The sequence below is a fragment of the Nocardia sp. NPDC005825 genome (assembly GCF_040630175.1).
Taxonomy (GTDB): Bacteria; Actinomycetota; Actinomycetes; order Mycobacteriales; family Mycobacteriaceae; genus Nocardia.
Genome location: NZ_JBEXXC010000010.1, coordinates 229504 through 285070, shown reverse-complemented (window position 1 = coordinate 285070; position 55567 = coordinate 229504). Strand labels below are relative to the sequence as shown.

At 64.9% G+C, this 55567-nt stretch carries 57 protein-coding genes, 3 tRNA genes and 1 riboswitch (2 of these 61 running past the window's edge); of the genes, 40 read left to right on the top strand and 20 right to left on the bottom strand.

What is annotated here, in order from left to right:
- Nucleotides 1-534 carry the 3' portion of a CPBP family intramembrane glutamic endopeptidase gene (locus tag ABZ382_RS26525; protein WP_357093995.1) on the top strand. Its footprint begins 150 nt before the window's first position, so 534 of the gene's 684 nt are visible here — the last part of the coding sequence; the start codon falls outside the window, past its left edge; the stop codon is at nucleotides 532-534.
- Here ABZ382_RS26525 and ABZ382_RS26520 read toward each other — a convergent pair.
- On the bottom strand, nucleotides 507-1007 hold the full coding sequence (locus tag ABZ382_RS26520; RefSeq protein WP_357093993.1) for a DUF1772 domain-containing protein: 501 nt from the start codon (nucleotides 1005-1007) through the stop codon (nucleotides 507-509). The two genes, ABZ382_RS26525 and ABZ382_RS26520, sit on opposite strands and share 28 nt — an antisense overlap.
- Nucleotides 1008-1127: 120 nt before the next feature.
- Here ABZ382_RS26520 and ABZ382_RS26515 point away from each other — a divergent pair, with 120 nt between their 5' ends.
- The 4 genes from ABZ382_RS26515 (at nucleotide 1128) to ABZ382_RS26500 (ending at nucleotide 2884) form a co-directional block, all read left to right on the top strand.
- Nucleotides 1128-1616: a MarR family transcriptional regulator gene (locus ABZ382_RS26515; RefSeq protein ID WP_357093990.1), complete on the top strand. Its 489-nt coding sequence runs from the start codon at nucleotides 1128-1130 to the stop codon at nucleotides 1614-1616.
- Nucleotides 1617-1730: 114 nt separating this feature from the next.
- Nucleotides 1731-2603 (top strand): DMT family transporter, encoded by an 873-nt coding sequence (locus tag ABZ382_RS26510; RefSeq protein ID WP_357093988.1) that lies wholly within the window; start codon nucleotides 1731-1733, stop codon nucleotides 2601-2603.
- Between the two features lie 116 nt (nucleotides 2604-2719).
- Nucleotides 2720-2795: transfer RNA gene (locus ABZ382_RS26505), tRNA-Gly, on the top strand.
- Nucleotides 2796-2809: 14 nt separating this feature from the next.
- Nucleotides 2810-2884 (top strand) — tRNA-Val (locus tag ABZ382_RS26500).
- A gap of 50 nt (nucleotides 2885-2934) precedes the next feature.
- On the opposite strand, the gene ABZ382_RS26495 is transcribed toward ABZ382_RS26500, so the two are convergent.
- Nucleotides 2935-3621, bottom strand: coding sequence for a TetR/AcrR family transcriptional regulator C-terminal domain-containing protein (locus ABZ382_RS26495; protein ID WP_357093986.1), 687 nt, complete (start codon nucleotides 3619-3621; stop codon nucleotides 2935-2937).
- Nucleotides 3622-3718: 97 nt separating this feature from the next.
- On the opposite strand from ABZ382_RS26495, the gene ABZ382_RS26490 reads away from it, so the two are divergent.
- From ABZ382_RS26490 to ABZ382_RS26475, 4 genes are all read left to right on the top strand, one after another.
- On the top strand, nucleotides 3719-4894 hold the full coding sequence (locus ABZ382_RS26490; protein WP_357093983.1) for a serine hydrolase: 1176 nt from the start codon (nucleotides 3719-3721) through the stop codon (nucleotides 4892-4894).
- Between the two features lie 112 nt (nucleotides 4895-5006).
- Nucleotides 5007-5079 (top strand) — tRNA-Gly (locus tag ABZ382_RS26485).
- Nucleotides 5080-5172: 93 nt separating this feature from the next.
- Nucleotides 5173-5616, top strand: coding sequence for a nuclear transport factor 2 family protein (locus tag ABZ382_RS26480; protein ID WP_357093981.1), 444 nt, complete (start codon nucleotides 5173-5175; stop codon nucleotides 5614-5616).
- A gap of 105 nt (nucleotides 5617-5721) precedes the next feature.
- Nucleotides 5722-6336 (top strand): class I SAM-dependent methyltransferase, encoded by a 615-nt coding sequence (locus ABZ382_RS26475; protein WP_357093978.1) that lies wholly within the window; start codon nucleotides 5722-5724, stop codon nucleotides 6334-6336.
- Between the two features lie 30 nt (nucleotides 6337-6366).
- Here ABZ382_RS26475 and ABZ382_RS26470 read toward each other — a convergent pair whose 3' ends face one another.
- Nucleotides 6367-6726 (bottom strand): Rv2640c family ArsR-like transcriptional regulator, encoded by a 360-nt coding sequence (locus ABZ382_RS26470; protein ID WP_357093976.1) that lies wholly within the window; start codon nucleotides 6724-6726, stop codon nucleotides 6367-6369.
- 103 nt (nucleotides 6727-6829) lie between these two features.
- Here ABZ382_RS26470 and ABZ382_RS26465 point away from each other — a divergent pair, with 103 nt between their 5' ends.
- The 7 genes from ABZ382_RS26465 to ABZ382_RS26435 all read left to right on the top strand — a co-directional run bounded on the left by ABZ382_RS26465 (nucleotide 6830) and on the right by ABZ382_RS26435 (nucleotide 10890).
- Nucleotides 6830-7360, top strand: a complete 531-nt coding sequence (locus ABZ382_RS26465) for an ArsI/CadI family heavy metal resistance metalloenzyme (RefSeq protein WP_357093973.1) — start codon at nucleotides 6830-6832, stop codon at nucleotides 7358-7360.
- Between the two features lie 63 nt (nucleotides 7361-7423).
- Entirely contained in the window at nucleotides 7424-7801 is a 378-nt protein-coding gene (locus tag ABZ382_RS26460) for a metalloregulator ArsR/SmtB family transcription factor (protein ID WP_357093970.1), read from the top strand.
- Nucleotides 7798-8517, top strand: coding sequence for an aquaporin (locus ABZ382_RS26455; RefSeq protein WP_357093968.1), 720 nt, complete (start codon nucleotides 7798-7800; stop codon nucleotides 8515-8517). The genes ABZ382_RS26460 and ABZ382_RS26455 overlap by 4 nt, the downstream gene beginning before the upstream one ends.
- A 16-nt stretch (nucleotides 8518-8533) precedes the next feature.
- On the top strand, nucleotides 8534-8956 hold the full coding sequence (locus ABZ382_RS26450) for an arsenate reductase ArsC (RefSeq protein ID WP_357093965.1): 423 nt from the start codon (nucleotides 8534-8536) through the stop codon (nucleotides 8954-8956).
- Nucleotides 8957-9162: 206 nt separating this feature from the next.
- Nucleotides 9163-9954 carry an SAM-dependent methyltransferase gene (locus ABZ382_RS26445; RefSeq protein ID WP_357093962.1) on the top strand — a complete coding sequence of 264 codons (792 nt, stop codon included), beginning with the start codon at nucleotides 9163-9165 and terminating at the stop codon, nucleotides 9952-9954.
- A 103-nt stretch (nucleotides 9955-10057) separates the two neighbouring features.
- Nucleotides 10058-10462, top strand: coding sequence for a hypothetical protein (locus tag ABZ382_RS26440; RefSeq protein WP_357093959.1), 405 nt, complete (start codon nucleotides 10058-10060; stop codon nucleotides 10460-10462).
- Nucleotides 10463-10509: 47 nt separating this feature from the next.
- On the top strand, nucleotides 10510-10890 hold the full coding sequence (locus ABZ382_RS26435) for a hypothetical protein (protein ID WP_357093956.1): 381 nt from the start codon (nucleotides 10510-10512) through the stop codon (nucleotides 10888-10890).
- A 16-nt stretch (nucleotides 10891-10906) separates the two neighbouring features.
- On the opposite strand, the gene ABZ382_RS26430 is transcribed toward ABZ382_RS26435, so the two are convergent.
- Nucleotides 10907-11698 (bottom strand): protein phosphatase 2C domain-containing protein, encoded by a 792-nt coding sequence (locus tag ABZ382_RS26430; protein WP_357093953.1) that lies wholly within the window; start codon nucleotides 11696-11698, stop codon nucleotides 10907-10909.
- 850 nt (nucleotides 11699-12548) lie between these two features.
- Entirely contained in the window at nucleotides 12549-13061 is a 513-nt protein-coding gene (locus ABZ382_RS26425; protein WP_357093950.1) for a DinB family protein, read from the bottom strand.
- Between ABZ382_RS26425 and ABZ382_RS26420 the strand changes: the two genes are divergently transcribed.
- Nucleotides 12984-13829 (top strand): hypothetical protein, encoded by an 846-nt coding sequence (locus ABZ382_RS26420; protein ID WP_357094114.1) that lies wholly within the window; start codon nucleotides 12984-12986, stop codon nucleotides 13827-13829. The two genes, ABZ382_RS26425 and ABZ382_RS26420, sit on opposite strands and share 78 nt — an antisense overlap.
- Before the next feature lie 48 nt (nucleotides 13830-13877).
- Here ABZ382_RS26420 and ABZ382_RS26415 read toward each other — a convergent pair whose 3' ends face one another.
- Together ABZ382_RS26415 and ABZ382_RS26410 are read right to left on the bottom strand one after the other, a co-directional pair.
- Nucleotides 13878-14720, bottom strand: coding sequence for an SDR family NAD(P)-dependent oxidoreductase (locus tag ABZ382_RS26415; RefSeq protein ID WP_357093948.1), 843 nt, complete (start codon nucleotides 14718-14720; stop codon nucleotides 13878-13880).
- A gap of 153 nt (nucleotides 14721-14873) precedes the next feature.
- Nucleotides 14874-15569, bottom strand: a complete 696-nt coding sequence (locus tag ABZ382_RS26410; protein ID WP_357093945.1) for a hypothetical protein — start codon at nucleotides 15567-15569, stop codon at nucleotides 14874-14876.
- On the opposite strand from ABZ382_RS26410, the gene ABZ382_RS26405 reads away from it, so the two are divergent.
- Nucleotides 15568-16179 (top strand): transcriptional regulator, encoded by a 612-nt coding sequence (locus ABZ382_RS26405; RefSeq protein WP_357093942.1) that lies wholly within the window; start codon nucleotides 15568-15570, stop codon nucleotides 16177-16179. The two genes, ABZ382_RS26410 and ABZ382_RS26405, sit on opposite strands and share 2 nt — an antisense overlap.
- Nucleotides 16180-16938: 759 nt before the next feature.
- Nucleotides 16939-17427: a hypothetical protein gene (locus ABZ382_RS26400; RefSeq protein WP_357093939.1), complete on the top strand. Its 489-nt coding sequence runs from the start codon at nucleotides 16939-16941 to the stop codon at nucleotides 17425-17427.
- Between the two features lie 473 nt (nucleotides 17428-17900).
- On the opposite strand, the gene ABZ382_RS26395 is transcribed toward ABZ382_RS26400, so the two are convergent.
- Complete coding sequence (locus ABZ382_RS26395) at nucleotides 17901-18617, bottom strand: LppP/LprE family lipoprotein (protein WP_357093936.1); 717 nt, start codon at nucleotides 18615-18617, stop codon at nucleotides 17901-17903.
- A gap of 322 nt (nucleotides 18618-18939) precedes the next feature.
- On the opposite strand from ABZ382_RS26395, the gene ABZ382_RS26390 reads away from it, so the two are divergent.
- Nucleotides 18940-20112: a serine hydrolase domain-containing protein gene (locus ABZ382_RS26390; RefSeq protein ID WP_357093934.1), complete on the top strand. Its 1173-nt coding sequence runs from the start codon at nucleotides 18940-18942 to the stop codon at nucleotides 20110-20112.
- Nucleotides 20113-20262: 150 nt separating this feature from the next.
- On the opposite strand, the gene ABZ382_RS26385 is transcribed toward ABZ382_RS26390, so the two are convergent.
- A complete protein-coding gene (locus ABZ382_RS26385; protein ID WP_357093931.1) occupies nucleotides 20263-20865 on the bottom strand; it encodes a TetR/AcrR family transcriptional regulator in 603 nt (200 codons plus the stop codon).
- Between the two features lie 145 nt (nucleotides 20866-21010).
- Here ABZ382_RS26385 and ABZ382_RS26380 point away from each other — a divergent pair, with 145 nt between their 5' ends.
- The 7 genes from ABZ382_RS26380 (at nucleotide 21011) to ABZ382_RS26350 (ending at nucleotide 28133) form a co-directional block, all read left to right on the top strand.
- A complete protein-coding gene (locus ABZ382_RS26380) occupies nucleotides 21011-22426 on the top strand; it encodes an NAD(P)-binding domain-containing protein (protein WP_357093928.1) in 1416 nt (471 codons plus the stop codon).
- 37 nt (nucleotides 22427-22463) lie between these two features.
- On the top strand, nucleotides 22464-23708 hold the full coding sequence (locus ABZ382_RS26375; RefSeq protein ID WP_357093925.1) for an NADH:flavin oxidoreductase/NADH oxidase family protein: 1245 nt from the start codon (nucleotides 22464-22466) through the stop codon (nucleotides 23706-23708).
- 16 nt (nucleotides 23709-23724) lie between these two features.
- Nucleotides 23725-24525 (top strand): SDR family oxidoreductase, encoded by an 801-nt coding sequence (locus tag ABZ382_RS26370; protein WP_357093923.1) that lies wholly within the window; start codon nucleotides 23725-23727, stop codon nucleotides 24523-24525.
- Between the two features lie 2 nt (nucleotides 24526-24527).
- On the top strand, nucleotides 24528-25313 hold the full coding sequence (locus ABZ382_RS26365) for an acetoacetate decarboxylase family protein (RefSeq protein WP_357093921.1): 786 nt from the start codon (nucleotides 24528-24530) through the stop codon (nucleotides 25311-25313).
- 31 nt (nucleotides 25314-25344) lie between these two features.
- Complete coding sequence (locus ABZ382_RS26360) at nucleotides 25345-26469, top strand: hypothetical protein (protein WP_357093918.1); 1125 nt, start codon at nucleotides 25345-25347, stop codon at nucleotides 26467-26469.
- Nucleotides 26462-27763 carry a cytochrome P450 gene (locus ABZ382_RS26355; RefSeq protein ID WP_357093915.1) on the top strand — a complete coding sequence of 434 codons (1302 nt, stop codon included), beginning with the start codon at nucleotides 26462-26464 and terminating at the stop codon, nucleotides 27761-27763. Before ABZ382_RS26360 ends, ABZ382_RS26355 begins: the two co-directional genes overlap by 8 nt.
- 124 nt (nucleotides 27764-27887) lie before the next feature.
- The gene (locus tag ABZ382_RS26350) at nucleotides 27888-28133 is read left to right on the top strand and encodes a hypothetical protein (protein WP_357093912.1); all 246 of its coding nucleotides are present in this window, start codon (nucleotides 27888-27890) and stop codon (nucleotides 28131-28133) included.
- Nucleotides 28134-28335: 202 nt separating this feature from the next.
- On the opposite strand, the gene ABZ382_RS26345 is transcribed toward ABZ382_RS26350, so the two are convergent.
- Nucleotides 28336-28656, bottom strand: coding sequence for a hypothetical protein (locus ABZ382_RS26345; protein ID WP_357093909.1), 321 nt, complete (start codon nucleotides 28654-28656; stop codon nucleotides 28336-28338).
- A 201-nt stretch (nucleotides 28657-28857) separates the two neighbouring features.
- Between ABZ382_RS26345 and ABZ382_RS26340 the strand changes: the two genes are divergently transcribed.
- Together ABZ382_RS26340 and ABZ382_RS26335 are read left to right on the top strand one after the other, a co-directional pair.
- Entirely contained in the window at nucleotides 28858-29397 is a 540-nt protein-coding gene (locus tag ABZ382_RS26340) for an SLATT domain-containing protein (RefSeq protein ID WP_357093906.1), read from the top strand.
- Between the two features lie 200 nt (nucleotides 29398-29597).
- On the top strand, nucleotides 29598-32126 hold the full coding sequence (locus ABZ382_RS26335) for an ATP-binding protein (RefSeq protein WP_357093903.1): 2529 nt from the start codon (nucleotides 29598-29600) through the stop codon (nucleotides 32124-32126).
- Nucleotides 32127-32398: 272 nt separating this feature from the next.
- On the opposite strand, the gene ABZ382_RS26330 is transcribed toward ABZ382_RS26335, so the two are convergent.
- Together ABZ382_RS26330 and ABZ382_RS26325 are read right to left on the bottom strand one after the other, a co-directional pair.
- Nucleotides 32399-32776 (bottom strand): hypothetical protein, encoded by a 378-nt coding sequence (locus ABZ382_RS26330; protein ID WP_357093900.1) that lies wholly within the window; start codon nucleotides 32774-32776, stop codon nucleotides 32399-32401.
- Entirely contained in the window at nucleotides 32773-37683 is a 4911-nt protein-coding gene (locus ABZ382_RS26325; protein ID WP_357093897.1) for a tetratricopeptide repeat protein, read from the bottom strand. Before ABZ382_RS26325 ends, ABZ382_RS26330 begins: the two co-directional genes overlap by 4 nt.
- A gap of 966 nt (nucleotides 37684-38649) precedes the next feature.
- Between ABZ382_RS26325 and ABZ382_RS26320 the strand changes: the two genes are divergently transcribed.
- The 3 genes from ABZ382_RS26320 to ABZ382_RS26310 all read left to right on the top strand — a co-directional run bounded on the left by ABZ382_RS26320 (nucleotide 38650) and on the right by ABZ382_RS26310 (nucleotide 40951).
- Nucleotides 38650-39027, top strand: coding sequence for a hypothetical protein (locus ABZ382_RS26320; protein ID WP_357093894.1), 378 nt, complete (start codon nucleotides 38650-38652; stop codon nucleotides 39025-39027).
- A 120-nt stretch (nucleotides 39028-39147) separates the two neighbouring features.
- A complete protein-coding gene (locus ABZ382_RS26315) occupies nucleotides 39148-39612 on the top strand; it encodes a hypothetical protein (RefSeq protein ID WP_357093891.1) in 465 nt (154 codons plus the stop codon).
- A gap of 391 nt (nucleotides 39613-40003) precedes the next feature.
- Entirely contained in the window at nucleotides 40004-40951 is a 948-nt protein-coding gene (locus ABZ382_RS26310; protein ID WP_357093888.1) for a decaprenyl-phosphate phosphoribosyltransferase, read from the top strand.
- Between the two features lie 203 nt (nucleotides 40952-41154).
- Here the strand turns inward: ABZ382_RS26310 and ABZ382_RS26305 are convergent, their stop codons facing one another.
- From ABZ382_RS26305 to ABZ382_RS26295, 3 genes are all read right to left on the bottom strand, one after another.
- Nucleotides 41155-41751 (bottom strand): hypothetical protein, encoded by a 597-nt coding sequence (locus ABZ382_RS26305; protein ID WP_357093885.1) that lies wholly within the window; start codon nucleotides 41749-41751, stop codon nucleotides 41155-41157.
- A gap of 746 nt (nucleotides 41752-42497) precedes the next feature.
- Nucleotides 42498-42746: a DUF6400 family protein gene (locus ABZ382_RS26300; RefSeq protein WP_357094107.1), complete on the bottom strand. Its 249-nt coding sequence runs from the start codon at nucleotides 42744-42746 to the stop codon at nucleotides 42498-42500.
- A 208-nt stretch (nucleotides 42747-42954) separates the two neighbouring features.
- On the bottom strand, nucleotides 42955-43656 hold the full coding sequence (locus ABZ382_RS26295) for a hypothetical protein (protein ID WP_357093883.1): 702 nt from the start codon (nucleotides 43654-43656) through the stop codon (nucleotides 42955-42957).
- A 514-nt stretch (nucleotides 43657-44170) separates the two neighbouring features.
- Here ABZ382_RS26295 and ABZ382_RS26290 point away from each other — a divergent pair.
- Nucleotides 44171-45067, top strand: a complete 897-nt coding sequence (locus ABZ382_RS26290; RefSeq protein ID WP_357093880.1) for a sterol desaturase family protein — start codon at nucleotides 44171-44173, stop codon at nucleotides 45065-45067.
- Nucleotides 45068-45126: 59 nt separating this feature from the next.
- Here ABZ382_RS26290 and ABZ382_RS26285 read toward each other — a convergent pair whose 3' ends face one another.
- Together ABZ382_RS26285 and ABZ382_RS26280 are read right to left on the bottom strand one after the other, a co-directional pair.
- Nucleotides 45127-45954: a TIGR02452 family protein gene (locus tag ABZ382_RS26285; RefSeq protein ID WP_357093877.1), complete on the bottom strand. Its 828-nt coding sequence runs from the start codon at nucleotides 45952-45954 to the stop codon at nucleotides 45127-45129.
- Nucleotides 45955-46061: 107 nt separating this feature from the next.
- A complete protein-coding gene (locus ABZ382_RS26280; protein ID WP_357093874.1) occupies nucleotides 46062-46298 on the bottom strand; it encodes a hypothetical protein in 237 nt (78 codons plus the stop codon).
- Nucleotides 46299-46402: 104 nt separating this feature from the next.
- Nucleotides 46403-46572, top strand: a riboswitch (M-box (ykoK) riboswitch).
- Between the two features lie 196 nt (nucleotides 46573-46768).
- Here ABZ382_RS26280 and ABZ382_RS26275 point away from each other — a divergent pair.
- From ABZ382_RS26275 to ABZ382_RS26260, 4 genes are all read left to right on the top strand, one after another.
- Nucleotides 46769-47716 carry a hypothetical protein gene (locus tag ABZ382_RS26275; protein ID WP_357093871.1) on the top strand — a complete coding sequence of 316 codons (948 nt, stop codon included), beginning with the start codon at nucleotides 46769-46771 and terminating at the stop codon, nucleotides 47714-47716.
- Nucleotides 47717-47752: 36 nt separating this feature from the next.
- Complete coding sequence (locus ABZ382_RS26270; protein ID WP_357093868.1) at nucleotides 47753-49510, top strand: ABC transporter permease subunit; 1758 nt, start codon at nucleotides 47753-47755, stop codon at nucleotides 49508-49510.
- Nucleotides 49511-49536: 26 nt separating this feature from the next.
- A complete protein-coding gene (locus ABZ382_RS26265) occupies nucleotides 49537-50823 on the top strand; it encodes a nitrate/sulfonate/bicarbonate ABC transporter ATP-binding protein (protein WP_357093865.1) in 1287 nt (428 codons plus the stop codon).
- Between the two features lie 257 nt (nucleotides 50824-51080).
- Complete coding sequence (locus tag ABZ382_RS26260; protein WP_357093862.1) at nucleotides 51081-52508, top strand: ferritin-like domain-containing protein; 1428 nt, start codon at nucleotides 51081-51083, stop codon at nucleotides 52506-52508.
- 117 nt (nucleotides 52509-52625) lie between these two features.
- On the opposite strand, the gene ABZ382_RS26255 is transcribed toward ABZ382_RS26260, so the two are convergent.
- Nucleotides 52626-52994: a hypothetical protein gene (locus ABZ382_RS26255; RefSeq protein WP_357093859.1), complete on the bottom strand. Its 369-nt coding sequence runs from the start codon at nucleotides 52992-52994 to the stop codon at nucleotides 52626-52628.
- A gap of 179 nt (nucleotides 52995-53173) precedes the next feature.
- On the opposite strand from ABZ382_RS26255, the gene ABZ382_RS26250 reads away from it, so the two are divergent.
- Both ABZ382_RS26250 and ABZ382_RS26245 read left to right on the top strand, forming a co-directional pair.
- A complete protein-coding gene (locus ABZ382_RS26250; RefSeq protein WP_357093857.1) occupies nucleotides 53174-53827 on the top strand; it encodes a hypothetical protein in 654 nt (217 codons plus the stop codon).
- A 3-nt stretch (nucleotides 53828-53830) separates the two neighbouring features.
- A complete protein-coding gene (locus ABZ382_RS26245; protein WP_357093854.1) occupies nucleotides 53831-54202 on the top strand; it encodes a hypothetical protein in 372 nt (123 codons plus the stop codon).
- 19 nt (nucleotides 54203-54221) lie between these two features.
- Here ABZ382_RS26245 and ABZ382_RS26240 read toward each other — a convergent pair whose 3' ends face one another.
- Both ABZ382_RS26240 and ABZ382_RS26235 read right to left on the bottom strand, forming a co-directional pair.
- Nucleotides 54222-54446, bottom strand: coding sequence for a hypothetical protein (locus ABZ382_RS26240; protein ID WP_357093851.1), 225 nt, complete (start codon nucleotides 54444-54446; stop codon nucleotides 54222-54224).
- A 5-nt stretch (nucleotides 54447-54451) separates the two neighbouring features.
- Nucleotides 54452-54655: a hypothetical protein gene (locus tag ABZ382_RS26235; protein ID WP_357093849.1), complete on the bottom strand. Its 204-nt coding sequence runs from the start codon at nucleotides 54653-54655 to the stop codon at nucleotides 54452-54454.
- Nucleotides 54656-54826: 171 nt separating this feature from the next.
- Between ABZ382_RS26235 and ABZ382_RS26230 the strand changes: the two genes are divergently transcribed.
- Nucleotides 54827-55567 carry the 5' portion of a helix-turn-helix transcriptional regulator gene (locus tag ABZ382_RS26230; RefSeq protein ID WP_357093847.1) on the top strand. Its footprint extends 165 nt past the window's final position, so 741 of the gene's 906 nt are visible here — the first part of the coding sequence; the start codon lies at nucleotides 54827-54829; its stop codon lies beyond the right edge, outside the window.

Below are 55567 nucleotides of genomic sequence, written 5' to 3'. Positions count from 1 at the left end.
CGGCGATCGAAGGGTTTCGACCGCCAATCCCTCTGGCGGGCCGAGGCATTCCCGGAGCAGGCGCGGTCGATGGCGGTGGGGGCGGGGGCGAACGCGGTCGCGTTGACCGCGGCGACGGCATTGCTGCGGCGGGAGGACCTGTTCGATCTGCCGCGGCGCAATCCGTTGATCTGGCTGGCGGTCATGGTGCTGTATCCGGCTTTGAGCGTGTATCCGCAGGAATTGATCTTCCGGTCGTTCCTGTTCCACCGGTACGCGCCGGTGTTCGGGGAGGGCCGGGCGATGGCGGCGGCGAGCGCGGCGGCGTTCGGGTACGTGCACATCGTGTTCGGGAGCTGGTTCTCGGTGGCGGCCAGCAGTGTGGGCGGATGGTTGTTCGCGGCACGGTACATGCGGACGCGGTCGTTGTTCACGGCGTCGGTGGAGCATGCCGCGTACGGGATTCTGGTGTTCACGGTCGGGCTGGGGCGGCATTTCTATCACGGCGCCGCCCCGGCCGCGCGAATTCAGTTGGGGGCGGTCAGAACTGTCTGATCCCGCTCCGCCCGAGCGGGCCGGATGAAGACGGCGATGGCGATGATGATCACGAAGGCCAGCAGCGCCGTGCCGGTGCGGGCGATGTGGAACAGCTCCCAGCGGTGCAGGATCTGGGCGTAGTCGTCGGGCCGGGGGCCGACGGCCCACTGCTTGATCTTGCCGTTGATCGGGACATTGCCGAAACGGGTGATGACGAACGATGTGAGGACGAGGCCGGAAGCCGTTGCGGCCGAACGGCGCACGACTCCCCCGCTGTAGATCGCGAGCAGCAGCGAGGTGAGGGCGGCCAAGCCCATCGCCGATTGCATGACGGGTCCGTTGACCTTCATCAGGGCCGTGTGGAAGGTGAACCGCACGTCCAGCGGCACCGTCTTGAACGCTTGCGCGACATTGATCAATCCGTATCCGAAGGCGCCGCACAGATATCCGGTGGTCAGCAGGGCGGCCGCGGTGAGCAGTCGAGTGCGCATGGGTGAGCCTTTCGCGGAGAGCATCGTCTCCGATTGGTTCAGTTTTCCAAATAGTTCAGATCTTCGAACCTGTATCCTGGATCTGTCAAGACCGCAGTACGACATCGATCGGAGGGGTTCGTGCCTCGGCCACAGCGAGCGGCGGACGCCGCGGGCGCACCGGTGAGTGCGGAACACCAGCGGCAACTGGAGGCGCTCGCACCCCTGATCGCCACGCATTTCCGGCGCGCCCACGGCGATATGCCCGCCGCGTTGCGCGAATCCTTCGACGCGGGCGGGCTCGGCAATCGGCACGGCGCGGTGCTCGCACAGGTGCTCGCGGCGGGGAGTCTGAGCGTCAGCGATCTGGCCCGCCGGCTCGGCATCAGCCTGACCAATGCCAGTCAGCTTGCCGGGGAGCTGAACCGGGCCGGGTGGCTGCGCCGGCACAACGATCCCGCCGACAATCGACGCACCCTGCTGTCGCTGCCCGACGATCGCCGCGACGATGTGGCAACCTTCATCAACCGGCGGTCGGACGCGCTGCTGCGGGCGATGGGGCGCCTGACTCCGACGCAGCGGCGGGGGTTTCTGGCCGGGCTGCAAGCCTGGGCCGACGAGATCGACTGACTCGCATCCTCGGGGGCCGGGCCGACGAGCGCGACGGTTCGACCGCCGATTTCGGGCCTCGCTCGACGGCCCCGCCAACCGACGGGGATGACCTTGTCGGGCAGACTTGATCAGGTGGGAAACCTACCTGTGGCGGCGGTGGTGTGCGCGTTCATCGGCGCGGTGTTGTTCGCGGTGTCGGCGGTGGCGCAGCAGCGCGCGGCGGCGGACGTCCCCGAGGGGGATGCGTTGCTGGCCAATCTGATTCGCAATCCACGATGGGTGGCCGGGGTGATCGGCGACACGGGCGGATTCGCGTTCCAGGTGGCGGCGCTGGCCTTGGGGTCGGTGCTGGTGGTGCAGCCGATCCTGGTGACGGCGCTGGTGTTCGCGCTGCCACTGGCCGCGCACTACAGCGGGCGGCGGGTGACCGCGGTGATGTGGTTGCAGGCGGTGGCGCTGTCGATCGCGCTGGCGTGCTTCCTGGTGGTCGGGGAACCGACCGAAGGGGTCACCGAGGCGCCGTGGCATCGCTGGGTGCTGCCGCTGGGCTTGACGGCCGGTGTCATCGCGGTCAGCGTCGTGGTGGCTACCACCGTGCGGGCGCCGACCCTGCAAGCCCTGCTGCTGGGCACGGCGGCCGGTCTGCTCTTCGGCGTTTCGGCCGCCCTCACCGAGAACGTCACCCAGTTGTTCACGATCAGCATCGGGACCGCCCTCACGAGCTGGGAGATCTACGTCCTGGCCGCCTGCGGTCTACTGGGCCTGTATCTGCAACAGCGTGGCTATCAGGTGGGACCGCTGTCGGCCTCGCTGCCCGCGTTCACCGTCGCCGAGCCGCTGGGTGCGGCATTCCTCGGCATGACGGTTCTCGACGAGCGGCTGCGGTCCGGTCCGGTCGGCACCGCCTTCGTCGCCCTGTCGGTGGTCGTCATGTGTGTTGCGGCGGTGCGCCTTTCCCGCGCCCAGGCCGCGCCCCTGGCCGGCCCACTGCCCGAGACCGACTGACCGGCACCGCGACATGCCCGAAATCGCCCGTTTTCCTGGCGATTTGCATTACCCACCCACCCATAGGCTAATGTTCTGTCCCGCAAGCCGATCGGCCCACAAGGCCGGGTGAGCACGCGGATGTAGCGCAGCTGGTAGCGCATCACCTTGCCAAGGTGAGGGTCGCGAGTTCGAATCTCGTCATCCGCTCCAAGGGGGATATACCCGCGCGATTAGCTCAGCGGGAGAGCGCTTCCCTGACACGGAAGAGGTCACTGGTTCAATCCCAGTATCGCGCACCACGAACGAACAGATGAGGCCCGGCCACCGCCGGGCCTTTCTGCTTTCCCGGCTACCGACGCCGAGCGCGCAGTTCCACCGCGTCGAGGATCAGTTCCAGGGCGACCTCGAATTGGTCCTCCTCCTCCACCTCGGGCAGATGCGAGGCCACGGCCGCGATATTGGGGTAGCGATCGGCGGGCAACGCGACGTATTCGCGACTCCACGCGGCGTGATCGGCGGCCCGGTCGGCTTCGGGCACCGTCAGCAGCATGGCTTCGAGAGCCGAATAGGACAGCGCGACTTCGACCAGCGCCCGGTAGGACGATGCGGCGTCGCGGCCCTGCAATCCCGCCTGGAGCAGCGCTCCGATGACGATCTCCGCGCCCGCGAATTCCGCCTCGCGCCGGGAGGTCCGGCCCGCGACCACCACCGCGACGCGCGGGTGCGTGTGGCAGGCGCGGCGCACGCGCCCGGCGAGGTCGCGCAGGGTGTCGCGCCAGTCCGGCGAGGGGACCATGCCCTCCAGGGCCTCCGCGACGAGCTTGTTCGACAGTGCCAGCAGCAGCTCGTCCTTGTTGCGGAAGTGCCGCAGGACCGCGGTGTGGTCGACGCCGAGTTCAGCGCCGAGCTGACGCAGGGTGAGCGCGTCGGCCCCGTCCCGCTCCATGACCGTCATCGCGGTTTCCAAGATCAACTCAGGGGTCAGGAAACTCAGCGACCGGCGGCGACGCGGCGCGGCGGAACCAGAGGTTTTCACCCTGGTCAGAGTACCGGCAGCAAATAAGCACCAGCGTTGACACCACTGTTGTTAAGTGATTCCATGCTCCGGCACCCGCTGAAGAACGGAAGCACTGATGCTCAGAAGATCCCTGTCCACCGTCGCCTGCCTCGCCGTCGCCGCGACCCTCGCCGTGAGCGGCTCCGCGGCCGCCTCCGGCCCGTTGCCGCTACCGCTGCTCCCCCACGTGCCCTTCTATCCGACGACCACCATCGCGGCGTCGAACCATCCGACACCGCTGTCCGGAACCGGGAAGCCGATCCAGGCCACCTACACCTACGAGGGGCAGCAGCGCACGCTCGCCGACTACCTCTCGCGCAGTTCCGCGCGCGGTTTCGTTGTGGTGCAGAACGATTCGATCGTCGGTGAGCGCTATTTCGCCGGGTACTCGGCCGCCAGCCGCTTCAACTCGTGGTCGGTGGGCAAGTCGATCACCGCCACCGCGGTCGGGATCGCGATCGCCGAGGGCCGGATCGGGTCGGTGGACGATCCGGTCACCCGGTACGTCGGCGAGCTGAAAGGCACCGGCTACGACGGGGTCCGGATCCGGGATGTCCTGCACATGGCGTCGGGGCACGCGTACGACGAGACCGACTACGCCGATCCGACCAAGGGGTCCACCGCCACCACGATTCGCATGGTCGCGGGGACCTCGCTCATCGATCAGGCCAAAGAGGCCGAGCGCGACGCCCCGCCGGGCACGCGGTGGAACTACGACTCGATGAACACCTTCGTCCTGGGCTGGGTGGTGGCCAAGGCGACCGGGCATCCGCTCTCGTCCTATGTGCAGGACAAGATCTGGCAGCCCGCGGGCATGCAGACGTCCGCGCTCCTGGGGCACGACTACCGGGGCAGCGATATCGCGTACTGCTGCTATCACGCCACCGCAAGGGATTTCGCGCGATTCGGGCTGCTGTATCTGCACGACGGGCGGGTCGGCGACCGGCAGGTGGTGCCCGCGCAGTGGGTGCGCGACTCCACCCACAGCAGTGAGCCGTATCTGCAGCCGCATCATCTGATGCCGGAGTCGCCCGGGTCGTCGGAGAACAATTACGGCTACGGCTATCAGTGGTGGCTCGGCGATGGTGACCGGGGCGATTACGTGGCGGTGGGCATCCTCGGCCAGTACATCTACGTGTCGCCCAAGGACAATGTGGTGATCGTCAAGACCAGCGAGGATCTCAACTCCGAGGAGAACATGGGCGAGGCGATCTTCGCCTTCCGCGCGACCGCCGACGCACTGCGCCGCTGAGGCCGAACGGGTGGGGCCGGACCGCCGGTTCCACCCGATTTGCATTACCCACCCACCCATAGGCTAATGTTCTGTCCCGCAAGCCGATCGGCCCACAAGGCCGGGTGAGCACGCGGATGTAGCGCAGCTGGTAGCGCATCACCTTGCCAAGGTGAGGGTCGCGAGTTCGAATCTCGTCATCCGCTCAACCGAAGTCCGGATCGATTGATAACGATCCGTTCCGGGTCCATTCCGGATCGATTCTTCTCTCCGCCGTAGCCAGGCAATAACCTGCTGACATGACGACAAACGTTGTGACCGAACAGGATCCGAAGATCGCCGCCATCGCCGCCTTCTTCGAGGCCTACGCCCGCTACGACCTCGACGGGATGCGGGCCGTCCTCACCGAGGACATCAGCTGGACCATTCCCGGCCGCCACCCGCTGTCCGGCACCAAGCACGGCATCGACGAGGTCGTGGAATTCTTCAACCAGCTCTCGACCGCGGGCATGAAGGCCGAGACCTTCTTCCTCGAAGCCAATGACGAATACGTCGTCGACATCCACCGCGGCTACTCCACCGCCGGCGAGGGCAAGGTCGACACCATGTGGGCGCTCGTCTGGCATTTCAACGCCGACGGCAAGGTCGACCGCGTCGTCAACCTTTCCGGAGACCAGCACCAGATGGACAACTACGTCTGGCAGAACTACACCCTCGCCCCGCTGCCGACTCGCCTGGCGTAGGCGCGGCAGCCGGGGCGCGTCCGCTACTCGTCAGCCCCCACCCGGACACCGATTCCGGGACTGGCAGAGTGAAGCGGACGCGCCCCGAGCTAGGAGGTTCAGACCATGAGCGGACGCACGCCCAGCCAGTGGGAGGAGATCATCGCCGCCGATCCCACCCACTCGACCCGCTACGTGGAGCGTTTCCGCAATCTGGCCGCCGAGGGCACCGACATCGTGGGCGAGGCACGGCTCATCGACGCCATGCTGGGGCGCGGCAGCCGCGTCCTGGACGCGGGCTGCGGGCCGGGCCGGATCGGCGGCCACCTTCACCAGGTGGGCCACACCGTGGTGGGTGTCGACGTCGACCCGGTCCTGATCGCGGCCGCCGAACACGACCACCCCGGCCCCACCTGGCTCGTCGGCGACCTGGCCGAACTGGACCTCCCCGCCCGTGGGGTCCCCGCCGACTTCGACGCCATCGTCTGCGCGGGCAATGTGATGGCATTCCTGGCGCCCTCCACCCGCCGCGCTGTCCTGTCGGCCTTCGCCCGCCACCTGTCCCCCACCGGCCGCGCGGTCATCGGTTTCGGCGCCCACCGTGGCTACGACTTCGACCAGTTCCTCTCCGATGCCCAAACCGCCGGGCTCACACCGGATCTGCTGCTGTCGACGTGGGATCTGCGGCCGTTCACCGCCGATTCGGAGTTCTTGGTCGCGGTGTTCTCCCGGACCGCCTGACGGCGTTCACGGCGGCGGATCACCATCGCGTCAGCGGCAGCAGTTCGGGTCGAGGACCAGGCAGAGCGCTGACAGGGCGTCGCGGTAGGCGCGGTGGAAGGTGTTCATGCCGCGGCGTTCGGATTCGATCAGTCCCGCCTTCTTCAGCTGGCCGAGGTGGTGGCTGACCGTCGATTCGGCCAGGCCGACAGCCTCGGCGAGGTCACCGGTGTTCTCCTCGCCCGCGGGGCTGGTGAGTAGCAGGGACAGCAGCCTCACTCGGGCCGGGTCGGCAATCGCTTTGAGCCGCAAGGCGATTTCGAGCGCAGCGGCATCATCGACCGGGGCCGCGGCGACGGGGGCGCAGCAGACCGGGGCGGACATGTCGATCACGGGCAGCGCCTTGGGCATGAGAACAACCCTACCCACCTTCTTGACATATGTCGAAATACTGGCGCAGACTCTGCTGCATCGGCATTTCGATATATGTCTCACAAGTGGAGGTGCAGTCACCATGTCCCGCATCCAGCTCGCCCTCAATGTCGACGACCTCGACCAGGCGATCACTTTCTACTCCACCCTGTTCAGGACCGAACCGGCCAAGCGCAAGCCCGGTTACGCCAACTTCGCCGTCGCCGAGCCGCCACTGAAGCTGGTCCTCATCGAGAACCCGGGCCAGGGCGGCAGCCTCAACCACCTCGGCGTAGAGGTCGAAAGCTCCGGTCAGGTGCACGCCGAGATCGCCCGCCTGTCCGACGCGGGCATGTTCACCGAGGAGCAGATCGCCACCACCTGTTGCTTCGCCACCCAGGACAAGGTGTGGGTGACCGGGCCCGACGCCGAACGGTGGGAGGTCTACACCGTGCTGGCCGACAGCGAAACCTTCGGCACGGCACCGATTCTCGCTTCCGGGGAGGCCACGACGGAGGCACAGGCCATGGCGGTCTGCTGCGGCACCGCCGAGGAAGCCGCCGCGGAGGGAGCTTGCTGCGGCAGCAGCGCGAAGGCGGAGGCGGTCGCCTCGGGTCAGTCCTGCTGTGGCTGACCTCGTTGTCGATTCGCTGATTGTTCGCTTGCGCACGACTTCGACAATCGTCAATATCGATGCGTGTCGAAACGAGAATTGCCGCTGGTCGCGGTGACCGCACCCGGATGTGAGGTCACTCCCCTGGCCCGGCAGCCCTTGACCCAACCGGCCGCCACCGAGTTGGCGGCGGTGTTCAAGGCGTTGTCGGACCCGGTGCGTTTGCGGCTGTTGTCGGTCGTCGCCAGCCATGTCGGCCAGGAGGCCTGTGTATGCGACATCTCCGACGGCTTCGACGTCTCCCAGCCCACCATCTCCCACCATCTGAAGGTGCTGCGGGAGGCCGGGCTGCTGTCGAGCGAGCGCCGCGGCTCGTGGGTGTACTACCGGGTCGAGCCCGGAGCGCTGCGGCAGCTGTCGGATCTGCTGGCAATCGCCTTGCCTGAGGGGGCCGCCCGATGACCACGCTGTCCCGGCGTCTGGTGGCCGAGTTCATCGGCACCGGACTGCTGGTGTGCGTGGTCGTCGGGTCCGGCATCGCGGCGCAGCAGCTGTCCGCCCACGATGTCGGGCTCCAGCTGCTGGAGAACTCGACCGCCACCGTGTTCGGGCTCGGGATTCTGATCCTGATCCTCGGACCGGTCTCCGGCGCACACTTCAATCCCGTTGTTTCGGTGGCTGATTGGTTTTCGGGTCGCCGCCTCGGCACCGGTCTCACCACCACCGAGTTGCTCGCCTATCTCGGCGTCCAGGTGCCGGGCGGCATCGCCGGGGCGGTGCTGGCCAACATCATGTTCGATCAGCGGGCCGTCCAGATCGCGACCCATCACCGGGTCACCACCGGCCATCTCGTCGGTGAGGTGGTGGCCACCGCCGGGCTCATCGCCGTCATCTTCGCGCTGGTGCGGACCGGCCGCGCCGCACTGGCGTCCGTCGCCGTGGCCGCCTACATCGGTGCGGCGTACTGGTTCACCAGCTCCACCAGTTTCGCCAATCCCGCCGTCACGGTCGGCCGAATCTTCTCCGACTCCTTCGCCGGAATCGCGCCCTCCTCGGTACCGGCGTTCATCGCCGCTCAATTCCTCGGTGCAGCAGTCGGATTCGTCCTGGTCGGCGCGCTGTACCCCGATCCCGCCCCGACGGCCGAGCACGCCGCTCTCGACGTCCCGACCGCCTGAAAGGCTCCACCCACCAATGACTTCCGTCAAGCCGAGCGTCCTGTTCGTCGGCGTCCACAACGCGGGCCGCTCCCAGATGGCGCAGGGTTTTCTCGCCCACCTCGCCGGGGACGCCATCGAAGTCCGCTCAGCCGGAACCGCACCCGCCGACACCATCAACACGGCCGCGGTCGAGGCCATGGCCGAACTGGGAATCGACATCACCGCCCAGACGCCGAAGGTCCTCACCCCGGACACGGTGCAGACCTCCACCGTGGTGATCACCATGGGTTGCGGCGACACCTGCCCCTACTTCCCCGGCGTCGACTACCGCGACTGGACCCTGGACGACCCTGCCGGCAAGGACGTCGCCGCCGTACGTCCGATTCGCGACGAAATCCGCACCCGGGTCGAACAACTCATCGCGGAGCTGTCGCCACCCGGAGTGGAGCCGCGCTGAGCGCTGCCGCCCGGAGTGTGCGGTCGTCTGGGGTGGGGCGCAGCGCACACGGGTCGCGACGGTCGAAGACCTCCTCCGCGAGGGCATCCCGGCTCGCCGAGACTGATCGGTCGCCCGGGGTTAGCGCAACCCGGCGCGGTGGGCCGGGGCATCGCCTACTCTGTGCGAATAGTCATGGACGGTCCGGTAATCGAAGCGGTGGTCGGATGGATGGAGGTACCCCGCTCGACGGGCCGCACACTGCTCGCATTTACGACTACTTTCTGGGCGGCAAGGACAATTACGAGGTCGATCGGCAGGCCGCGGCGGAGATTCTGACGGCGTGGCCGGACATTCGGATCGCGGCGCGGGTCAATCGGCAGTTCATGCATCGCAGTACGAGGTTTCTGGCCGAGGCGGGGATTCGGCAGTTCCTCGATATCGGCACCGGGATTCCCACCGAGCCCAACCTGCATCAGATCGCGCAGCAGACCGCGGCGGACGCGCGGGTGGTGTACGTCGACAATGATCCGCTGGTGCTGGCGCACGCTCGCGCGCTGATGATGGGCGGCGAACACGGGGACACCACCTACATTCTCGGTGATGTCACCGATCCGGATTTCATCCTGCGCGCACCGGAGCTGACGCAGGCTTTCGACCTCGGCCGGCCGGTGGCGTTGAGCATGATCGCGTTGCTGCATTTCGTCGAGAGCGACATCCCCGGCATCATTTCCCGGTTCCTCGACGCGCTCGCGCCCGGCTCGTATCTCGTGATCTGCACCATCACAGCGGATTTCGCGCCCGCGCAGGTGGCGGCCGCCCAGAACGTCTACCGCGTCCGCAGGATGCCCGCCCAGGTTCGCACCCTCTCCGAGGTCACCTCCTGGTTCGCGGGCCTGGACCTGGTCGCCCCCGGCGTCGTGCCGCCGCACCGGTGGGGGCTCGCGGAATCGCTCGAGATTCCGGCCTCCTTCGACGCCAAGATCAACTGCTACTGCGGTGTGGCGCGCAAACTCTGAGCCGTCGCCCAACCCCACAGGCCGCGGCAAGGAAATCGATAGCGATCGTTAAGGGCCGGACCGTACATTTTCGGTGAATCCAGCTCCGAGGGGGTGAAAGGCTATGGCGCTACGTATTTCCGGACAGGCGATCACCAGTGACATGACGCCTGAGACCGCGCATCTGGTTCCCGGTCCTGCCGGAAGCCGATGGGTGCTCAGCTGGCTGCCGGGGCGGGATCTGACCCGGGAGCAGGCCATCGACGGGATGGCGCTCGACGAGATCCTCAGCGACCTGGCCTCCACCGAGGAGGAATTCGTCCTGGAGCTGGCGGCGCTGCGAGCCGAATCGCTGGGGATGCGGCTCGAGGAGGCCGTCGTCCGCCTGGCGGCGCGCATCATCGAACGCGACCGCCGGCAGCGGCGCGCGGACGGTGCGGACCGTCCCCCGGGTAATTCTCCGGAGGGACGGTTCTGCACCGGACGCACGAATCCTCCCGTCCCCCAGTGCCACTCGGGCGCGCACTGACGGTCCGCCCTAGAATTGCGGCCACAGACCTACCGGGGAGGATCCACGTGGCCGCAACGATCACCATCTCGATCACCGATGCCGACGACGACATCGCCGAACTGGCGTCGCTGTTCGAGGCGATCGTGGTGGACGACGACCTGCGCGCCGTCCACAAACGACTGATCAGCGGCGAACCCGTCCCCGACGCGCTCGGCGCGACGGAACTCATCAAACTCGTGGTCGAATCCGCGCCCTTGATGGGCGCGGTCACCGCCTGCCTGACAGCCTGGATCGCGAGCCGCACAACCAAATTCACACTGAAGATCGGCGACTCGGAGATCTCGGTCAAGGGCGAGGTCTCCGAGGCTGTCGTGCGGCAGGCCCTCGAACAGCTCCGCCCCAACGGGGTGCAGAACCCGGACACGAAGCAGATCGAGGAAGCGTAGCCCCGGCTACGTATGGTCAATCGACCCGGATCACGATGGCGGACGCGTTGTCGTTTCCGCCCGCTGTCTCGCAGGCAGCCAAGAGGGTGGTGACGGCAGAGTTCGGCGATATATCCCGACTGAGAACGGCCCGTAGGTCGTCGTAGCCGACCTGCTCGGATACACCGTCGGTGCACAGCAGGTAGCGGTCACCGGGTTTCATTGTCACGCTGAGTACGTCGGGTTCCGGCGCGGACCCGTGGCCGATATAGCGTGTCAGTTGATACCGGGCCGCCGCGGCCTGTGGCGAGTCGAACGGATACCACCCGTGCACGGCCCCCAGCCACGCCATCGTGTGGTCGGTGGTCAACAGTTCGAGCAGCCCGGCACGCCACCGATACACACGCGAGTCACCGATCTGAACGAGCCAGCAACCCTGTGGCGCGGCAATCATGGCGGTAAGAGTGCACCCGGCGAGGGCCCGTAATTCACGGCCGACACGGCTCACCCGAGCATGAGCCGCTGCCACCGCATCGCGCAGCGTGTCCGGCCCCGGCTCCGCCACGCGCGTGGCGTAGTCGACGAAGGTATCGACAGCGATCCGCCCCGCGGCCGCACTGCCCGGTCCATCTCCCATACCGTCGGCCAGCACCGCGAGCAGCGGATCCTCAACGAGGTAGGCGACGTCGAAGTTCGCCGAATAGCGGTTGCCCGTATCGCTGCCCACGGCGGTTCTGATATCAAGACCATCCACAGCGCCAAGGCTATCCACGGCGAACACCGACACCCACACGGACGAAGAAAATCCCACGTCGGACGGCACCTGCACCGTACGGTGTTGCTAGCCGTGGCAACAGACCCGGACAAGCACCGTGTCGTCGGGCAATGTCTGCAGGTAGCTTTCGATGCCGCCCGCTGGTATCGGACAGTCTGGTTGGTCTCCACGGGAAGTGGCCTCGCCCAAATCCTTATGGCCCGGTAGAACGTAGAACCCCGCGCCTTCCCCGCCATCCCGAATCCGCCACGTGCCCCATATATCCCGCTCCGGGAACCCTCGCCGTATCTCGAACGGAGCCAGCGCTCGCGTGATCGCGCCATCCACATCATCGACCGCCTCCGGCGGCAGACAGATCGTCACCCACCGTTGCACCAAACCGCTTCCCTCCCAGAGGTCCTGCGCGCCCAAGCTACCTCTCGGAATCGACGAGCGCCCAGAGGCCCTCGGTGTCGTACGGCAGACCCGGCTGACGCGAATATCCCTGATCAGTCAACATCAGCTCTCGCCGAGCGGCATTCTGACTCTGGTCGAGCAGGGGAGGTCCCATGGACGCGAGCGCGATCATCGTGATCGGCGTTGCGTACACGATCGGTTGCGGTGCCCTCGCCGGTTACATCGCCGCTTACCGGCGAGGGAACGGAATCCCGTACTTCTTCCTAGGCGTCGCACTCGGTCTACTGGGTGTTGCCGTAGCGCTCCTGGTCCCTTTCAAGCCTCGTACCCCGAGAGGATGGCGAGGTGTGAGATGCCCTCGGTGCAGCGCCGAACAGAATGTCCAGCCGGGCCAACAGGGCTTCGAATGTTGGCGCTGTGGAGACGAATTCCCGCTCGAATGGGACTGACCGTCAAACCTGCAACTCTGCCTCCAACAGCTGCTCGACCGCAGCCTGCCCGGCGGCTCTTACACGCCGGTTCGGCCGTCTATCCGTTCCCGGATGAGGTCGGCGTGCCCGTTGTGTCGGGCGTACTCCTGAATCATGTGGATGAGGATCCAGCGCAGGCTGTAGCGTTCGCCGGTCGGCTGATGCACCCCGAAGGTGTCGAGCGACTCGCAGGCGTCGGTGATCTCGCGGGAGCGGTCACATGCGTTGTGCCACAACCGGAGTGACTCTTCCGCGTCAGCCTCGTCGACGTCGAAGTCCGATCCGTCCGGGGCATCGGCGCGCCAATGCGCGAACGGGGCCTCGGTGCCGGACAGGATCCGGGCGAACCAGCCCAGTTCGACATCGGTCAGATGCCGTACCAGCCCGAGCAGCGACAGCTCGGACGGTTCCACCGCTCGCCGGCGAAGCTGGTCCGGCGTCAGCCCGGAACATTTGCGGGCCAGTGTCTCCCGATGGAACTCCAGGACACTGGTGAGCGTTTCGCGTTCTCCGGCAAGTTGATGCGTTTCGGCCTGATCCGTCGACTCCACTCGTTCATGATGCCGGGTCTGATGAGTATCCGCTCCGACCTTCGCGCTCGGCCGGGTACGAACGCACTGGTTCGCTCCGCCGATAGACTCGCCCTGGTGATCCTGCGTCCCGGCGAGGGCCTACCCGATGGCTTGACCAAACGAGCCCGATCGTATGTCGGCACACACGGCGTCAAAGTCGAGGTCCAGCCTGTGGAGGACCACCGGCAATGGTGGCTCGAGCGAGGCGTTCCCGCAGGACTGATCGACCGCATGTCCGCCTACCAGAAGACGTGGGGCGGCCTGCTTTTGCCGCCCGCGCCGCAGTACGACGGCGGACCACGCTATTTCGATCCGGATTCCCCCGAATCAGATACTGCGGGATGGTGGTTCGAAGCCGGCGCGCAACGGACCGCGGTGCCCTTCGCGTTCATGATCGGCCCGTCCGGCGAGTTCGGGATCCACGCCGACGTGGCTGGGTGGGTACCTCTGCATTCGACCATCGAGGGCTGGGTGGAATCACTGGCGTTGGCCAGCCACGCGTCGATGTGGGCGCGCCAGATCACCCGGCTCACCGGCGATGAGGTCGACGGTATCGACCTGGACGACTACGAACCGGTGCGCGAGGTGATGGGCCTCGCGGACACCTGGTGGAGAGGTCCGGACTCGCTGGTGGCGCTGTACACCGGGGAGGCCGAGGGCCTCGAATTCCCTAGGGCACGGGTTGCGCTGATCTACTCGGGCCTCGACGAGTGGGGGCTGCACGGCGCCGTCCCAGCCGATTCGTAGCCGAGACCACGGGGCAAGGGCGGATGTGCCAGTTCCCTTGCGGCAGGCTCAGTTCCACCCGCTCGGAGATGCCTGGGCGATGGCGTCGGGGATGGTGCTGCCCGGGAATCCGATCCGGTCGACGACGGGGCGGATGAGGCCGGGGATCCGGGCCAGTAGGGCGAGCCGTTTCGGGACGACGATCAGGTCGGCGCGGCGTTCGATGCCGGAGACGATGCCGTCGACCACGTCGGCGAGAGGGATCATCTTCCACAGGCCACTGGTGTTTCCCTTCCACAGGGTGTTGCCGGCGGGGTCGGAGTGGACCTGGTCCATCATCGGAGTCTTGAAAAAGGTGGGGTGCACACTGCCGACACCGACGCCGAGGTGACGCACCTCGAGGCGGGTCGAATCGGCCAGTGCCCATACTCCGGCCTTGCTCGCGGTGTAAGCGCCTTGCAGGGGCGAGTGCACGAACGCTGCCATCGACGAGATCGCGAGCAGGTAGCCCTTCTGCTGCGTGACGTGCGGGAGCCCGGCTCGGAACGTGCGCCAGACGCCGTTGAGATTGATGTCGATCACGCGCTCGAAGGCCGCGGGGTCGACAGTGGCCAGCGGAGCCATTGTCCCGATGCCGGCGTTGGCGATCACCACGTCGATACGACCGAAATGCGCGGCCGCAGCATCGACTGCCCGCTGCAGGCTGTCGAAGTCTCGGACATCGGCGGCCCACCCGCGCGCGGCGCTGTCGGGGCCCAGCGCTTCGGCTTGCCGTGTGACGGCGTCGGCATCGAGGTCGAGTAGTGCCAGGTTGGCGCCGCGGGCGGCGACGGCTCGGGCGAGCGCGGATCCGAGTCCGCCGGTGGAGCCGGTGATCAGGACGGTGCGCCCGGCGAGGCGGTAGCGAGACACAGTGGACGACTCCTCGATTGTGATCGAAGGTGCGGTGACTCAGGCGGTGAGGGGGACGTGCTGAGCATGCGGCATGTCACTGAGAGCTGTTTCGCCGCAGAATGGTTCCGCTGTCGGCAATCCGGCAGCGGAACCCGGTGGAACCGCGAGCTGCTACTTCACGCCGTTCTTGATGGCGGCGTCCTGCTTCGCGGCGATCGCGAGCGCTACTTCGGCCGGAACCTGTTCACCGGTCTTGCTGTTGAATTCGATGATCGCGAAGGCTGCGCCCTGGGCGAACACCACGACGGTGGTTCCATTCGGGCCATTCATGATGCCGCCGTCGACACCGATGTCGATAGGCGTGAAGGCCGCACCCGACTTCTGCGCCACTTCATTCTTTGCCGCCGTGTTGGCCGCGGCAGCGGTCGCGGCGTCCTCGCGCACAATGACCGCGGTGCTGATCTTCTCGGTCCCAGCGCCGTTGCCGTAGACGCCGGTGATGCCGTGCGGCTCCGCCTTGGAGGTCTTCAACGACCAGTCGGCGTCGATATCGCTGGGCTTGATGAGCAGGTTCGCGTAATCGCTCGCGGCAGGCGACGAGGCCGCACTGGTCGACGCGGCCGAGGTGCCGGTGGACGACGACTCCTGGTCCGAGCTACAACCAGCGATTCCCAGGGACAGCACCACTGCGGCACCGAACACCACAGCCTTCGATTTCTTCATCGGCAGATAATGACAGAGGCGCAAATCCCCCGCAAACCTTATCCCGGAACGTCGTTCAGCGGCGACAGCACGATGTACTCGATGCCTGGTCCGGCGCAACACCGCCGCCAACGCGATCAGGCGCGTAAGAGAGACTGCTCGCATGAGTCTCGCAGCACATCTGGAGCAGCTCGGCCGCCCGCTGGTCGAGGAGCAACTGGCGCATCCGACCGTGGCCGGGATCGCGAAAGGCGACCTCGCCGAGCCGGTGTTCCGCTCCTGGCTGGAACAGGACTACCTGTTCCTGCTCGACTACGTCCGCGTCTTCTCCCGCCTCGCCTGGCAGGCGCCCGCCTCCCACCTCGGCGACCTGGTCGACCTCGCGCACGCCACTTTCCACGACGAAATCTCGCTGCACCGCGGTCTGGCCGCGGAGTTCGGCGCCGACCTCGACGGCGCCACGAAAGGCGAGCCGTGCACGAAATACACTGCGTTCCTGCTGGATTCGGCCGCAAACTACGCCGACGGCCTGGCCGCTCTCTACCCCTGCATGTGGGGCTATTCGACGCTCGGCGCGATCCTCGCGCAGAACCCTCCCGCCGACCCTCGCTACCAGCGCTGGATCGACACGTACGCCGACCCCGGCTTCGCGGCCCTCACCGCCCGCTGCGCCCAGATGCTCGACGAAGCCGGCGGCGACAACGCGGAGGAGCTGTTCCTGACCGGCATGCGTCACGAACTCGCCTTCTGGGATGTGCCGCTCAGCCGCGGATGAAGTCGGTGGCGCGCCGGCCAGTCCGGTCCGCGCGGCGGCTACGCGTTTGCCGAGGACGGACTGATCGTGCGTGGTCAGGTGTGGGTGTGTGGTTCGTCGGCGTGTCGCATTACGGCGTCCCACCAGCGTTCGAGCCGGCTCGATTCCGGCCAGCGCAATGGCACATCCTCATCGGTATCTCGCGTGATGGTGGGCGGCGTCGTACGCCGCTTACCCGGTCGGCGGGCGAATCTGTCGTCGTGTTGCTCGGGTGGTGTTGCTGTCATGGCGCACCTTCGAATCGCTGCCCGACGTCCGGTCTCACCGAGGCGGGCTGGATTCTCAACTCGCAGCGGCGGTAATTACGCCGAGGTCGACCGCGCCCGAGGAATGCCACGAAGGCCCAGGCGACGTTGCCGAAGGTCCGCGCCACCGCGAAAGCGGAGGCCGACCTGATCAATGGTAGGCGTTCAAGGTCAACGACAGGCCACGGTCGATCCGACGCCCAGGTCAGCGGCGTACAGGCTTCGAGGTGAGGGTCAGCTCCCGGCCCGCAGCAAGAGTGTCCGCAAACCCCCCACCCCGCGCCACAGTCTCCTGGAATGGAGGCGCTTCCTCCCATTGATCGCCTCGACAACACCTCGGTCCGGGTCGCCGTGATGCCTCCCCCGGGAAGCGCTGCCAAAGAAACAGGGGGCGCTCAATCTCGTTTAGAACGAGCCTATTTCACATAGCTTCAGGCCCGTGAACACTCAGAACCGGGCGGTCCGGACCCCTTTCATGAACGTCAAGACGCTGCCCGTCACGGGGCTCAGCGCCATCGCCGTCGCAGCCGCTTCCGCAGCCGCGCTCATTACCGGAGCAGCCCCAGCATCAGCCGACATCGTCTCCGTCCAACTGTCCAGCCGCACCGCCGGCGGCGGGATCCAGGAGGCATACATTTCCGTGGGAGCGACGACCTCGACCCCGGTGACGATTGTGGTCAACGGCGTGACGCTGGGGGGCAGCCCATTCGCGCTGAAGCCGACCAACGGCGCCAACGGCGTCAATTACGTCGTCAACGTCCAACTCAACCTGGCGCCCGGCGACCAGCACATCGTCGCCTCGCAGAAGAATGCGGATGGCACGACCAGCCAGCAGTCCACCGACGTCAGGTCCAGCGGCACCACTGGAAGTTCCTCCTTCATCCCGAACCCGATCCAAACAATCCTGAACGGCTTTCAAACCGGCAGCACCGGCGGACACACCGTGACGTTCGGCGTGAACTAGGCCGGCGGTCCCGGCCTTCGGACAGCGAATATCACGGCCGAACAGCATATTTCGATGCGCCATCTGGACCGGCTGTCCTCCGACGCAGAGTCCAGTTCGGCTATCGAGTACTCGTTGCGGTGCCCGATGCACTTCAGCGGCCGCCACCGGGGGCGCAGATGAACGGCCCAGCTCGAAGCAGGTCGCAGACCACCAATTCGACTACGTTCCAGTACATGTCGCTCGAGCCCCGGCTCACCGAGAACCCCACATCACCGCCGAGGGCGCGTTCGAACGATCCGGTTTCGGCCACTACAGGCGAGATGCGTCCTTCGGCAGCGACGGGTCCTTCGGCAGCGGGCTGCAGGTCCAGCGGCGCGGCGCCAGCGGTTCGATTCAGTCAAGCTGTCGGGCCCGGGGCTTGGAAAGCTTCCGATCCCGTTCGACCGCGCCACGTTCTGACACCGCGCCCGCTCTCACCCCGCCGATGACACTCAATTGCTCGGCGGGAACTGCCCCTTCGCCACCACCTTGCCACCCGAGAGGGTGAAGGTCACCACGCTGGGGCCGCCGGTCGGGCAGCACAGGGCGTCATCGGATTTCGCCCACTTGTACTGCACCGAGACAGTATTCGCGGTCTTTCCGATGACCTCGGTGTAGCCGTAGGGCTTGGACGTCGCGGTACCCAGGTAGGTGCCGTTGGTGAAGAACAGCACATGGGTGTACGGGTGAATATTGCCCGATTCCACCGTCATCCATGTCAGTACGCCATCGCAGCCCGCCGAGATCGGGTCTTCGCTCGCATACGGATTGCCCCATGTGCCGTTCCCGGCCGGGGCGAGACTCATGATCGCCGAATTGGCGAGCCCGGAATTGGGGTCGAAGCACATTCCGTGGCCGCTGCCGTTGGGTGCCGAATTGGTGGTCACCGGAACGATCGTGGACTGCGGTGTGTCGGTCGCGGCACCGGTGGCAGGTGCGGACTGCGGCGAATTGGCCTCGCCCGCGGCTGGATTGCCACCCTGGCTGCCCGGGGCCTCGACGGGCGGCGGAGCCGGCTGGTTGCCTTGCGCCGCTACGGTCGTCGCCTGGGATGCGGCCACTGTCGTGGTCACTGTCGCCGCCGGGGTCGACGAGTTGCCGGAGCATCCGCTCGCGGCCGCCACCAGGGTGGTGGCGAACACGGCGAACAGCACAGATCTGGCCTTCATATTTCTCCTCGCATCGACACGTCATCCCCGACTTCCATCCGAATGGAAGGACAAACTGGTCATCGGACCAGATCGGGGCTGCGTTATCGGAGCGCTTGCCGGCGGGATGCCCCAAAAATTCGGGGCGCGAGAGCAATTCGACCAGCCCCTCGAACGCACCGTGGCGACGGCTCCCCGGCGAGCGGATGTCCGCACAAGGGGTGGGACCGGGCGAATTCGGGGTTGATTCCGGGCTTTACCGGATAGGCGTGGGTGGGCCTGTTCTCTAGCGTCGTATCGGTCATATCCGAACGATCTTGGTCGTGTGGCCGTGGAGAAACACATGCGTGAAAAGGCAATCCGGCGTTCCGCGGTGGCGGTACCCGCAACTTTGCTCGCCGTGACACTGCTGGCCACGGTCGGCTGCGGCGGTCACACGGCGGAACCGAACACCATCGCCGAGCCGTCGGCGCAGGTCTCCGAGGCGCTCGGCGATCTCGTCCGTTCCGGTCTGCCCGGCGCGCAGGCGGTCATCAGTGGGCCGTATGGTCAGCGCATCGTCACCGCGGGTAGCGGCGACCTCGGCACCGGCGCACCCTACGCCGACGGTGCACATTTCCGAATCGGCAGTGTCACGAAGACTTTCGTCGCCACCGTGGTGATGCAACTCGCCGAGGCGGGCGTGGTCACCCTCGACACCCCGATCGAACGGTACCTGCCCGGCGTCGTGCAAGGTGGCGGCAATGACGGCAACCGGATCACGGTGCGCCAACTGCTTCAGCACACCAGTGGCCTTGCGGACTTCGCCCCCGAGGACGTCGCCCACAAACTGCCTCAGCAACTCGATCAGACCTCCGACGGCATGGCCTACCGCGACTTGGCCCCCGCCGACCTGATACGGATTGCGATGACCATGCCACCGCAGTTCGAGCCCGGAGCGCAATTTCAGTACACCAATACCAACTACGTGCTGCTGGGCATGATGATCGAACGCCTGACCGGTCAACGGCTCGCAGCCGAGATCGACGCGCGCATCCTGAAACCGCTGGCCCTGCACGACACCTATTTCCCCGTGGCAGGCGAGACCGGCCTGCGCGATCCACACCCACTCGGCTATCACAAGGTCGATGGCAGGTGGATCGACACCACCACGATGGAAGCCGCATGGGCAGGCGCCGCCGGCGCGATAGTCTCCACCGGCGCCGACCTGAACCGGTTCATCACCGCACTGACAACCGGAAAACTACTTCCCACAAGACAACTCGCGCAAATGGAAACCACCATTCCCATGGCACCCGGCGCCGAGATGAACTACGGCCTGGGCCTGATCCGATTCCAAGTGCCTTGCGGTCAACAGCACAAGGAAGTCTGGGGCCACTCCGGCGGCATTCCCGGCTTCAGCACCCTGACCATCGCCACGCCCGAGGGAACCGCCGCAACCATCAGCGTCAACACGGAACAGACCAACGACCAGTTCTCCACCACACTGACCACCATCATCTGCTCACTCGCATGATCCGATCAACACCCAGGCACCGCCCCTTTTGCGGGCCGAGATGATCTCGGTCCGTGAACTTTCCCCACCCCGCCGTGACCGTTTCTCACCGCGCTCGATGCGGCAGAATATTGCGTTGGGGAGGTCGTCGCGAGAGCCTCGGTTTACCTGTCAGTTCTCCGCGGCCGTGTTGTGGAATGCGGGTAGGGCGGGGATGAGGGTTGCGGCGTAGTCGCGAATCCGTTGCGGCGGGAAGGTTTCGGGTTCGGCGAGGACGAGGCGCCCGGCTTCCCAGAACAGCGCGTACATGGTGCGGGCGGTGAGTTCGACGTCGATGGTAGCGATGCGGTCGGGTGGGGCGGCAGCGCGCACGAATGCCGCCAGGGCGGCAATGAAGGCTTGACGGCCGCGTTCGAGGCGACCCCGGAAGGTGGGAGTGCTGGCGTCGGCAATCAGGAAGACCGCACGCCACCGGTCGGGTGCGGATTGCACAGCGGTGAGGAAGGTTTCGAGGCTGTCGGTCATGGCGTGCGCCGGATCTCCGGTTGTCGCCAGGGGCACCACCGCCGCCATCTGGGCCAGTGCGGCGGTTTCCTCGCGATCCAGTGAGGCTCGCAGTAGCGCGTTGGAGTCCTCGAAGAGGCCGTAGATGACGGGGCGGCTGATGCCGGCCTCGCGGGCCACGGTGTCGATGGACACCTTGTGTATGCCGTGCTCGACGATGACGCGCAGCACGGCGTCGAGGATTTGCTCGCGCCGCTCCTCGGGTGCCATACGCGGTGCGTAGGGCCGTCTTTTCTGTTCGGCCACGGTCGTTCATCCTCCCAGGATTCCGGCTGCGCTTGACAGCGGCGAGCATCCGCGCAAATACTACACTCACTGTATCTACACTCACTGTAGTAATTCTGTGGAGGTCGCAATGGCGCGTCGGTACTGCATCATCGGGGCGGGATACACCGGGTTGGCGGTGGCGAAGGCGTACACGGATCTGGGGTTGGACTACGACCATCTCGAGGCGACCGACGCTATCGGCGGAAACTGGTCGCACGGGGTGTACGACTCGACGTACCTGATCAGTTCCAAGGGCGTCACCGAGTACCCGGACTACCCGATGCCCGCCGACTACCCCGACTTCCCGAGTGCGGCGCAGATGCGTGACTATCTGCGGGCCTTCGCCTCGGAGTTCGGGCTCGACAGTCGCATCGAACTCGGCACGCTGACGACGGACGTCGCCCCGCTGGATGCTTCCGGTCTGAGGGGGTGGCGGGTCGAGCTCGCAGACGGGCAGGTGCGCGAGTACGCCGGCGTCGTGGTCGCCAACGGGCACTACTGGGATGTCAACATTCCCGCCTATCCGGGTGAGTTCACCGGCAAGCAGATTCATTCCAAGAACTACAAGCGACCCGCCGACCTCGACGGCCCGCGCGTGCTCGTGGTGGGCGCGGGCAACTCCGGCTGCGACCTCGCCGTGGAAGCCGCGGTGACGTTCGGGAACGCGGATATCTCATTGCGCCGCAGCTACTGGTTCATCCCCAAGTACGTGTTCGGCATCCCGAGCGGGCGATTCGATGTGGGCTCGGTGCCGGTACCGAAGCCGGTGCAAGAAGCAGTGTTCCGGTCGATCGTGGCACTCGGGATGGGGAGCTTCGGCAGTTTCGGGCTGGAGAAGCCCCAGCATCGCATCTTCGACCAGGATCTGGTGGTCAATCAGCAGCTGCCGTACTTCCTCAAGCACGGCCGCATCGCCGTCCGCACGGAGATCGCCCGATTCGACGGTCGCACAGTGCATTTCACCGACGGCACCAGCGGCGACTACGACACCATCGTCTGGGCGACCGGGTTCCGCACCACCTTCCCGTTCCTGCGGGACGGGCTACTCGAGTGGGAGCACGGCCAGCCGCGGCTGATCGCGCACACCTTCGCGCCGGGGTTGGCGAACCTGTATTTCGCCGGGCTGGTCGCGCCACGGTCGGGTGCGGGCATGCTGCTGATGAACAGCGCGCGATTGCTGGCCGAAGTAGCACTGCTGCAACCGCATCTGCGTACACCGGCCGGCGACCTCTACCGCTATATCGCCAAGCCGACAGCCGAGATCCTGGCCGGCGGGCCGGAACTGCGCTGGGAGGCGCTGCGCGGGCGCTGGATCGTACGCACCGCGACTCGACTGACCGCGTTGCGCGCTCTTCTGCCTGCCGTGTTCCCTGCCGATATCGACTCGAACGATGGCCTGCCGCAGTCGGATACCAACTCCACGCGGACGCCGTCGAGCGATGCGACTGGACTGCCCGGGCGGGTATTGCGCCCGATCCTCGCCCTGGCCCGACAGAGCGCCTGACCCCGAATTCCTTCCGTAATACCAAGGAGGCCCGTCCATGCCACCCAAGAACCGCACCTCCCGCATCGTCGCCATCGGCAGCCCCCTGGCCCTGCCGTGCGGGGTGACGCTGCCCAATCGGATCGCCAAGGCCGCCATGAGCGAACAGCTCGGTCAGCTCGACGGCGCGCCCAGCCAGACCCTGACCCGCCTGTACAGCGCTTGGGGGCGCGGCGGTGCGGGTCTGCTGATCACCGGCAACGTCATGATCGACCGCCGAGCGTATGTCGAGCCCCGCAATGTGACCCTCGAAGACGACCGGCACCTGGAAGCCGTCGGCAACTGGGCGCGCGCGGGCGCGCGAGAGGGCGCGGTAATGGTCATGCAGATCAACCATCCCGGACGTGTCGCGGTGGGTCCGCTGCACCGCCGCCCGGTCGGCCCGTCGGCGCTGCGGCCGCAGGCCCTCGGCTTCAACCTGCGCAAGCCCCGCGAGCTATCGGTCGACGACATCGCCGAGGTGCGCCGGCGATTCGCGCGTACCGCGGAACTAGCTGTGACAGCGGGCTTTTCCGGGGTCCAGGTGCACGCTGCGCACGGCTATCTGCTCTCGCAATTCCTGTCTCCGATCGCCAACCGGCGCGTCGATCACTACGGCGGCAGCCCGGAGAACCGGCGGCGACTGCTGCTCGAGGTCGTCACCGACGTCCGCGCGGCCATCGGTCCGGACGCGGTGCTGTCGGTGAAGCTGAACTCGGCCGACTTCCAACGCGGGGGGCTGGAGGAAGCCGAATCACTCGATGTCGCAGGGGCTTTGGAACAGGCCGGGATCGATCTGCTGGAGATCTCCGGCGGCAACTACGAGGCCCCCGCGATGACCGGTGTCGTGCAGGACAGCACCCGCGAACGCGAAGCGTATTTCCTGCGTTACGCGCAAGCGCTGCGCGCCCGCTCGACGGTCCCGCTCATGCTCACCGGCGGCATCCGCACCCTCGACTTCATGAACGACATGCTGGCACAGGGCGCAGTCGATGTGATCGGGCTGGGTCGTCCGTTCGCCGTCCGGCCCGACATCGCGGCCGATCTGCTGACCGGCAGCGTCGAACCGCAGGTGCTGCCCGCCGCGCCCCGGGTGCCGATCCCAGGCGCGACGCCGATCAACTCCTACCTCCAACTCGCGTGGCACGCAGCCAATTTCCGCAGCATCGCGGCGGGCGAGAAACAGGTGAGCGGACCGGGAGCCACCCGAACCCTGCTCGCGGCGGGCACCACCGTCACCGCCCGTGCCCTCACTCAATTCTGATCGTCCAGGAGTCTTCATGAGTCTGCCCACCCCAACCCCGACTACGCGGGCGGTCGTCACCGGAGCGTCCTCGGGTATCGGCGTCGCGCTCGCCGAGGAGCTCGCCCGGCGCGGCTATTCGCTGATCCTGGTCGCGCGCCGCGAAGACCGGCTCGAGGAGCTGGCCGACCGGCTCGAAGCCGCCTACGGCATCGAGGTCGAGATCCGCGCCGTAGACCTGTCCGACCGCAGCGCGCGCGGCACACTGTGCGCGGAGCTCGCCGCCCGCCACATCGGCGTGCTGTGCAACAACGCCGGATTCGCCACCTACGGCGAACTGGCGCAGGCGAATCCGACCCGCGAACGTCAGCAGGTGGAACTGAATACCGTTGCCGTGCACGACCTCACCCTCGCTGTACTGCCGGGCATGCTGGAGCACGGGGCGGGCGCGATCCTGGTCACCGGGTCCACGGCGGGCAATCAGCCCGGCCCCGGCAACGCCACCTACGCAGCCACCAAAGCCTTCGCCAACACCCTCGCCGAATCACTGCACAGCGAGCTCGCGGGCACCGGTGTCACCTGCACACTGCTCGCACCGGGACCCGTGCGCACCGAATATGCCGAAGTCGCCGAGGTCCCGAACCTGGATCGCCTGGTTCCCGGACCTTTGTGGGTGAGCGCTGAGCAAGCTGCGGCCGAAGCGATCTCGGGTCTGAACGCGGGCCGCCGCCGCGTGGTGCCCGGCGCCTTCGCCAAGGTGCAGACCATCAGCGGCCAGTACACCCCGCGCGCGGTGATCGGGCCCGTCCTGCGCGCCGTCTACCGAAAGGTCAAGTGACCATGAACTGGGAACCCGCCGTCCGCACCCTCGGCCGCTCCCTGCGAGCCGATCTCGACCGTCTGCTGACCATCGCGAATCCGCGGGGCAGCTTGTACCGCGACGCCCACTACTATTCCGCGACAGTCGAAATCGCCGACCCCGACGCCATGCGGCAGTGGCTACCGGCCGGCCTGCGGCTGGCCGAACCGGCCCGCGCCGACGTGTTCACCGCCTGGTTCCCCGACTACAACTTCGGCGACACCGGCTACCACGAAGCCGCGATCTTCGTGCACGTCAAAACCCTGCAGGGCACCGGAATCCACTGCCCCTGGATGATCCTCGACGACGACGTCGCACTGATCCTGGGCCGCGAAGGAGCCGGCTACCCGAAGAAGCTCGGCGAGATCACCTGGTCGAAAACCGATACCGAGATCCGCGCCGAGGCCGGCCGCCGCGGCCACAAACTGCTCACCATGAGCGGACGGCTCGGCGAGATCATCCAGGACGCACCCCCGTTCCTGGGCCGCCCACACCGCAACGTCATGGGGCTGATAGGTGTGGCCTTCCCGTCCTGGCTGGTCGGATTCACCCCAGCCGAGAAGAACATCGAAGTCCGTCGCGTCGAGGACTTCACCCTCGAGATCAGCGGATCCGAACGCGATCCGCTGGATCAGATGGGTCTCGGGCGCGTCGTCGAGGCCCGACTGCACCGGGTCGACCTGTTCAGCACCAACCTGCCACCGATTCCGCTGCGGCCGCTGAGCCCGCTGTTCGCCGCTACTCATCTGCGTCCCCGGATCCTGTGACCGCCCTGTCTGTTTGCCCGAGGAGGCTCCTGTGAGCATCGCTGATCGCATCATCACCGAGCCGGTCGCCATTCCGCGACCAGCCGTCACCGCGCCGTTCCCCCGTATCGACACCTTCGACACGGCGCTGGCCGCACCCGGCGGCTACGGGGCCCGGCTGCGCGCATGCCGCACCGCCGCACTGGATTTCAAACGCGAGTTCGCCGCCACCGGCACACCGGATTCGGTCCGGACCCATGACCTGATCTCGCTGCCCTACCCGACCCGCTACGGGCTGTTCCGGGCCGCGATCAGCCCGACACCGTTCGTCACCATCACCAATCGCATGCTCATCGTGCGCTGGACCGACAGCGACGGCACCAAACGCACGCTGTTGTTCGAGCCCAGCGACCACGAACTCGACTCCTACACCCCATATTTCGAGGACACCAAGAAGTACGCCCCGGGGCCACTGCGACAGCTCTTCGTCCACGAGCACACCGATGTCCTGGCCGCCTGCCGCACCGCCGGCATCGACCCGGCCGACGTCGACTACCTCGCCTTCGACCACCTGCATACCCAGGACGTGCGCCGCTGGCTCGGCACCACCCGCCCACAACCCGACATCAGCCCGAAACAGCCTGTGACATCCGCATTTCCGAATGCCAAGCTACTCGCCCAGCGCGACGAGCTCGAGGCGATGGCGGATCTGCATCCATTCCAGCGGCCGTGGTATCAGCCCGCCACGTTCGTCGACGTGCCGCCGGAGAAGATCCTGCCGCTCGACGGCAGTGTGCTTCTCGGCCCCGGTGTCGCACTGATCTCCACGCCGGGCCATGCCATGGGCAATCAGTCGCTGGTGCTCAACACCGACACCGGCATCTGGGCGATCAGCGAGAACGCCATCGCCACCGAATGCCTCACCCCCGAGCACTCGAAGATTCCCGGTCTGGCCGGGGCCACCCGATCCTGGGGGCACGAGGTGGTACTCAATGCCAACACCATCGAAACCACCTATGAGCAGTACAACTCGCTGATCATCGAGAAGACTATCGCCGATGTCTCCCAGAAGGATTCACACTTCCTGCAATTCTTCCCCTCCAGCGAGCTGACCGGCGCACTGCTCAACCCAGGCACCACTCCCACCTTCACCCACCGGACCATCCGACATGACTGAGACCTGCGGCGACCCCATGACCGCGACGACCCCACCGGCACCCGGTCCGGGACTCTTCGCCCAGATCCTGGACCCCGCTCAACGCGCCGACCCGTATCCGCTCTACGACCGCATCCGTCAACACGGCCCACTGCGCTTGGGCAGCACGCCCGTCGTGGTGCTGTCCTCCTACCGTGACTGCGCCACGGTGCTGCGCCACCGCGCCGCGAGCGTCGAACGCCATCACGCGTCGATCCCCTTGGGGCCCACGCCCACCCACGATATCGCCGGAATCCTGGCGGGCGAGCTGCGCGGCACGCCCTCGATGCTGTTCCGCGACGCACCCGATCACACCCGGTTGCGGCGGCTGGTGGCCAAAGCCTTCACCCCCGCCACGGTGCGAGATCTGGAACCACGCATCACCGCCATCGCCGACTCCGCCCTCGACCGCGCTGCCGAACGCGGCGAATTCGACCTCGTCGCCGATCTCGCCTACCCGCTGCCCATCACCGTCATCTGCGAACTCCTCGGCGTCCCGCTGGCCGACGAACCCCAGCTACGGGAATGGTCGACCCTGCTCGCCCGCAGCCTCGACCCGGTCTCGACGACCGCCACCGACCGACCCAGCCCGACCGCGCTGATCCACGCCGACAACGCGCTCTACGACTACTTCGAAGACCTCGTGCGGCACCGCCGCACCCGGCCGGGTGACGATCTGCTGTCCGAGCTGATCGCCGCCGAGGAATCCGGCGACGCCCTCACCCACGACGAACTCATCACCACATGCGCCCTGCTGCTCATCGCCGGACACGAAACCACCGTCAACCTCATCACCAACACCGCACTCGCACTACTGCGCAACGGACACCACCACCACCTGGCCATCCTGCGCGCGGCCCCGGCCTTCGCCGACGCGATCATCGAGGAAACCTTGCGCTACGACCCACCGGTCCAACTGGTCCCGCGCATCGCCCGCGAACCCATTTCACTCCCCGAGATCGATATCGCGGCAGGAGATCTCGTCGTCCTGCTCCTCGCTGCCGCCAACCGCGACCCCGCCACCTTCGACGACCCCGCCCGTTTCGACCCCGCCCGCGGCGACCGCCACCTCGCCTTCGGACTCGGCCAGCACTTCTGCCTCGGCGCACCCCTCGCCCGCCGCGAAGCCGCCATCGCACTGACCCGCTTCGCCCGCCGAGTCCGCAACCCACGCCTCGCCATCGGACAACCGCCCTACCGTGACCATGTCACCCTCCGGGGCCCAGCCGCCCTGCGACTCACGTACAGCACAATCGCTCCCGCCCAGACCCACTGAACCGAACTGACATCCGGCACGGGCCGACAAAGGCGCTACCCGATTGCGCGCAACTCGGCAAGTGAGTGCGTTGCCGTAACGCGTCGCCTTGCCGACGAGAATTGGTCAGGCCACGATGATCGCTATGGCAGGCGACGACGACATTCCGACGGTCAACATCCGGCTGTGGCGCGCAGACGCAATCGTCTTGTTCGACTGGCTGACGTCCACGGACTTGAACACGGTGCCGATCACGCATCCGGCGCAGAAACAAGCGCTCGCGGACCTGTGCTCCCGGTTCAAGTGGGCCTGCGACTACAACGTCATGGAGTGCAGCGAGGAGGAAATCGCGGCCGCCCAGGCGGATGTAGCCAAGGACATGGGCTGGTAACGAGCGAGACCACTAGCGTCACTGCTTGTCAACCGTTGCGGATCTGTGTGCGCCGCAGTGGCTCTCACCTTCGATAGGTCCCTTTGCGGGCCGAGATGATCTCGGTACGTGAACCTTCCGCGCCCCGCCGCGACCCTTCTCACCGCGCTCAATGCGGCATGAGGGTGTGTCGGGCAGTCTGGTCGCGGGCAACGATCCGCGCCTACTTGAAGAAACGGCGGGCGTCGCCCTTCGGCAGTGCCGAGATGAGTTTCCTCCGCATGGCCGTGGCCGTGCCTGGGTGGGCGCGTTCCTCATCGATGTCGTACACATGCAGGACTATTTCGGCCGCCGGCGCGATGCCCGCGACGCAACCGCTCAGGGCCTGTTCGAATTTGGGCTCCCAGAGCCAAACGCGACTCATGATCGTCGGCTCGCACGACAAACCCAACACAAGCCAATCACCTTCGCCGACCTCGAAACGGTAGACCCAAACGTTCCCGGCACCCGTCTCCTTCACGACCTCTGTGACCGAGGTTTCCACTGCCGCTGCCTGCGCACTTGTCTTCTACATGACTGTTCTACCGTACCCAAAAAGACCGTATGGTCCTAATGCTACTGAAGGCTCGGATCTAAAGCTTCATAGCTGGTAGATAGTAGTGGTGGCATATCCAGCACCGACCATTAGGATGCGATCGGGCTCATGAGTCCTGGCTTGGAGTTGCTGCTTGGGTAAAGGAACCAAATGGATGGTATGTCGGCTGGTGAGCGTGACGCCGCACCCGCGTCGCTAGTGGATGTCCTTGATCTTCTCGATAGATATCGCCTTAGAGCTCATCGAATGGCGCGCGCGCAGCAGCTCGCGGCGAACCGGGCGGGCTCGTTGCATAATGCAATTGGAATTCCTCTTGTTGTTCTATCTGCGGTAGTTGGCGCGAGCATCCTGTCGACGCGAGGGCAGGATGCGGGTGATCGTGTTGTTCTCGTTGCGGGCCTCGTTTCAATGCTGGCGACGGTATTGGCGGCCCTCCAGACATTTTTGGGTTCGGCCGACAAGCAAAAGCAGCACGGTATTGCTGCGGCTGCATTCAATTCAACAAAACGCGAATTTGACGTGTTATCCCTCCATATTCGCTTAGTGGTGCCTGATCCAGATGAGGCGCTACAGCAGCTCCGGATTCTAATTGAGAAGTTCTCTTCCCTGCTGGAAGATTGCCCCTCTGTGACAGACCGGTTCTATGACCGAGCGAAGCGCGAACAAAAGCACGACGACGAGGGGGTTTAGAAGTGAATTATCAGGAATCGATGCTTTGGCGAGCTACCCTTGCGCATCGATCGGACGATGCGGAGGAGGCATCTCGGTCGAAACTGCGTGCTGCTTACGAGCAGTTCCGAGGGCATGTCGAGCCGTTGGCATCCGATATACCACTCTCGGTGCCGGGATATACAGATCATAGTATTCAGCATTGCGATAGTTTATGGGATATGGCGTCGATGCTGACCGGTGCTGAATTTCCGATAAACCCGGCTGAAGCCTTCGTGCTGGGGGGCGCCTTTCTAATCCATGATTTGGGTATGGGAATCCAAGCCTACGATGACGGTCTAAAAGGTATCGCCGGCTTGGTTGAGTGGCTCGATCTCCTTGCGCGGCTCTATCCTGACGACTACGCGGAGTTGCAGGATGGATTTCGTCGGGACATCGAGAAGAATCCGAATTGGGACGGTTTGACAGACTCTCGGGTTAAGTCTGCTCTGACGTCGTTCCTGAGGTGGAATCACGCCGAGCGGGCCGATACAATTCTTGCGCAAGAGTGGTCCCTGTCGAATGGCCAGAAATTCTACCTAATTGCTGACACGGATCTGAGATTCAGATATTCGGAGTTGATCGGAAAAATTGCTCGTAGTCACTGGTTGGACGTCAATTCCCTTCCAGACATATTTAGAAATACTCTAGGGGCGCCGGCTGGGTATCCTGTCGGGTGGACAATTGATCCGCTGAAATTGGCGTGCTTGATGAGGCTAGCTGACGCCGCTCATATAGATTCCAGGCGTGCCGATCCGCTACACACGCCTCATCGAAATCCTCAGGGGGCTTCTCGGGATCATTGGAAATTTCAAGAAAGAATGCTTCACCCGCACATCGAGGGTCGGCGCTTAGTCTATACCAGCGCCTCTGCGCTAGGATCGGAAGACTCTGATGCTTGGTGGCTCGCATATGAGACCGCAAAGGCGATCGACGGTGAACTAAGGAGCGTCGATGCGCTCTGTGGTGATTTAGGAAAGCCGAGATTTTCGGTATATTCAGTGGCGGGGGTTGATTCACCCGAGCGATTCTCGAGATTCGTTTCAACTGCAGGTTGGAGGCCTGTCGATGCCAGTCCGCATATCTCTGATCCCAGCCGCATTATCTCAACGCTCGGTGGATTCGAGCTCTATGGCCATGACGATGGTCCGCTAGTTGTTCCTGTCCGGGAGATACTGGCCAATGCACTTGACGCAACCAGAGCGCGCCGACATGGACTCGGGCAATCAAGGATGCAGCCGATCGAAGTCGTGTTCGGCTCAACTGATCAATGGGACTATGTTTCAGTGCGAGACTATGGCGTCGGCATGACCGAGACTGAAATCGTCAATTACCTTTGCAATTTTGGGACCTCTGGGTGGCGCGGACAAGAAATTGCGCACCTCATGCCGGGAGTGCTGGCGCATGGATTTTCTCCCACTGGAAGATTTGGAATCGGATTCTTCTCAGTTTTCATGATCGCCGACGATGTTATAGTCACAACGCGGTCGATCCGAGGATCATGGGATGACACGGTTGTGCTTGAATTTAAGGGTGGCCCTCTGAGCAGGCCGGTGCTTCGTGAAGCCCGTACCAATGAGCGTTTGATAGACCCTGGTACGAAGGTTGAGATACGCCTGAAGCTACGCTTCGGTGATGGGTCCGATCTGGTTCGGATATCCGGCATGGAGACATCGACTTCAGAGATTGGGGTCCGTTTTATTCGTAAACTGGCACTAATGGCAGATGAGGACATATGGGTGACCAATTTGGGTGGATCCGAGATGCTGCCCGCCGTTGTGCGCAATGAGTGGCGTTCAATGTCTGGAGTGCAGCTGTTTGATGCCTTGAATCCTGGACTGGAGTTCTTGGAGGAACCTGAAGTATTTGAGCGAGCTGGCTCATTGTTCGGTTCGGGTCTGTACCCGCTGCTAAATTCGAAGGGTGACTGTGTTGGGCGTATAGGGTTCGGTCATACCCCCCTGGGGCTGCAAAGCAGTTTGAACTGGGAAGTTGGTGCTGAATATGCCGGCGGCCTACTTGCTAATGACGCTGGCCTGTATCTCTGGGGAATTATTGATGGTTCTCCCGCTCGGGCTAGTAGGGATCGTGTACGTCTTGAATTGACGTTGGATGATATGCAAACTTGGTTTCGTGGTTGTAAGTCCAAGGTTGATATAAGTGGAGTATCGGATTATCATCGCGGCATTATTCAATCGATCGGCGTCTATTTCGGTATTAGATCGGAAGATCTGCCATTGGCGTATGGAAATGAAGGTCACCTGTGTCCGTCGGAGCTTGCAGAGTATTGCGCTAGTCGAGACGAGGTAATCATCCTCGATCATATGCTAGAGAATATATTCCTCGGAGAGGAGGAGTATACGTGTGTAAGGTATGGTGGGCGATTCTTCATTCCTTCTGATGGGCAGATTGTCGTATCTGACAATCATATGAGTGACAACCTTTATACTCTTCCAAGTAGGCCGTGGGATTTAGGTGCTACCCTGGATGTGAATGACTCTCCGGAATTACGTTGGTGGTTGTGGGAGCGTAATAGCCTTCTAGGTGAAGTGGTGCGGGTGGTGGCCGAGTCGTGGGAAATGTCGCTCCGGGATGTCTTGGTTAAATCTGAGCGTTGTCAGATGGATGGCTCAGTAGATAATCGGGTGCTGGCCGCAGTGGTTGGCGGCGGCTTTGCACCGATTGGGGCGTTGAGGTTGCGGCGGGTCTAGAGAACTGGTTCGGTTGAGCCTACGACTTGCCTTGGGCGATAGATGTTCTCGGCTGTGGTGACGACGCGCTGAACCATGCATCGCCGACTGCGTCATCCCACGGTCCGGTGGCCTGTTCCACCGACTTGCGGCATGCCGTACTCGTTCGAATGCTTTTCATCCCAGCTGATTTCGATCCGCACGAGCTGATGCCCCTGCCCCCTGGTCTGTGTGCCAGGGGGCAGGCTTGAGCGGTGCGGCTCGAGTCGGAAGTTGCGAGCCTGCCCGGTTTGTTATGTGTCGGTGTTTCGGTCGAGTAGTTGGTCAGGGGTCAGGGTGGCGACGTCTGGTGTGTCGTTTTGGGTGAGCAGGGTGATGGTGACGCCTTGCTGCGTGAGTTCTTGAGCTTGTTGGAGGAGTTGTTGTGCGCGGCGGCGTTTGCTGATCCGGTCGGCGATATCGAGTACGGCCAAGGCGGTCGAGGGGATCGAGAGCACCAGTGTGGTGATGGCGTACGGATCGATGGTCTTGCGGCCGTCCTCGCCCTTGGATCCATCTACGCCGGTTTCCGGCATCTCGGTCAGTTCTTGGTCCCATTCGCGCAGTAGATCAGCGAGCTTGCCTTTGGCGTGGGTGAGGTTGTCTGTGCTGCCCGCGATTTGGATCTTCATTGGTTCTCGCTTCCACCTGCTTGATCGAGTAATTGTTGTGCTGCGGTGATGAGCTCGTCTGCGCCGATCTTGCGGGCGGCCGACAGGCTTTCGGTGAGTACCTCCCGCGCGAGATCATGCTGATCGTCGGCCAGGAGTAGTGCGCCGAGAGTTATGCCGACGACGGCGATTCCGTCGGCTCTCTGGATCTGTCGGAGTATCTGAAACGCCTCGACAATATTCGGCAGAGCGGACTTGCGATCCTGTCGTGCCAGGTCGGTCTGGGCGAGATCCCATCGGGCGGCGGCTATGCCATCGAGATCACCCAACTTTGTGTTCTCGTCGAGCCGCTGATTCTGGAGGTGGGCGGCCTCGTCATAGTCCCCGCGCCGCTGAGCGAAATCAGCCAGCCTCCCCCAGACGACCGCGACGGAACGAACATCACCGAGACGTTCGAAGACCGGCAAGACGATCTCGCGATGGATCCGTTCGGCCTCTGCGTACTCACCCCGCCGTTCGGCCAGATCCGCCAATCTCCTCCAGGTGAGCGCCTCCGAGCGTATGTCGCCGAGACGCTCGTAGACCGGCAGGGCGTCCTCGCGATGGATCCGTTCGGCTTCGTCGTATTCGCCCCGCTGTTCGGCCAGATCTGCCAGTCTCACCCATGTGACCGCGGCCTCCCGTACATCACCGAGACGTTCGAAGACCGGCAAGACGATCTCGCGGTGGATCCGTTCGGCCTCTGCGTACTCACCCCGCCGTTCGGCCAGATCCGCCAATTTCCCCCAGGTGAGCGCCTCCGAGCGTATGTCGCCGAGACGCTCGTAGACCGGCAGGGCGTCCTCGCGATGGATCCGTTCGGCTTCGTCGTATTCGCCCCGCTGTTCGGCCAGATCTGCCAAGTTGCCCCAGGTGAGCGCCTCCGAGCGAACGTCGCCGAGACGCTCGTAGACCGGCAATTCGATCTCGCGACGGATCCGTTCGGCCTCTTCGTACTCACCACGCCGTTCGGCCAGATCAGCCAGCTGCCCCCAGGCGAGCGCCTCCGAGCGAACGTCACCGAGACGCTCGTAGACCGGCAAGACGACCTCGCGATGGATCTGTTCGGCCTCTGCGTACTCACCCCGCCGTTCGGCCAGATCCGCTAACTTCCCCCAGGTGACCGCCTCCGAGCGAACGTCACCGAGACGCTCGTAGACCGGCAAGACGACCTGACGACGGATCTGTTCGGCCTCTTCGTACTCACCACGCCGTTCGGCCAGGTCAGCTAACTTGCCCCAGGTGACCGCCTCCGAGCGAACGTCGCCGAGACGCTCGAACACTGGCAAGACGACCTGACGACGGATCTGTTCGGCCTCTTCGTACTCACCACGCAGTTCGGCCAGATCAGCTAACTGCCCCCAGGTGAGCGCCTCCGAGCGAACGTCGCCGAGACGCTCGTAGACCGGCAATTCGATCTCGCGACGGATCCGTTCGGCCTCTTCGTACTCACCACGCCGTTCGGCCAGGTCAGCCAAGTTGCCCCAGGTGACCGCCTCCGAGCGAACGTCGCCGAGACGCTCGAACACTGGCAACACGTCCTCGCGATGGATCCGTTCGGCCTCTTCGTACTCACCACGCCGTTCGGCCAGGTCAGCCAAGTTGCCCCAGGTGGCCGCCTCCGAGCGAACGTCGCCGAGACGCTCGAACACTGGCAAGACGACCTGACGGCGGATCCGTTCGGCCTCTTCGTACTCACCACGCAGTTCGGCCAGATCAGCCAACTGCCCCCAGATAACCGCGGCCTCCCGCACATCACCGAGACGCTCAAGAACAGGCAACACGTCCTCGCGGCGGATCCGTTCGGCCTCTTCGTACTCACCACGCAGTTCGGCCAGATCAGCCAACTGCCCCCAGGCGACCGCCACCGAGCGAACATCGCCGAGACGCTCGAACACTGGCAAGACGACCTGACGACGGATCCGTTCGGCCTCCCCGTACTCACCCCGCCCCTCGGCCAGATCCGCTAACTGCCCCCAGGTGGCCGCCTCCGAGCGAACGTCGCCGAGACGCTCGAACACTGGCAAGACGACCTGACGACGGATCCGTTCGGCCTCTGCGTACTCACCACGCTGCTCGGCCACCTCGGCCAGGTGCCCGGTGACTACCGTGGCTTCTCCTTCTGCGCCTGCGGCGGTGAACAACCGATGTGCTTGCTCCAGCAGCTGTTCGGCCTGATCACGCTCACCAGTGAGAAGGTGGCGGTCAGCGCGAGTTGCCATGACACGGGCGGGCTCGAGGTTGTCGCCGACGTCGGCGGCGGTGTGTAGTGCGCGGTCCAGCAGTGCTTCGCCGGTGTCCGCAGCGCCGCTGGTCAAGGCGGCCTCCGCGGTGAGTCGGAGCAGTGGCAGCGGTGCGGGCTGGTGGTGGCGGTCCAGCAGAGCGATTGCGTCCTTCCCCAGCGTTGCCGCGTCCTCGGCCGGACCGGCACGTAACTGTGCCATGGCGGGCGTTGCACAGGCGGCGACCACGGTTGGCCGATCACCTGCCAAGGCCAGCCGTGTCAGTTGCAGGTCCAGCTCGGTCTCCCGCGGCAGCGGTGGTTTTTCACCGCCCCAAGCGCTGAACAATCCGTCGATTGTGGCTGTGGCGAGCGTGGTGTGTTCGTGGGCGGTCAGTGGTTGAAGTCGTCCCCGGATCAGTGGATTCACTGCCATGGCAGGACGGTTTGGGTCATAGCGGTCACGGTGCGGTTCGAGCAAGCCCAAACCGCGCAGCCGTGTCGGGGATCCACCGAGCTGGCCGGCGAGGTTGTCGAGAACCGGTGCGGGGACGGGCAGGTCGAACAGCGTGGCGGCGCGCAGTAAGGCCACGCTGGCGGTTCCGGCCTCGCCCAGCAGGGCGTCGAGGGCGAGGTTTTCCAGGAAGCTTCGTACCTCGGCGTCTGCCGGCAGATCACCTTGGTGCAGATACGCTTCCATCTCTATGACGGTAGTTTCGGCGCGTGCATTGGGGACGTGTTCGTTGTAGACCACGCGCTGACCGATGAGATCCTGCAAGCCGGGATTTCCACGGCTGACGGTAATCGCGCGTTCGGCCAGTTCGGCGCGTTCCTTACGGCATTGTTCCGAGGCCAGTCCTTGCTGGCGACGCTGGAGTTTGTGCTGGGCGACTAGCGACATCGATCGCAGCTGCACCGGTTCCAGTCGGGATTCCAGCCCGTCGAGAGTGAAGGTGAAGCGGCTGGTGATCAGCAGGCGACTGTCGGTCTCAGAAGGCTCGAATGCCCGCAGCACAGCAGCCAACGTTGGTGCATATGCTGCAGCCATACGATGTGGGCCGGCTGGGTTGTCTTCCAGGATCTGCTCGAGGTCGTCGATGATCAACAACAACGGCTGCTGCCCGGCTCCGCTCTGCGCACACGGACCCGACAGCAAATCGACCAGCACCGCCTCGATCGCCTCTGGCTGTTGTCGTATCCGCGGCAATTCCCGTTCGATCAGCTCCCGGGCATCGCGGTTGGCGCGGACCGCCACTCCCACGGCATCCACAATCGACACTGCATCATACCGACCGAACACCACCGCGACCGCATAGCCGGGGAACCGGTCCGCGATCCGCGCTGCCAAACTCGACTTCCCCAACCTGCCTTGCCCATGCAGCAACACACCCGCTCGCCGACCTTCCCGCAACGCCCGCAGCGCCGCCTGCAACTCGAGCCGGCGGCCCACGAACATCTGCGGCGACGCCACTGGCACCTGCTGCTTGCGATCCAGGAAGATCTTCGTACCGCGGGTGGCCGTCACCAGTGACCGTTTACGACGTCCTCTTACCAGCTGACCACCACCGGCAGGGGCCAACCAGACACGGGCCAGATGCCAATCGGCGCCCACCACGACATCATTCGCGCGCAGCAATGTCCGACGGGCATCCCCCACCGCCACCGCAAGATCCACACCGTTGGCCAGGTTGCGATACAGCGCTTCGGCGAACAGCGTCGCCGACCGATCTTGTACCGAGCCATCCCATCCGATCACCGCACCCACCCCCGCCGTGACCAATGCCGTCGCCAGGGAGTGCACGACCAACTCGCCGTTGCCCTCGCCATCAGGACCGGCTTTGCGCCCGGTGCCCGACCCGATCGGGACGGGAGCGTCCGCGCTGGTCGCGGTCAAACACGCCGACACGAACACCAACCGCGGCATCGCCGGCAGCAACCGCACCAACTCGGCCGCTGTCGTCGGTCGCGGCCCACCAAACTCGTTCTCCAACAACAATACCGGCACACCAAGACTCGAACCCTCGGCACGCCAATTGTTGAGCCCATGACACGACACATGCACGGCCGTCATCTCCCCGGACTCCGCCAAACGGGTCCCCAACTGAACGGGATCGCCGGTGTCTTCCACCGTCAGATCCACCCGGCCGTCGCCGACGGCCTCCAGGATCGCTGCTTCCTCGGCTTCGTAATCCAGTTCGTGCTGGCCGGCCGGCGCTGAGGCCATGAACGCCAACCCCAACCGAAAATCATCCAACGCACGAGCAGACTCCACGGGTCCGAGCCGACGGACCACACTGAAACGGACCAACTCATCCGCCGCCAGAAAGCCCGTGCGCGACCGTGCCAGCAACTCCCACGGCGCGCGCAACAACGCCCACACCGACTCCGACGGTGACCGCGGACTCTGGATCTCGAACACCAACGGCGACGGCGCCCGCTCCAGCAGCACGCTTAGTTGACGTTGACCCCCGTCGAGCCAATCGAACAACTCCCGCCCCAAAGCGGCCAGTTCGCCCTGGTCGGAGCGTGAATGCACCATCCGTCCATATCGGACGGTTGCTTGCCTGAGGAACTCGACATCGCCTGGCTCTAGGACGCGGCGAGACCCGATTCGCGCATCCTCTACCACGACATCGAAGCCACCGTCATCGACAGCCAGGCCGATCACTGCTACCCCCATCTGCCGCCCCACACAGACGACTCGGAATACGCCATTGCCGACAACGATAGAACTCCCAGCACACCCACGGAACACGATCCAGCAACCAGCACCATCGGACCCAAACCATCTGGTATGTAGGAAATTTCGAGACCAAACCATTCCGAACACGCCCAGCCCCGTCGCAACGCTAGTAGTGCGATCGTGGCGTTCAGGTGACAGTTTGGATGCGAGCCGATCCTGCCTTCTGATGACCGGGGTTGTCCGGGTGGTATTCATTAGCTCGCTGCATGCAAGTCGCGCATGGTGTCCTTATCGGGGTTGGAGGAAGCGCCCGGGCGAGGGGACTTCTTCGCGGCAGTCGTCATCCTGCATGCACCCGGGCGTAGGAACGGGTTGCCAGTAGGCGTTTTGAGCCGTTGTCGCTTGCTATGTGCGGTCTGCGTGCTGACGCTCCGCGCCTAACCCATTGCCGTCGTGGTTCTGCGAATTTGATGTAACTGACTGCTGACGCTTAGAACTGTACAAAGTGAGCCTGTGACCTGTCGGTGAGGTCAGTGATGACGAACTGGATCGCGATGCTCTGTGACACAACCGGGAGGCTAGTGGAGGCCCTGACAGGGGGCGAGTGAAGCCCCAGAACACGTCCAGCGCGATGCCCTGAAATCGGCGTTACAGGACGTTGGCCAGCTCGAATCTCGTGTAAACGGACTGGCCTGCCTCCGATCTCGGGCAGGCACTTCGCCCCGGGAAGTCGGGGCACTCCTGCCGACTGGAATCGGGCCGCGCGGGAAGTCGACACCGCTAGTATTCACGGCGCCCGACCGGCTCCGGCACCATCCGGGGTCTGGCGGGTGCGCTACGAACAAACGGGGAGGACAAATGACACCGAGCCACGTTGTGACTCGAATCGGCTGGGCTGCAGGTGGATTGGCGGTCGTGAGCGCGGCTGTTCTCGGGACGGGGGGCTCCGCCATGGCGGACTCGCCGAGCCTGACGATCCAAGGCAGTCCGATGCCAGTGCAGGTGGGCAGCACCTACCAGGTGGTGGACGATCTGACGGTCACTTCGGACGAAACGAGTACCGGCTCATCAACTCCGTTCGGCGGCCCTTCGATCTACCTCTACGACAACGGCCGATGTGTCCACTATGACCTCGTCGGGATGAACGGAACCGGCAGAAAGGTGATGGACTGGACACCGACGACTGCCGGCACGCATACATTGCAGGTCAGGATGGGCTCGTTCGCGAAAACCATGACGGTCACGGTCGAACCTGCCCCGCCCGGCACCCCGATCCCGGCGCAGACCAGCTGCGGGGCCAACAGCCCCACCGGCAGTTTCGGCGTCTGAATTGACCAGGCGCCCCTGAAATTCGGGGCAACCCACATTAGTGAACTGCCCATGTTTCACTTGTTGGGGTCGGTAGGGTTCCCGAGACCCCGGACCACGGGAACCCTCAGCAGGAGAACGATGACCACGCATCAGCGCCGCGCCCGCCAAATCGGCTGGGGCATCACCGCAGTAGCCGCAGCCGCCATCACGACCGGCGTGCCCACCGCATCCGCCGATATGGTCAATTTCCACATCGCCGCAGATCAAGGTGTTCAAACCTATTACGTCGGAACCAATTACGGTATCGCGGTCACGATCGTCAATTCCACTGGGACAAGTTACGTGACCTTCTCCGACAACGGGCAGTGCATCGGCGGCAGTCGCGGGTACGGCAATGCGGAGGTCGGGACGGCGCCGGTGGCGGTGGTGAATTGGGTTCCGTCGACGGCCGGCCGCCACGTCATCACGGCCAATGACGGCAAGACAACGCAGACCCTCACGCTGGACATCCAGCCGGCGCCCGCCGGATCCACACCGGCCACACCGGTACTCCCCTTGGGCTGTAGCCAGTTGGATCGGCTGCTGAACGCTGGTAGTTCCTAGCCCACCCGATTCGCGCTCAGCGTTGTCCATCACACGTCGCATGGTGTCGCGGTTCATCCAAGTCGCGCCAGGTTCCGGCCGCCCGTACCCGCGCTGGCCGGTTCGATCAGCGCGGTATGCGGCAATATCGGATCTTCTGCAGGGCAGTCGATCTCGCCCTGCCGATTGCTCGGCCAACGGCCTGTGCGGGCGTGTGGACTGCTGGCTTCGTCATCATTCCGACGAACCGGCGGAGCTTGCCGAGAAATTGACCGAAGACATACGGCTGGGTGTTTGAGAGTATGTCGTGGGCGGTCTTGCGGGTCGACACATTCGCCGGGGGGGCGCCGAAGCGGCAGTGCCGCCGCGGAACTAGATTCGTGTACCGCTACGGGGAAGCAGTCAGGTTGATATGAGCGAAGAGCCGACCAGCATCGAACTCGACGACGCTGTCCTGACCGGACCGCCCAAGACCCTGGTCGGCGGCCTGGTCAAAGCCGTGCGGCCACGCCAGTGGGTGAAGAACGTCCTGGTGCTGGCCGCACCGCTGGCCGCCGGAACGATTCCGGGTACCGACACCTTCGTCCTGTCCGACCTCACCCGCGACCTGCATATCGGTGTCGCTTTCGTGGTGTTCTGTTTGGCGGCCTCGGGCATTTATCTGGTCAACGACTCGCTAGACGTGGAGGCAGACCGAGCGCATCCGACCAAACGCTTCCGGCCGATCGCCGCCGGTGTCGTGCCGGTGAATCTGGCGTACACACTGTCGGCGGCGCTACTGGGCGCCTCGATCCTGATCTCGTTCGTGGCCTCGTGGCAGCTGGCCGCGGTGATGGCGATTTACATCGGTATCCAACTCGCCTACTGCTTCGGACTCAAGCATCAGGCGGTTCTCGACATATGTATCGTGTCGTCGGGCTTCGTATTGCGCACGGTCGCTGGTGGTGCGGCGGCGAACATTCATCTGTCGCAATGGTTCCTGTTGATCGCAGCCTCCGGCTCGCTTTTCATGGCTGCGGGCAAGCGCTACGCCGAGTTGAGGATCGCGCTCGACACCGGTGCGAAGATTCGCAAGTCGCTGCAGTACTACACGCCTACCTATCTGCGTTTCGTCTGGACCTTGTCCGGTACTGCGGCCGTGGTCTTTTACGGGCTGTGGGCGTTCGAGGCCGATCACAAGGACAACCCGTGGTTCGCAATCTCGATGATTCCCTTCACGATCAGCGTCCTGCGTTACTCGGTCGACATCGATGGCGGCGAGGCCGGTGAACCCGAAGAGATCGTGTTGGGCGACCGCACTCTGCAGCTATTAGCCGTGGCGTGTCTCGCAGCAGCCGGTGTGGCTGTCTATCTCACCTGAGCAGACACACGCGCCACCAACCCCACCATGGTCGAACCCTCAGCTCTGGCTCCACCCCGACGACCTGAAATCGGCAATAGCGAACGTTCTGCACCGCAACAGGTTCCGACCGCCCGCACCCACGCTGGCCGGTTCGATCAGCGCGGTATGCGGCATTACAGCGCGTCGCCGCAGGTGCTGAGAGCGGCAGCTTGGGCCGTTGTTCAGGGTTTGAGGAACAAGTCGAGCTCTCGTCGTTCGAGTTCCAGCAGTTCGTGCAGTTGCTGCTCGGAGACAGTGTCCGGGCACTGCCCCAGTCGAGCCAGCAACCTGGTATCGAAGTGCTTTCTCGACGATTTGGCGATGAGCTCGTGCGGCATGTTGGCGACGCTGACGAATCGGAACGCTCTTGCGACAACTTCAGCAACGGTTTGTAAATCGGGCAAGGATGCCGGGAGCGGCGTGATCCTGTACCACCTCTGTCTGCCCCTCCACCGCTTGGGTGGAAGCCATCCACCCCACGAAGTCATGTCCACCAGTCCACCATGTACCCCGCCGTGTTTCGCGGGTATGAACCTAAGGAGGGCATCGAGCGGTTCGTAGGTTTCTGCCAGCAGGTGGTCAGCACGCATGGTGAGGATGACCTGTCGGCCAGATAGTCGCCCGGGTCCACTTGTCAGGGTCAGTCGGCTGTTCGTCGGCATGGTCGTCAGGGTTGCGGCCAGCGCTTCGGTGAACCATTCCCACAATGCCGGGGTGGGTTTCGGTAGCGGCATGGACGCAAACACTATTGCGTTTGTGCCATGCACGCTCTTCGGCATGATGGTGCGTTCCTGCGGCCTCGGACCGGCACGGCCACTTGATCTTCCACCGCCCGGCGCTGACCGGTTCTGTCAGCGCGGTATGCGGCATTACAGGGCGTCGCGGAACTGCTCGGCGGCAAACTCATGAGCGGCGGACTGGCCTTTTGCTCCACTCCCGAGCGGTTTCGAGCAGTTTCCTCCACGCAGAGGCCCGAAAGTGGAGCAAAAGGCCAGCTTCGATGTTGGTCGCAGGGATGCTTCCACCCCTTCCAACCGCGCAGATGAGCAACCGGCGCTCGGCATCAGCGCGCACAGCCGACGGCCGTACAGCACTCTGCCCGTTGATCTTCGGTTGCCCCGCGCTGGCCGGTTCGGTCAGCGCGGTATGCGGCTAGTTAGACACTTGCTACCAGGGTCAGGTCCCGGCCAGGATGCTCCCTATATTCGGCTGCCCGCCGTCTGGTTTGGTGTGGCTCTCTACCCAGCCGGTTCGGACAGCGCGGTCAGCGCCATCGTCGCCGAGGGGCGCATCCTGGAGGGCTTTTGTCCAGATTCACCTCCACCATGTGCCACTCACTCGGCATTCGGCATGAGCGCGCACCGCTGTCGGTCATAAGGCACTCTGCCCATTGATCTTCCGCAGGTCGGCCGACCGCTTCGGACCTCGCTGGTCACGAACTCAGCCGAGAGCCGGTGCGGCCAGGTCACCGCTCACTGGAGGCAATCAGCCGAGTACCAGTCGTGGTTCTTACTCGGCGGTGAGATCAGTCGGTGATAGGGCGCATCGCCCGATCCGGCAGGATCCCGGCCTGGACGAGTTCGTCGTAGATCCGCTGCTGCTCATCGTCGAGATTCGAGTACAGCATGTCGTACGCCCGCTCCTCCTCGGCGAGCACGGCGACCGGATCCCAGTCGTCACCGAGCGCCGCGACTACGGCGGTGCGGCGTCGCATCTCGTCCAGCGTGAGGTCGTAGGCAAAATTGTGGTCGGCCATTTCGGCATCTCCAACCAGGTTCTTTCCAAAAACGAATTTTGACGACGATGCCCAAACACGCCGCCTCGGGCAATGACCTGCATCACTTTCCGCGGTTGGAATTCGTCACATTTGATGCCCGCGCGGACTGGCCCCGCGCTGGCCGGTTCGGTCAGCGCGGTATGCGGCATTGTCGGGTGTGTGAGTGACTTCCTCTTCCGCTGAAGCCTGAGTTGCTCCGGATTCGTCAGACGACGGAAGGACGGCCCAGGCTCGACCAGAGTGGGCGACCTTGTTCGGCGAAGCGTCGCGCGAGCTCATGGCGGGCGTTGTCGTCACCGATCGCGTTGTTCACACAGAATCGGCCCTCGGCGGCGGTCAGCAGCTTCACGTTGACCAGGCGGATCGAGGAGAGCGGACCCAGGACTGTGGCGGGTAGTTCGGTATCGGTCAGTCCGAGCATAACCACGGCCATCCCGTCGTCCAGATAGGTGTCGGCGCCATCGGCGAGGTCCAAGTCGGGCAGAGCCAGCGTGATCAGGTCGTACCGGTCGAGCATGCCGGAAACCCGGAACCCGAAGTGCGCCACCTGATTCGACACCGATCGCACCAGCTCGCCCAACCATGAGGTCGCGACGGTGATTGTGTCGCTGTCGGCCGGCGGGTCCGCGGAGATGCCATACACCTCGAGTTCATAGCCGTTGGTCGGTTCGGCGTCGTCCCAGGCGGTGGGGTCGGCGAGACCGCTGCTGGCGACCAGCAGGGCGTTATCACGACGGGTGATCGTGTGGGCCTGACGCAGAGCCGGCCAAGCCGGGCCACCAAGAAAGGCAGGGTTGATCAGGTGGGCGATCACGTCGGTGTCGAGACGCCCCCAAGAAGTCCATGCGGCGTCGATCGCCTCCGCGGTCGCGAAAGTGAGCGATTCGTCCAGTTCGTCGCTTCTCACAGCGAAATCCTAAGCGACCAGCGCTACTTCCCGCTTCGAGTGGGCCTGCGACTACAGCGTCATGAGCAGGCGGCCCCCGCTCGGGAGGGTGGGTTCCGCCTGCTTCGCGCCGGGCGCGGGAATCCAGTGCCCCAGGAATTCTGGGCAGACAATCCGAAAACGGTGCAGTTCAGAGTTGTTAGCGTCGAGACCTCGTACACCTACCACCAACGGAGCCTCGAGTGTCCAAAGTCAACGCCAGAACCAAGGTCCGTGGAACACTGGCCATCGCAGTGCTTCTCACCGGCCTGGCCACCGCCAAGGGTATGGCCTACGCCGCACCGACCGCCCCTCAGCCCGTCGCCACGACCGGCTCGTCCGACCAGGCCACAGGGTCGGCGCAAAGCGGGATCGCGTCCTTGCTCGCCCCCCTCCTCAGCATCTTGCACCTTGGTGTTCCTGCGACGGGTCATGGCGCAGGCGTCGGATAGTCGAACTCCAGACCCCGTCAGATGAATTCGGACTAGGACTCACGGTGGATTTCAGTCGCATTCTCCTCTTCGCGGTACCCGTGAACTTGCTCGCCATGGCCGTCGAATGGGTGGCCTGGCGGCGCAGCGCGGGCGAGGATCGGAAGCGTGGGTTCTATGCTCCGGATACCGCGAACAGCTTGGTACTCGGCATGGTCAGCAGGGCAACCATCCCACTGGAGAACCTGTTCGTCCCGTTCTCCTTCCTCCTGGTCACCGCCGCACTGACCCCGTTCCACCTCCCTGTCGACCGCTGGTGGACCTGGGTGATCGGTTTGCTGGCCACCGATTTCTGCTACTACTGGGGCCATCGCGCCGAACACCGCGTCCGCATCCTCTGGACCGCGCACAGCGTGCACCATTCCAGCGAGCAGTTCAATATGTCGACGGCCCTGCGAATGCCGGCGCTGATGCCGTTCGCGACCTTCCTCTACAACGCGGCCTTCGTCCCCGCCGCCCTGATCGGCGTCCCCCCGCTGATCATCATGTTCGGGCTGATGGCCAGCTCGATCTTCCAGTGGCCCTTGCACACCCAACGCATCGGCTTCCTCCCCAGGCCCGTCGAATACGTCCTGAACTCACCCTCCCATCACCGGGTCCACCACGGCGCCGACAACCCCTACCTGGACAAAAACTACGGCGGGATCCTGATCATCTGGGATCGCCTGTTCGGCACCTACGCCCACGAATCCGCATCCGTCACCTACGGACTCACGAAGAACATCAACACGTTCAACCCGATCAAGACCAACTTCCACGAATTGCTGGCCATGCTCACCGACATCGGTGAGGCCCGCGGCACCCGACCCGTCCTGCGTGCCGTCTTCGGCCCGCCCGGAACCTCGGCCGGGTTGTCCGCGGTCGGCGCGGGAGCCGGCGGCGATCAACGCGGCCGGCACTGATCGAGCGAAGCGCCTACAACGCGCCCGGTGGGGCGCATCAGCTCTACCGGTATTCGGGTCTACTCCGCTGCGAAGACGGTTCGGAAGGTGGTGAGGGTGGTCTCGCCGGGGGTTCGGTCCAGGATCGCGAAGGTGATTTCGTCGAAGTGTCGGTGGAAGCGGCCGCCGTCGGCCAGGAGTGTGTGGAAGACACCGGCCACTAGGGCTGGGTCGTTGCCGTAGGCGCCGCAGCCCCAGGCGCCCAGTACCAAATGCCGGTAGCCGGACGCTGTTTCGAGAATGCGTTCGGCGCGGGTGGCCAGTACCGCGGGTATGCGATACGCCTCGCTCGGCTGCTCCTGCACGATCACGTTGGTCCGGGGCGCCGGGCAGGTGAGGAAGCTGACCGGATAGGGGTTGTCGAGCAGGATGCCCGTCTCGTCGCGGAAGACGGGCACTGCGGGAGAAAGGATCACGCGGTCGCTGTAGAAGGGGTCCGGGGTGTGGCGGTGGTGCTCGTAGTACTGCGGCACGGCCAGCAGGGTGGTGTACAGGGCGGATGCTCGGCACAGGGCTTCTTCCTGGGTGCGAGCGCCAAGGAGGTAGTGGCCGCCGGGATTGCGGGCGGACGCGAAATTCAGGACGGCGACCGGCTCCGGATCGGTGGCGAGCATTCGGCGCGCCGCGGCGAGAGCACTCTCCCCGGTCACCGCGATGACGGTCGTGGCCTCGCTGCGGGTGATGACAGAGACCGGGTCGGGGCCGTACATCCGGGTGCCCTCCACCGCCGACTGCACGCTCGACGCCAACGGGACATACTGTCCACCAGGCGCCAAATACCCTCCGGCTGCGATGATTTGCTCGTTGTCGACGGCGATGGCTCGCAAGCTTTCGGTCACGTCCCTCATGCTCTCATGGCTCGAAACAACCAACATCCGAACAGCTTTCGACCTGTCGATCTTCCGCAGCGATGCCCGGTTCGATCGGCGAGGTAGCGCAGTCCCGTCCCGATCCCCTACTGGCTGACGGTCTTGAGGGCGTCGATCAGGGTGTCGGCAGCTTTGTTGACCTGATCGTCGGTCATCGCCAGCGTGTCGACCCCGTTCGTGATCGTGAACTCGCCCGACCACATGCCTACCTGGGCGACCGCGGTGTCGATCCAGTCGGAGGTGGTGCGGCCCTGGATGGCGCGGCCATGGAGGCAGTCCTCCGGCTCGAACAGGGATCTCACCACGCCGAGGGGCGCCAACACATCTGAAATGTCCGATCGACGGTCCGGCGCGCCGCTGTGACGTAGGGCTCGCCGATATGCGAATAGCGGCTTTGACTTTTAACGAGTCTTTAACTAGGTTCCCTGTTGCACCTCGATAGGCGAGGCTCCTGCACGAACACAGGCCACTGATCTGACGACGTCGAGAGACGCCCAAGGTTAGGACAGATTTCTCCGGATCAAGGGGTAATCCAAAGTGGCTTTCCGATTCGGAACACGTCGTGCAGTGCCAAAACTCTGACGAGAGGGGTGTGCGTCCGTCCCGAGAGGTCCGGGCGACCTCCCCCGTGCGTTGACGAATCACGTTCTACCAGTGAGGAGGTCGGGTAGCAAGATGGCACCCGATGATGACCCGGGATCTCCGGGCCGGCCCCTCCGCCTCGGTCCGGGCCGCTAGCCAGCACACCGACACTGCGTCGATATCTCGACGCGTGTAATTCTCCGATACCCCGATGCCGCCCGCGCGGCACCGGATTATTCGCATGCATATTTTACGAATGAATTCGGAGATTCACATTTATTTCCGACCCGTCGGCACCACCGTGCCCGGCGGTATTCGATGCTGCCCGCAAACCGTGGCGGGCAGCGGTATCCCGAGGGGAAACATCCCGATGAGACTTCACTTGCTCACATTCGCCACCGCGGCGCTGACCGCCGCCGGACTGGTCGCTCATGCCGCCGGTTCGGCCGCGGCACCCGGACAGGATGTCCAGCTCGCCGACGCCGCGACCGCGGTTCAGACCGTGTCCGGCGGTGCCCGGATCGTCGACCGATCGGTGGTGCTGCGCACCGACACCGGCACGTTCCGAACCACCAGCGACCAGCTGCAGATCCTCGACCCGCAGGGCGTGGTGGTGGGAGCGATCCCGCTGACCCTTACGAAGCAGGACACGACGTACCCGATCGACGCCCGCATCGACGGCGACAGCGCCACCCTCACCCCGAGCCCGGATCGCGCCCGACCGGTCAGCGCCGAGGAACGACACATCGCCACGCAACTGCACGCCGCCGCGGAGGCGCAGGCCGAAGGCCTTGCGGCACAGCAGATTGCCGAACCCGACAGCTTCGAGGACCGGATGAATACCGTCTTCCAAAATGTCAATAACGAGCTCACCGTGGCCCTGGCGGTGGGCACGCTGCTGGGTGCCGTCATCGGCGCGCCGCTGGGCTGCATCCTGTTGGGCGCGGGCCAGGGTCTCGCGATCGGCGCAGTCACGCTGGGCACGTTGGCGATTCCCGCCGCCGTCACCGGCTGCCTCGAGGGCGCGGTGGCCGGGGCCGGGATTGGCGTCGTGGTTTTCAACCTGCTCGTCGGCGCACCGGCGGTGCTGGCCTCGGCCGTGCACGCCTACAACGTCATGACCGCACCGCCCGCGGTCGCCGCCGAATCGACCAACTGAGTTGCGACGACGCCGCTCCGAGGGAGGCGAACAGCAATGACTCTTGAATTGGCAATTCCGGACCGCCCCGAGTCGACTCCCGAGGCGCCGCGGGCACGCGGGCGGCGCCGAACGGTGGACTACCTGATCATCGGCGCGGGTGTGCTGCTGGCCCTGGTGGTGCTGCGGCTGTTTCGGGACATGTCGGTGCCCTGGACGCCGGATACCGGAACCGAGACCGCATCAACGGATCCCGCGAACCTGCCCTATTACGCGGCCCGCACCACGCTGCGCATGTTCATCGGCCTGGTGGCGTCCATCCTCTTCACACTGATCGCGGGCCAGTGGGCGGCGCGCTCGCGGCGGGCCGAGAAGGTGTTCATCCCGGCGCTCGACGTGCTGCAGTCGGTACCGGTGCTGGCGCTGGTCTCGATCACGGTCACCGCGTTCGTGGCCCTGTTCGACGGCTCGTATCTGGGCGCGGAGGCGGCGTGTATCTTCGCCATCTTCACCGCGCAGGCCTGGAACATGACCTTCGCCTATTACCAGGCGTTGCGCAATATGCCCCGGGAGCTGGATGATGCGGCCCGCACGATGCGGCTCACCCGCTGGCAGCGGCTGTGGCAGCTGGAGGTGCCGACGGCCATGGTACCGATGATCTGGAACGGCATGATGAGCTTCGGCGGCGCGTGGTTCATGCTCGCGGCCTCGGAGGTCATCACGGTATCCGGCCGGGACGAGGCGCTGCCCGGCATGGGTAGCTTCATCGCGGCGGCCACCTCCGAGGCCCAGGTCGGCAACCTGATAGTGGGTGCGCTGGTCATGGTGCTCACCATCGTCTTGGTGAACGTGGCGTTCTGGCGGCCACTCACGGCGTGGTCGGAGCGATTCCGGGTGGAGCACACCGAAAGTGCGCAGGCCCCACGGAGTCTGGTGCTCGACCTGCTGCGGCACAGCACGGTCCCGGGCCGGCTGGCTCGGGTGCTACGGCCGGTCGGCGAGCGAGTCGATCGCCTCATGCGCGTCTTCGGGCGCAGCACCCGCTCCGCCTACGACGACCGCGCGGGCAGCCGCATCGGTGATGTGTTCTTCTTCGGACTGCTCTTCGCCGCACTCGCCTGGGGCACCTGGGAACTCGCCTCCTACTTCGAAAGAACAGTGGGCCTGGCCGAATTCGGGCCGACCTCGCTGATGGGGCTGGCCAGTCTCAGCCGCGTGACAGTGCTGCTGGTGGTCTCCACCATCGTGTGGGTTCCGGTCGGCGTGTGGATCGGGATGAATCCGCGCATTTGCCGGTTCGCTCAGCCGGTGGTGCAGGTGCTGGCCAGTTTCCCGGCCCAGTTCTTGTTCATCTTCGTCATCGCGGCGCTCACCTACACCGGCATCTCACTGAATGTCGGCGGCATCGTGCTGATGGCGCTGGGTGCGCAGTGGTACGTGCTGTTCAACGTGATCGCGGCGGCCGGGCAGATCCCGACGGACCTGCGTGAGGCCATGGATGATCTCGGCGTGCACGGTGTGCAGCGCTGGAAGTCGTTGATCCTGCCCGCGATCGCGCCCGGATACTTGGTCGGTGCGATCACCGCGTTCGGCGGCGCGTGGAACGCGACGCTGGTCGGCGAGGTCGTGGAGGCCGGAAACACGCATATGGAGGCATACGGCCTGGGCGCGTACATCACCAATGCCACCACCGACGACATCTTCGCGAAGGTGCTGCTCGGCACCGTGGTGATGAGCGTGGTCACGGTGGCCATCAACCGCCTGCTGTGGCGACGCCTGCAGCGCACCGCCGAGCAGCGATTCTCGCTGAGCTGAAACACTTTTCGAAAGGAGGACACGCCGTGTCGACCCCCATCATCACCGTCGATCGTGTCACCAAGAACTTCACCAACCCCTCCGGCGAGCAGCTACCGGTGCTCTCGGATGTCTGCCTCGAGCTGCGCGAGGGCGAAATCGTCGCGCTGCTGGGCAAATCCGGCTCCGGAAAGTCCACGCTGCTGCGGATCATCGCGGGCCTGATGCTCCCCTCCGCGGGGTCCGCGCGCATCCGGCAGACCGAGATCACCGAGCCGAATGCCGATACCGCCATGGTGTTCCAGACCTTCGCGTTGATGCCGTGGCTGACCGTGCGGCAGAACGTCGAACTCGGCCTTCGCGCCCAAGGTATTTCGGCCCGGGAGCGCGCCGAGCGGGTAACCGACGCCATCGACATGATCGGCCTGGACGGCTTCGAGAACGCCTATCCCAAGGAGCTTTCCGGCGGCATGCGCCAACGAGTGGGATTCGCCCGCGCCCTGGTGGTGCAGCCGGAGGTGCTGCTCATGGATGAGCCGTTCTCAGCGCTGGACGTCTTGACCGCCGAGAACCTGCGCGGCGAACTCATGCGACTGTGGGCGGAGGCCGCCTTCCCGACCAAGACCATGCTGATGGTCACCCACAATATCGAGGAGGCGGTGCAGCTGGCCGACCGAATCCTGGTGCTGGACAACAATCCCGGGCGAATCAAGGGCGAGATCCAGGTGCGTCTCCCGCAGCCGCGCGACCCGCGCGGCGCGGGGTTCCAGGCGCTGGTGGACCAGGCCTATCGGATGCTCACAGACGCCACCTTCGATGGCGGCTGGCCGAGCATCACCCCCACCCCCACCACCCGGCCGCTGCCCGATGCCGGGGTGGACGGAATCGGCGGCATGCTGGATTTTGTTGCCGCCCAGGGCGGGCGGGCCGACCTGCCAGATCTGGCCGGCGGGCTGCGCTTCGAGGTCGACGATCTGATGCCGCTGGTCGACGCCGCCACCATGTTGGGGCTGGCCACCACCGCCGACGGGGATATCGAGCTCACCCTCGACGGCACCCTGTTCACCGAGGCCGATATCGACAGTGCGAAGGCCATTTTCGCGCGGCTGGCACGAGCCAATGCGCCCCTGATCGCGGCGATCGACCACGCGCTGACCAGCGCGCGCAACCACCGACTGCGCGACGGCTTCTTCCTCGACCTGCTGCGGCGGGGCTTCACCGAGGACGTCGCGCGGCGACAGCTGCGGATCGCCATCGACTGGGGCCGCTACGCTGAACTCTACGAGTACGACGCCGCCGAGCGGCTGCTGACGCGGCATCCGGACGACGCCTGAGGCGTCAGCTGTTGCCGCGAGCCCGGGCGCGGCGCGTGCCCTCGCGCATGGCCTGCACCCGGGCCACCGGGGGATGGTGTGGACCTCCTCGATCAAATCGGGTGGGATGGACCGGAGTTCGGGGAGGGACTCCGCCCAGCGGGATTCCAACGGCCGCTGCATGTCGGAATCGAGATAGCCGTACTCGGATTCCCTGACCTTCCGCAGGTAGGGCGCTGCGCTTTCGACACTCAGTCCATTTGCCCGTTTCGGGTCGTATGATCAAGAATGGAATCGAGCACCACGCGCTACTCCCGATTCTCGCGGTGGAAATTCTTCACCGAAATCGGTTTTGTACCTGGCTACACGCTCCTTCACCGGCACGCCGAACCTGCGCTCACCCTGCTGCGTCGCCGCGCGACGCTGTTGCCCGACCTCGGAGGTGCCCGATGACGGCCGGCGCTGAACCGACCTTGCGGATCCCGACCATGGCCCAACTGCTCTCGGTACTGGCCGAGGCCGCCGAACTCGAACACGGGGTGATGTGTGGCTACCTGTACGCGGCGTTCGGGCTACGCACAGATCCGGCGGGGGGCCTGCCACCTCGGCAGGCCGAAGCGGTGCGGCGCTGGCGCGATGAGCTGATCAGCATCGCTATCGAGGAAATGGTTCACCTCGCGCTGGTGTCCAACCTGATGGTCGCACTCGGAGCCCACCCCCACTTCGGTCGGCAGAACTTTCCCGTTCCACCGGGCTGCCACCCTGCCGACATTCGGCTGGCCCTGGCGGGATTCGACCTCGAGGCGCTCGACCACCTGATCTTCCTGGAACGGCCCTTCGGCAGCACGGTCACCGACCCACCGGCATTCGGCGGGGGTCCCGACTATCTTCGCGGCACGGCCGCCGGCAGGTTCTTCCCGGCCGGCCAGGATTATCCGACCATCGGCGACCTCTACCAAGCCATTGCACGATCACTGACCGACCTGGCCTCTTCCCAGGGCGAGGACATCCTGTTCTGCGGGGGATCCGCGGCTCAGGTCGGCCCCGATGTAGTCGCCTTGCCCGGCCTCATCTCGATCACGAACCTCGCCGAGGCGACCGCGGCCATCGACACCATCATCACCCAAGGCGAGGGCGGACCGGCCTACGGCGATCACAACCACTTCGCGCGGCTACAAGCCCTACGGACCGAATACCAGCAGATCCTCGCCGAGGACCCGGCATTCACTCCGTCATGGCCGGTTGCCACCAATCCGGTGATGCGCCGCCCGCCCGAACCCGCGGGCAAGATCTACATCGACGCGCCCGAGGCCGCCGCCGTCAACGACGCAGGCAACGCCGTCTACACCCTGATGCTGTGCTGCCTCAACCAGGCTTACGGCCGACCCGCCGACAGCGCCCCCACCGACAAATTGGCGTTGATCGACACCGCGATCAGCATGATGGGCATCATCAGCACACTCGGAACGGCTCTGGCGCAACTGCCCGCCTCCACGACACACCCAGGAATCAACGCCGGACTCACGTTCGAGGCACCGCGCGCGCTGCGCCCATTACTCAACGGTCCCTCCGAATGGCGCATCCTGACGTTGGCGCTACACCAGCTCGCCGACGGAATCTCCCAACTACCAGCCGTCACCGACCCGGCCGCGATCGCAGCACGTGTACGTGCACAAGCCGAGCCCTTTGCTCGACGTGCCGGCTGAGAACCAGGAGTCTTCGGCCGTCCGCAACCGCTGAACAGAGCATTCGAATTCGGCTGGCCTCCAAGGGTGTTGGGCGTATGGGGTTGCCGATGCGGGCGGGGCAGGCCTGCCCGGAACTCAGCAGTGCGGGGTGTCCACGATCTTGATCTGGGTGAACGGGGCGATGCCGGGCCCGGAGAGGCTGCCGTTCGGGCCCGCGCAGGAGATGTAGCCGGAGGAGTCCTTGATCAGGGCGGCGTCGTCGTTTCTGGTGTTGACCACTCCCCATGCGCCGCGACTGTTGGAGCCGAGGTTCTGCCAGTAGCCCTTGTCCTGGAACATGGCGGTGGGCTGGTGGTTGTCCCAGTTGGACTTCGTCAGATAGAAGCAGACGTACGGGTAGGAGCAACCTCGCATGGAGTCGGCCGAGGCCTGCGGGGCGTTGGCGGCGGTGAACGCGCCCAGCAGGGAAACCAGCACGGCTGCGGCGGCGGCAAGTCTTCTCATCGCAATTCCTTATCGACACCGAGCTGTACGGTCAGCCCGGGTTGCCGCAAACCGTATGTGCGACAGTCATATTCACTCGATAGCAAGAACTTGCGGCTGGCGGCGGCCCGCTCATGACAAGCGCATTCGGTCGCGGAGCGGCACAGCGCGAGCGGATCGCGCCGCATAGCATTCGGGATATGCGTGGTGGCGGCTGGTTTCGTGTCGTGGTGTGCTTGGCCGTGCTCGGCAGTACCAGCGGGTGTATCGGGGCGGTGGACCGGGCGGATTTCGAGAACGAGATCCGGGCACGCGGGGGCGGGTTGGTGAGTGCGCTGCCGCAGGCCGCGATCGCCGCATTGGGGCAGCGGATCGGGGCGAGCGATCCGGAGGTGAACGTCATTCTGCTGACGGCGCCGAACTCGACTCAGTTCCGGATGGTCGTGAACGACCAGCCCGCCCACGTGACCAAGTTCTTCGACGGGGGCGACTTCACCGTGCGCGAACCGACTGTCCGGGTGCGGGTCCGGCCGCCCGGACAGTCTCGCGTGATGGATGACTACTCGTTCACGCTGGGCGATCTGAGTGACCCACGGCCGGTGCGGGTTTCCTCCTTCGACGACCTGGACGGCGAGAACTTCAAGGTCAGCGAGGCGCCGGGGCTCTCGCGGATCGAAGACATCGTCGACACGGCACGGGCGCGCAGCGAGATCCCCGACGGGCAGGTCACCGCCGTTCTGGTGAGCCGCTTCGGGCGGGACATCCGCATGGTCGCCAATGTCGTGTCCGCGCGCTCGGAGGTGGTCGTGGAGTTCGACCGCGCCGGCGTGTTCCTCCGAGCCCAGCAGGTGTAAGCGATGGCCCGTGTGATGGCAGCCCTGTCGACCGGCCTCGTCGTCGGTGCTTTCAGCATCGTCGTGCCGGTCGCGATCTGGCCCGGCGAAGCGAAACTCACCGCTCCCCTGTTCTGTTCGGCCCCGGCCACCGAACCGATGGTCGTCTCCGACACCTTCCACGACTCCGAGGGCACGTCCACCAACTACACCCTGTACTGCGTCGGCGACCACGGCATTCTCACCGACGAAGGCTTCGTCCTCCCCATGGCGGTGATGCTCACCGCCCACGTCCTGATCGTCACGGCCCTGGTACTGCTCGCCGCCGCGTTCCGCAGCAAGGCGGAGCGGGTGGACGACCAGCCTGCCGGGCCGGAAGACGCCATCGAACTCTGACCCTTGTTCTCGCTCGGCATCAGGAGAACCTGCGGGCCTTGGTGGCGAGGGCGGCCCGGCCCCGAGGAGTGATGCGGTAGCGACCCCGGGGGCGGCTGGGGGTGATCAGGCCCCGGGATTCGAGGTGGGACAGGGCGGTTCGGGTGCGGTGGCCGGTGAGGGCGGCCGTTTGCTGGATTTGCGGGGCGGTGAGGGTGCGGTCCGGGTGAAGGGCGGCGAGGACCGCTATCTCGGCGGGGGTCATGGGGGTCACCTCGGGTCGTGGGTTCGGTGGCGGCCGGTGGGATGGCCGGGCGGGCAAGGGATATCGAGGTGGCCGCCGCCGGTGAGCGACAGGCGGAGAGTGTCGGCGCGGGACTCACGCGACAGGCGGTAGGAGTCCACGGCGGTGCGGGCGGTGATCACGGTGCAGAGGGCGATGATGGCGAGCAGGGCCCATGCGTCCCAGGGCATTTCGGCCTCCATTTTCGATGACATTTCGAAATTCGGTGTGGCGCGCCGAATCCCAGTAGACATCAGACAGGGGCGATTGGCACCATCGAAGAGCACAATTCCACCGATATTGTTGGACATCCAGATTGGCCTATTCCAGTACGGCGCTCCCCAGATAGCGAGGCTAACAAAATGGCTGGATCGACACTTCCACGCAGGGCACTTGGACGCACTCTGCGCAGCTTCCGGTTACGTGCCAGTAAGGGACAATTCGTCGCGGGTCGGCATGTCGATATGTCGCCGCAGAGCATCAGCCGAATGGAAGATGGTCAGCGGGTCAAAATATCGACGGCTCAAATACGCGACTTACTCGAGTTCTACGGCATCGCGAATCCGAGCCAGGAACGCGATGACCTGCTCGCACTGTGGGAAGAGGTGAAGCAGCAGGATCTGGTGTCGAGGGCACTGGGGACATCCAAGGGTTGGTGGCGGTCGTACAGCGACCAATTCACACCACACTTCGACCACTATCTGAACCTGGAAACGGCCGCCAACCACCTCACGACCCACCAACTCGTCATGGTTCACGGGCTACTGCAGACGCCCGAATACCGGCGCAGCCTGATCAAGGCGACACACCCCGACCTTTCGAACGTCGATGTCGAGCGCCGACTCGAGCTCGCCGCGAAGAGACAGGAACGCCTCAACGACACGAACTTTCGACTGGAGGCCATCCTCTCGGAGGCAACACTGAAGCACCAGCCCGGCGGACTCGCCGCCATGGTCGAGCAACTGCTGCACTTGGCTGAGATCGGCACGCGCGAGAACGTGTCCGTTCGGGTAGTGCCGTTCGGCGTCGGCGCACATGCCGGTCTCGCGCTACAGTCGTTCGGACTGCTCGAATTCCCGCCCTTCACAAACCATCTCAAGGAA

Coding starts and splice junctions, on each gene's coding strand:
- ABZ382_RS26340 (WP_357093906.1), top strand. CDS start 28,858: ATGGATGGTATGTCGGCTGGTGAGCGTGACGCCGCACCCGCGTCGCTA.
- ABZ382_RS26420 (WP_357094114.1), top strand. CDS start 12,984: ATGGAACTCCAGGACACTGGTGAGCGTTTCGCGTTCTCCGGCAAGTTG.
- ABZ382_RS26520 (WP_357093993.1), bottom strand. CDS start 1,007: ATGCGCACTCGACTGCTCACCGCGGCCGCCCTGCTGACCACCGGATAT.
- ABZ382_RS26465 (WP_357093973.1), top strand. CDS start 6,830: ATGTCCCGCATCCAGCTCGCCCTCAATGTCGACGACCTCGACCAGGCG.
- ABZ382_RS26405 (WP_357093942.1), top strand. CDS start 15,568: ATGAGTCTCGCAGCACATCTGGAGCAGCTCGGCCGCCCGCTGGTCGAG.
- ABZ382_RS26450 (WP_357093965.1), top strand. CDS start 8,534: ATGACTTCCGTCAAGCCGAGCGTCCTGTTCGTCGGCGTCCACAACGCG.
- ABZ382_RS26320 (WP_357093894.1), top strand. CDS start 38,650: ATGGCGGACTCGCCGAGCCTGACGATCCAAGGCAGTCCGATGCCAGTG.
- ABZ382_RS26475 (WP_357093978.1), top strand. CDS start 5,722: ATGAGCGGACGCACGCCCAGCCAGTGGGAGGAGATCATCGCCGCCGAT.
- ABZ382_RS26270 (WP_357093868.1), top strand. CDS start 47,753: ATGACTCTTGAATTGGCAATTCCGGACCGCCCCGAGTCGACTCCCGAG.
- ABZ382_RS26255 (WP_357093859.1), bottom strand. CDS start 52,994: ATGAGAAGACTTGCCGCCGCCGCAGCCGTGCTGGTTTCCCTGCTGGGC.
- ABZ382_RS26335 (WP_357093903.1), top strand. CDS start 29,598: ATGGCGTCGATGCTGACCGGTGCTGAATTTCCGATAAACCCGGCTGAA.
- ABZ382_RS26380 (WP_357093928.1), top strand. CDS start 21,011: ATGGCGCGTCGGTACTGCATCATCGGGGCGGGATACACCGGGTTGGCG.
- ABZ382_RS26455 (WP_357093968.1), top strand. CDS start 7,798: ATGACCACGCTGTCCCGGCGTCTGGTGGCCGAGTTCATCGGCACCGGA.
- ABZ382_RS26235 (WP_357093849.1), bottom strand. CDS start 54,655: ATGCCCTGGGACGCATGGGCCCTGCTCGCCATCATCGCCCTCTGCACC.
- ABZ382_RS26390 (WP_357093934.1), top strand. CDS start 18,940: ATGCGTGAAAAGGCAATCCGGCGTTCCGCGGTGGCGGTACCCGCAACT.
- ABZ382_RS26305 (WP_357093885.1), bottom strand. CDS start 41,751: ATGCCGAAGAGCGTGCATGGCACAAACGCAATAGTGTTTGCGTCCATG.
- ABZ382_RS26385 (WP_357093931.1), bottom strand. CDS start 20,865: ATGGCACCCGAGGAGCGGCGCGAGCAAATCCTCGACGCCGTGCTGCGC.
- ABZ382_RS26370 (WP_357093923.1), top strand. CDS start 23,725: ATGAGTCTGCCCACCCCAACCCCGACTACGCGGGCGGTCGTCACCGGA.
- ABZ382_RS26365 (WP_357093921.1), top strand. CDS start 24,528: ATGAACTGGGAACCCGCCGTCCGCACCCTCGGCCGCTCCCTGCGAGCC.
- ABZ382_RS26310 (WP_357093888.1), top strand. CDS start 40,004: ATGAGCGAAGAGCCGACCAGCATCGAACTCGACGACGCTGTCCTGACC.
- ABZ382_RS26330 (WP_357093900.1), bottom strand. CDS start 32,776: ATGAAGATCCAAATCGCGGGCAGCACAGACAACCTCACCCACGCCAAA.
- ABZ382_RS26440 (WP_357093959.1), top strand. CDS start 10,058: ATGGCGCTACGTATTTCCGGACAGGCGATCACCAGTGACATGACGCCT.
- ABZ382_RS26250 (WP_357093857.1), top strand. CDS start 53,174: ATGCGTGGTGGCGGCTGGTTTCGTGTCGTGGTGTGCTTGGCCGTGCTC.
- ABZ382_RS26400 (WP_357093939.1), top strand. CDS start 16,939: ATGAACGTCAAGACGCTGCCCGTCACGGGGCTCAGCGCCATCGCCGTC.
- ABZ382_RS26375 (WP_357093925.1), top strand. CDS start 22,464: ATGCCACCCAAGAACCGCACCTCCCGCATCGTCGCCATCGGCAGCCCC.
- ABZ382_RS26395 (WP_357093936.1), bottom strand. CDS start 18,617: ATGAAGGCCAGATCTGTGCTGTTCGCCGTGTTCGCCACCACCCTGGTG.
- ABZ382_RS26445 (WP_357093962.1), top strand. CDS start 9,163: ATGGATGGAGGTACCCCGCTCGACGGGCCGCACACTGCTCGCATTTAC.
- ABZ382_RS26315 (WP_357093891.1), top strand. CDS start 39,148: ATGACCACGCATCAGCGCCGCGCCCGCCAAATCGGCTGGGGCATCACC.
- ABZ382_RS26410 (WP_357093945.1), bottom strand. CDS start 15,569: ATGCGAGCAGTCTCTCTTACGCGCCTGATCGCGTTGGCGGCGGTGTTG.
- ABZ382_RS26490 (WP_357093983.1), top strand. CDS start 3,719: ATGCTCAGAAGATCCCTGTCCACCGTCGCCTGCCTCGCCGTCGCCGCG.
- ABZ382_RS26480 (WP_357093981.1), top strand. CDS start 5,173: ATGACGACAAACGTTGTGACCGAACAGGATCCGAAGATCGCCGCCATC.
- ABZ382_RS26350 (WP_357093912.1), top strand. CDS start 27,888: ATGGCAGGCGACGACGACATTCCGACGGTCAACATCCGGCTGTGGCGC.
- ABZ382_RS26470 (WP_357093976.1), bottom strand. CDS start 6,726: ATGCCCAAGGCGCTGCCCGTGATCGACATGTCCGCCCCGGTCTGCTGC.
- ABZ382_RS26275 (WP_357093871.1), top strand. CDS start 46,769: ATGCCGCCCGCGCGGCACCGGATTATTCGCATGCATATTTTACGAATG.
- ABZ382_RS26285 (WP_357093877.1), bottom strand. CDS start 45,954: ATGAGGGACGTGACCGAAAGCTTGCGAGCCATCGCCGTCGACAACGAG.
- ABZ382_RS26240 (WP_357093851.1), bottom strand. CDS start 54,446: ATGACCCCCGCCGAGATAGCGGTCCTCGCCGCCCTTCACCCGGACCGC.
- ABZ382_RS26245 (WP_357093854.1), top strand. CDS start 53,831: ATGGCCCGTGTGATGGCAGCCCTGTCGACCGGCCTCGTCGTCGGTGCT.
- ABZ382_RS26260 (WP_357093862.1), top strand. CDS start 51,081: ATGATCAAGAATGGAATCGAGCACCACGCGCTACTCCCGATTCTCGCG.
- ABZ382_RS26355 (WP_357093915.1), top strand. CDS start 26,462: ATGACTGAGACCTGCGGCGACCCCATGACCGCGACGACCCCACCGGCA.